This is a genomic window from Okibacterium sp. AC114 (genome assembly GCF_979253355.1).
Genome location: NZ_CEEDBR010000001.1, coordinates 2448098 through 2504739, shown reverse-complemented (window position 1 = coordinate 2504739; position 56642 = coordinate 2448098). Strand labels below are relative to the sequence as shown.

At 66.4% G+C, this 56642-nt stretch carries 61 protein-coding genes (2 of these 61 running past the window's edge); 60 read left to right on the top strand and 1 reads right to left on the bottom strand.

What is annotated here, in order from left to right:
* The 49 genes from ACZ6IE_RS11595 to ACZ6IE_RS11355 all read left to right on the top strand — a co-directional run.
* Nucleotides 1-1800, top strand: the 3' end of a protein-coding gene (locus tag ACZ6IE_RS11595) for an FtsK/SpoIIIE domain-containing protein (protein ID WP_464608062.1). The gene continues 2739 nt to the left of window position 1, outside the view; only the last 1800 of its 4539 coding nucleotides appear in the window; the start codon falls outside the window, past its left edge; its stop codon occupies nt 1798-1800.
* A gap of 156 nt (nt 1801-1956) precedes the next feature.
* Nucleotides 1957-2253 (top strand): WXG100 family type VII secretion target, encoded by a 297-nt coding sequence (locus ACZ6IE_RS11590; protein WP_464608061.1) that lies wholly within the window; start codon nt 1957-1959, stop codon nt 2251-2253.
* Nucleotides 2254-2342: 89 nt separating this feature from the next.
* Nucleotides 2343-2672: a hypothetical protein gene (locus tag ACZ6IE_RS11585; protein WP_464608060.1), complete on the top strand. Its 330-nt coding sequence runs from the start codon at nt 2343-2345 to the stop codon at nt 2670-2672.
* Between the two features lie 19 nt (nt 2673-2691).
* Entirely contained in the window at nt 2692-3963 is a 1272-nt protein-coding gene (locus ACZ6IE_RS11580; protein WP_464608059.1) for a hypothetical protein, read from the top strand.
* Nucleotides 3960-4580, top strand: coding sequence for a hypothetical protein (locus ACZ6IE_RS11575; protein ID WP_464608058.1), 621 nt, complete (start codon nt 3960-3962; stop codon nt 4578-4580). The genes ACZ6IE_RS11580 and ACZ6IE_RS11575 overlap by 4 nt, the downstream gene beginning before the upstream one ends.
* A complete protein-coding gene (locus ACZ6IE_RS11570) occupies nt 4577-5242 on the top strand; it encodes a hypothetical protein (RefSeq protein ID WP_464608057.1) in 666 nt (221 codons plus the stop codon). Before ACZ6IE_RS11575 ends, ACZ6IE_RS11570 begins: the two co-directional genes overlap by 4 nt.
* Nucleotides 5239-6078, top strand: coding sequence for a hypothetical protein (locus ACZ6IE_RS11565; RefSeq protein WP_464608056.1), 840 nt, complete (start codon nt 5239-5241; stop codon nt 6076-6078). The genes ACZ6IE_RS11570 and ACZ6IE_RS11565 overlap by 4 nt, the downstream gene beginning before the upstream one ends.
* A gap of 167 nt (nt 6079-6245) precedes the next feature.
* On the top strand, nt 6246-6542 hold the full coding sequence (locus ACZ6IE_RS11560) for a WXG100 family type VII secretion target (protein ID WP_077055063.1): 297 nt from the start codon (nt 6246-6248) through the stop codon (nt 6540-6542).
* A gap of 411 nt (nt 6543-6953) precedes the next feature.
* Nucleotides 6954-8348, top strand: a complete 1395-nt coding sequence (locus ACZ6IE_RS11555; protein ID WP_464608055.1) for a hypothetical protein — start codon at nt 6954-6956, stop codon at nt 8346-8348.
* Between the two features lie 74 nt (nt 8349-8422).
* Entirely contained in the window at nt 8423-9253 is an 831-nt protein-coding gene (locus tag ACZ6IE_RS11550; RefSeq protein WP_077055065.1) for a PP2C family protein-serine/threonine phosphatase, read from the top strand.
* Between the two features lie 8 nt (nt 9254-9261).
* Nucleotides 9262-10761: an FHA domain-containing protein gene (locus ACZ6IE_RS11545; RefSeq protein WP_464608054.1), complete on the top strand. Its 1500-nt coding sequence runs from the start codon at nt 9262-9264 to the stop codon at nt 10759-10761.
* Nucleotides 10761-12554 carry a serine/threonine-protein kinase gene (locus ACZ6IE_RS11540; RefSeq protein WP_464608053.1) on the top strand — a complete coding sequence of 598 codons (1794 nt, stop codon included), beginning with the start codon at nt 10761-10763 and terminating at the stop codon, nt 12552-12554. The genes ACZ6IE_RS11545 and ACZ6IE_RS11540 overlap by 1 nt, the downstream gene beginning before the upstream one ends.
* On the top strand, nt 12554-13255 hold the full coding sequence (locus ACZ6IE_RS11535; RefSeq protein ID WP_464608052.1) for a hypothetical protein: 702 nt from the start codon (nt 12554-12556) through the stop codon (nt 13253-13255). Before ACZ6IE_RS11540 ends, ACZ6IE_RS11535 begins: the two co-directional genes overlap by 1 nt.
* A 129-nt stretch (nt 13256-13384) precedes the next feature.
* Nucleotides 13385-18685 carry an Ig-like domain-containing protein gene (locus ACZ6IE_RS11530; RefSeq protein ID WP_464608051.1) on the top strand — a complete coding sequence of 1767 codons (5301 nt, stop codon included), beginning with the start codon at nt 13385-13387 and terminating at the stop codon, nt 18683-18685.
* 63 nt (nt 18686-18748) lie between these two features.
* Nucleotides 18749-19717 (top strand): AAA family ATPase, encoded by a 969-nt coding sequence (locus ACZ6IE_RS11525; RefSeq protein WP_464608050.1) that lies wholly within the window; start codon nt 18749-18751, stop codon nt 19715-19717.
* On the top strand, nt 19714-21045 hold the full coding sequence (locus ACZ6IE_RS11520) for a DUF58 domain-containing protein (protein ID WP_464608049.1): 1332 nt from the start codon (nt 19714-19716) through the stop codon (nt 21043-21045). Before ACZ6IE_RS11525 ends, ACZ6IE_RS11520 begins: the two co-directional genes overlap by 4 nt.
* Complete coding sequence (locus ACZ6IE_RS11515; protein ID WP_464608048.1) at nt 21042-23840, top strand: transglutaminase TgpA family protein; 2799 nt, start codon at nt 21042-21044, stop codon at nt 23838-23840. Before ACZ6IE_RS11520 ends, ACZ6IE_RS11515 begins: the two co-directional genes overlap by 4 nt.
* Nucleotides 23837-24889, top strand: a complete 1053-nt coding sequence (locus ACZ6IE_RS11510) for an FHA domain-containing protein (RefSeq protein ID WP_464608047.1) — start codon at nt 23837-23839, stop codon at nt 24887-24889. Before ACZ6IE_RS11515 ends, ACZ6IE_RS11510 begins: the two co-directional genes overlap by 4 nt.
* Before the next feature lie 9 nt (nt 24890-24898).
* A complete protein-coding gene (locus tag ACZ6IE_RS11505; protein WP_464608046.1) occupies nt 24899-25516 on the top strand; it encodes a DUF6121 family protein in 618 nt (205 codons plus the stop codon).
* Between the two features lie 9 nt (nt 25517-25525).
* The gene (locus ACZ6IE_RS11500; RefSeq protein WP_464608045.1) at nt 25526-26176 is read left to right on the top strand and encodes a spermidine/putrescine ABC transporter substrate-binding protein; all 651 of its coding nucleotides are present in this window, start codon (nt 25526-25528) and stop codon (nt 26174-26176) included.
* A gap of 71 nt (nt 26177-26247) precedes the next feature.
* On the top strand, nt 26248-27900 hold the full coding sequence (locus ACZ6IE_RS11495; protein WP_464608044.1) for a hypothetical protein: 1653 nt from the start codon (nt 26248-26250) through the stop codon (nt 27898-27900).
* Nucleotides 27901-28197: 297 nt separating this feature from the next.
* Nucleotides 28198-28572 carry a 30S ribosomal protein S12 gene (rpsL, locus tag ACZ6IE_RS11490; RefSeq protein ID WP_077055075.1) on the top strand — a complete coding sequence of 125 codons (375 nt, stop codon included), beginning with the start codon at nt 28198-28200 and terminating at the stop codon, nt 28570-28572.
* Nucleotides 28572-29042: a 30S ribosomal protein S7 gene (rpsG, locus tag ACZ6IE_RS11485; RefSeq protein WP_077055076.1), complete on the top strand. Its 471-nt coding sequence runs from the start codon at nt 28572-28574 to the stop codon at nt 29040-29042. Before rpsL ends, rpsG begins: the two co-directional genes overlap by 1 nt.
* A 165-nt stretch (nt 29043-29207) precedes the next feature.
* Complete coding sequence (fusA, locus tag ACZ6IE_RS11480; protein ID WP_464608043.1) at nt 29208-31322, top strand: elongation factor G; 2115 nt, start codon at nt 29208-29210, stop codon at nt 31320-31322.
* A gap of 149 nt (nt 31323-31471) precedes the next feature.
* Nucleotides 31472-32665 carry an elongation factor Tu gene (gene tuf, locus ACZ6IE_RS11475; protein ID WP_077055078.1) on the top strand — a complete coding sequence of 398 codons (1194 nt, stop codon included), beginning with the start codon at nt 31472-31474 and terminating at the stop codon, nt 32663-32665.
* Nucleotides 32666-33175: 510 nt separating this feature from the next.
* Nucleotides 33176-33484: a 30S ribosomal protein S10 gene (rpsJ, locus tag ACZ6IE_RS11470; RefSeq protein ID WP_005050520.1), complete on the top strand. Its 309-nt coding sequence runs from the start codon at nt 33176-33178 to the stop codon at nt 33482-33484.
* A 22-nt stretch (nt 33485-33506) separates the two neighbouring features.
* Nucleotides 33507-34163, top strand: coding sequence for a 50S ribosomal protein L3 (rplC, locus tag ACZ6IE_RS11465; protein ID WP_077055079.1), 657 nt, complete (start codon nt 33507-33509; stop codon nt 34161-34163).
* Nucleotides 34164-34168: 5 nt separating this feature from the next.
* Complete coding sequence (rplD, locus tag ACZ6IE_RS11460) at nt 34169-34858, top strand: 50S ribosomal protein L4 (protein ID WP_445996396.1); 690 nt, start codon at nt 34169-34171, stop codon at nt 34856-34858.
* Nucleotides 34855-35154: a 50S ribosomal protein L23 gene (rplW, locus tag ACZ6IE_RS11455; protein WP_077055081.1), complete on the top strand. Its 300-nt coding sequence runs from the start codon at nt 34855-34857 to the stop codon at nt 35152-35154. Before rplD ends, rplW begins: the two co-directional genes overlap by 4 nt.
* A gap of 27 nt (nt 35155-35181) precedes the next feature.
* Nucleotides 35182-36018: a 50S ribosomal protein L2 gene (rplB, locus tag ACZ6IE_RS11450; RefSeq protein WP_464608042.1), complete on the top strand. Its 837-nt coding sequence runs from the start codon at nt 35182-35184 to the stop codon at nt 36016-36018.
* Nucleotides 36019-36033: 15 nt separating this feature from the next.
* Nucleotides 36034-36315, top strand: coding sequence for a 30S ribosomal protein S19 (gene rpsS, locus ACZ6IE_RS11445; protein ID WP_077055083.1), 282 nt, complete (start codon nt 36034-36036; stop codon nt 36313-36315).
* A gap of 25 nt (nt 36316-36340) precedes the next feature.
* Nucleotides 36341-36736 (top strand): 50S ribosomal protein L22, encoded by a 396-nt coding sequence (gene rplV / locus ACZ6IE_RS11440; RefSeq protein ID WP_077055084.1) that lies wholly within the window; start codon nt 36341-36343, stop codon nt 36734-36736.
* The gene (gene rpsC, locus ACZ6IE_RS11435) at nt 36736-37488 is read left to right on the top strand and encodes a 30S ribosomal protein S3 (RefSeq protein ID WP_077055085.1); all 753 of its coding nucleotides are present in this window, start codon (nt 36736-36738) and stop codon (nt 37486-37488) included. Before rplV ends, rpsC begins: the two co-directional genes overlap by 1 nt.
* Nucleotides 37488-37907 carry a 50S ribosomal protein L16 gene (rplP, locus tag ACZ6IE_RS11430; RefSeq protein WP_077055086.1) on the top strand — a complete coding sequence of 140 codons (420 nt, stop codon included), beginning with the start codon at nt 37488-37490 and terminating at the stop codon, nt 37905-37907. The genes rpsC and rplP overlap by 1 nt, the downstream gene beginning before the upstream one ends.
* The gene (gene rpmC, locus ACZ6IE_RS11425) at nt 37907-38227 is read left to right on the top strand and encodes a 50S ribosomal protein L29 (protein WP_077055087.1); all 321 of its coding nucleotides are present in this window, start codon (nt 37907-37909) and stop codon (nt 38225-38227) included. The genes rplP and rpmC overlap by 1 nt, the downstream gene beginning before the upstream one ends.
* 2 nt (nt 38228-38229) lie before the next feature.
* Entirely contained in the window at nt 38230-38517 is a 288-nt protein-coding gene (gene rpsQ / locus ACZ6IE_RS11420; protein ID WP_077055088.1) for a 30S ribosomal protein S17, read from the top strand.
* Between the two features lie 35 nt (nt 38518-38552).
* Nucleotides 38553-38921, top strand: a complete 369-nt coding sequence (gene rplN / locus ACZ6IE_RS11415) for a 50S ribosomal protein L14 (RefSeq protein WP_077055089.1) — start codon at nt 38553-38555, stop codon at nt 38919-38921.
* Between the two features lie 3 nt (nt 38922-38924).
* Nucleotides 38925-39284, top strand: a complete 360-nt coding sequence (gene rplX / locus ACZ6IE_RS11410) for a 50S ribosomal protein L24 (protein ID WP_077055090.1) — start codon at nt 38925-38927, stop codon at nt 39282-39284.
* Nucleotides 39284-39877, top strand: coding sequence for a 50S ribosomal protein L5 (gene rplE / locus ACZ6IE_RS11405; protein ID WP_077055091.1), 594 nt, complete (start codon nt 39284-39286; stop codon nt 39875-39877). The genes rplX and rplE overlap by 1 nt, the downstream gene beginning before the upstream one ends.
* A 123-nt stretch (nt 39878-40000) precedes the next feature.
* The gene (gene rpsH / locus ACZ6IE_RS11400) at nt 40001-40399 is read left to right on the top strand and encodes a 30S ribosomal protein S8 (protein ID WP_077055092.1); all 399 of its coding nucleotides are present in this window, start codon (nt 40001-40003) and stop codon (nt 40397-40399) included.
* Between the two features lie 6 nt (nt 40400-40405).
* Nucleotides 40406-40942: a 50S ribosomal protein L6 gene (gene rplF, locus ACZ6IE_RS11395; protein WP_077055093.1), complete on the top strand. Its 537-nt coding sequence runs from the start codon at nt 40406-40408 to the stop codon at nt 40940-40942.
* A 2-nt stretch (nt 40943-40944) separates the two neighbouring features.
* Nucleotides 40945-41304, top strand: coding sequence for a 50S ribosomal protein L18 (gene rplR, locus ACZ6IE_RS11390; RefSeq protein WP_077055094.1), 360 nt, complete (start codon nt 40945-40947; stop codon nt 41302-41304).
* A 29-nt stretch (nt 41305-41333) separates the two neighbouring features.
* Nucleotides 41334-42026: a 30S ribosomal protein S5 gene (gene rpsE, locus ACZ6IE_RS11385; RefSeq protein WP_234991124.1), complete on the top strand. Its 693-nt coding sequence runs from the start codon at nt 41334-41336 to the stop codon at nt 42024-42026.
* Nucleotides 42026-42211, top strand: a complete 186-nt coding sequence (gene rpmD / locus ACZ6IE_RS11380; protein ID WP_077055096.1) for a 50S ribosomal protein L30 — start codon at nt 42026-42028, stop codon at nt 42209-42211. The genes rpsE and rpmD overlap by 1 nt, the downstream gene beginning before the upstream one ends.
* Complete coding sequence (rplO, locus tag ACZ6IE_RS11375; protein WP_079728055.1) at nt 42211-42873, top strand: 50S ribosomal protein L15; 663 nt, start codon at nt 42211-42213, stop codon at nt 42871-42873. The genes rpmD and rplO overlap by 1 nt, the downstream gene beginning before the upstream one ends.
* 91 nt (nt 42874-42964) lie before the next feature.
* A complete protein-coding gene (gene secY, locus ACZ6IE_RS11370; RefSeq protein ID WP_077055098.1) occupies nt 42965-44287 on the top strand; it encodes a preprotein translocase subunit SecY in 1323 nt (440 codons plus the stop codon).
* On the top strand, nt 44284-44886 hold the full coding sequence (locus tag ACZ6IE_RS11365) for an adenylate kinase (protein ID WP_464608041.1): 603 nt from the start codon (nt 44284-44286) through the stop codon (nt 44884-44886). The genes secY and ACZ6IE_RS11365 overlap by 4 nt, the downstream gene beginning before the upstream one ends.
* Before the next feature lie 237 nt (nt 44887-45123).
* Complete coding sequence (map, locus tag ACZ6IE_RS11360; RefSeq protein WP_464608040.1) at nt 45124-45951, top strand: type I methionyl aminopeptidase; 828 nt, start codon at nt 45124-45126, stop codon at nt 45949-45951.
* Nucleotides 45952-45962: 11 nt separating this feature from the next.
* Entirely contained in the window at nt 45963-46853 is an 891-nt protein-coding gene (locus ACZ6IE_RS11355) for an aminodeoxychorismate lyase (protein WP_464608039.1), read from the top strand.
* A gap of 86 nt (nt 46854-46939) precedes the next feature.
* Here ACZ6IE_RS11355 and ACZ6IE_RS11350 read toward each other — a convergent pair whose 3' ends face one another.
* On the bottom strand, nt 46940-48859 hold the full coding sequence (locus ACZ6IE_RS11350; protein ID WP_464608038.1) for a BglG family transcription antiterminator: 1920 nt from the start codon (nt 48857-48859) through the stop codon (nt 46940-46942).
* A 176-nt stretch (nt 48860-49035) separates the two neighbouring features.
* Between ACZ6IE_RS11350 and ACZ6IE_RS11345 the strand changes: the two genes are divergently transcribed.
* From ACZ6IE_RS11345 to ACZ6IE_RS11295, 11 genes are all read left to right on the top strand, one after another.
* Complete coding sequence (locus ACZ6IE_RS11345) at nt 49036-49389, top strand: PTS sugar transporter (RefSeq protein WP_464608037.1); 354 nt, start codon at nt 49036-49038, stop codon at nt 49387-49389.
* An 8-nt stretch (nt 49390-49397) separates the two neighbouring features.
* On the top strand, nt 49398-49673 hold the full coding sequence (locus ACZ6IE_RS11340; RefSeq protein WP_464608036.1) for an HPr family phosphocarrier protein: 276 nt from the start codon (nt 49398-49400) through the stop codon (nt 49671-49673).
* Nucleotides 49666-51378 carry a phosphoenolpyruvate--protein phosphotransferase gene (ptsP, locus tag ACZ6IE_RS11335; protein WP_464608035.1) on the top strand — a complete coding sequence of 571 codons (1713 nt, stop codon included), beginning with the start codon at nt 49666-49668 and terminating at the stop codon, nt 51376-51378. Before ACZ6IE_RS11340 ends, ptsP begins: the two co-directional genes overlap by 8 nt.
* A gap of 2 nt (nt 51379-51380) precedes the next feature.
* On the top strand, nt 51381-52898 hold the full coding sequence (locus ACZ6IE_RS11330; RefSeq protein WP_464608034.1) for a PTS mannitol transporter subunit IICB: 1518 nt from the start codon (nt 51381-51383) through the stop codon (nt 52896-52898).
* Nucleotides 52899-53021: 123 nt separating this feature from the next.
* Nucleotides 53022-53462, top strand: a complete 441-nt coding sequence (locus ACZ6IE_RS11325) for a PTS mannitol transporter subunit IIA (RefSeq protein WP_077055105.1) — start codon at nt 53022-53024, stop codon at nt 53460-53462.
* Nucleotides 53459-54616, top strand: coding sequence for a mannitol-1-phosphate 5-dehydrogenase (locus tag ACZ6IE_RS11320; RefSeq protein WP_464608033.1), 1158 nt, complete (start codon nt 53459-53461; stop codon nt 54614-54616). The genes ACZ6IE_RS11325 and ACZ6IE_RS11320 overlap by 4 nt, the downstream gene beginning before the upstream one ends.
* A gap of 128 nt (nt 54617-54744) precedes the next feature.
* Nucleotides 54745-54966 carry a translation initiation factor IF-1 gene (gene infA / locus ACZ6IE_RS11315; protein ID WP_021759551.1) on the top strand — a complete coding sequence of 74 codons (222 nt, stop codon included), beginning with the start codon at nt 54745-54747 and terminating at the stop codon, nt 54964-54966.
* Nucleotides 54967-55119: 153 nt separating this feature from the next.
* A complete protein-coding gene (gene rpmJ / locus ACZ6IE_RS11310) occupies nt 55120-55233 on the top strand; it encodes a 50S ribosomal protein L36 (protein WP_077055107.1) in 114 nt (37 codons plus the stop codon).
* A gap of 188 nt (nt 55234-55421) precedes the next feature.
* The gene (gene rpsM / locus ACZ6IE_RS11305) at nt 55422-55796 is read left to right on the top strand and encodes a 30S ribosomal protein S13 (RefSeq protein ID WP_066277124.1); all 375 of its coding nucleotides are present in this window, start codon (nt 55422-55424) and stop codon (nt 55794-55796) included.
* Between the two features lie 42 nt (nt 55797-55838).
* The gene (gene rpsK / locus ACZ6IE_RS11300) at nt 55839-56237 is read left to right on the top strand and encodes a 30S ribosomal protein S11 (protein WP_077055108.1); all 399 of its coding nucleotides are present in this window, start codon (nt 55839-55841) and stop codon (nt 56235-56237) included.
* A 148-nt stretch (nt 56238-56385) separates the two neighbouring features.
* Nucleotides 56386-56642, top strand: partial view of a DNA-directed RNA polymerase subunit alpha gene (locus tag ACZ6IE_RS11295; protein WP_077055109.1) — the 5' end (the start) only. 733 nt of this gene lie beyond the right edge of the window; 257 of the gene's 990 nt are visible here — the first part of the coding sequence; it begins with the start codon at nt 56386-56388; its stop codon lies beyond the right edge, outside the window.

The following is a 56642-nucleotide window of genomic DNA, read 5'->3' as shown; positions in this document are numbered from 1 at the left end:
CCGGCCATCCCGGGCCGCGGCCTCGCCAAGACAGGCCCCGGCCGTCTGCGCACCTTCCAGTCGGGCTATGCCGGCGGATGGACGGCGCGCGAGCCCGAGCGTCCGGGCATCGAGGTCTCCGAGCTGCGCTTCGGCGCCGAGAACCGCTGGGAGGAGGCGCGTCGCACCGACGTGGACGAGAACCGTGACCTCGGGCCCACCGACCAGCAGCGGCTCGTCACCTCGATCATCCAGGCGTCGTCATCCGCCGCCATCCCCGCGCCCCGCCGCCCCTGGCTCGACGAACTCGCCAAGGTGTACGACCTCGGCAAGCTGCGGCAGCGCAGCGACGCCGAACTACTCCTCGGGGTGACCGACCTGCCCGACTCGCAGCAGCAGAAGCCCGCCTACTTCCGCCCTGACCTCGACGGCCACCTGGTCGTCTATGGCACGGGTGGAACGGGCAAGAGCACGGTTTTGCGCACGATCGCCACGGCCGCGGCCATCACGCCGCGCGGCGGACCCGTCGAGGTCTACGGCCTCGACTTCGGCGCCGGCAGCCTGCGCATGCTCGAGACGCTGCCCCACGTGGGGTCGATCATCAACGGCGACGACAACGAACGCGTCGTCCGGCTCATGCGCTACCTCAAACAGCAGCTCGAATCGCGCGCGCCCCGCTTCGCCGAGGCCAACGCGGCGTCGATCGTCGACTACCGGCGGCTGGCGAACAAACCCGAGGAGCCGCGCATCCTGCTGCTCATCGACGGGTTCCCCGCGTTCCGGGCCGACTACGAGGTTCCCTCGGGCCGCACGCAGTGGTACGGGGTGTTCCAGGACATCATCGCCGACGGGCGCCAGCTCGGCATCCACGTGGCGTTCACGGCCGACCGCCCGGGTTCGGTGCCCGGCTCGGTGTCGTCGAGCGTGCAGGGTCGCGTCGTGCTGAGGCTCGCGGATGACGGGGGCTACGGCCTGCTCGACGTGCCCAACGACATCCTGAGCGCCGCGTCGCCTGCCGGTCGAGCCATCGTCGAGGGCGAGGAGACCCAGATCGCGGTGCTCGGCGGAACCCCCGTGCTCGCCGAACAGTCGCAGGCAACCGCCGCGCTCGCCGCCGCCATGACGCGCGCGGGTGTGAAACCCGTGCCGCCCGTGCGATCGCTGCCGCGCGAATACCCCGTCGACGATCTGCCGGCCACCGTCAACGGCCTGCCCGTCGTGGGCATCGGCGACGAGAACCTCGGGCCGGTGGGGCTCGAAGCGGCCGGAACGTTCCTCGTGTCGGGGCCGCCCGCATCCGGTCGGTCGAACGCCCTGCGCGCGCTCGCCGCCACGCTGCGACGCGCGAGCGACGACACCCGCCTCTACTACGTCGGCAACAAGCGCTCGCCGCTCGCCAGCGACCCCGCATTCGTCGCCACGGCGACCACCATCGAGCAGGCCGCCGAACTGGCGAAAGACCTGAGCGCGGCCATGTCCGACGAGGACACCGAGGGACGCATCGTCGTGATCATCGAGCAGCTCGCCGACTTCCTGCAGACCTCGGCCGACAACCCGCTCGTCGACATGATCCGCACGGCCAAGCGCAGCGACCACCTCGTCATCGGCGAGGCGGAGTCGAGCTCGTGGACCAGCTCCTGGCCGCTGCTCGGCGAGTTCAAGAACGCGCGCCGGGGCCTGTTGCTGCAGCCCGAGACCATGGACGGCGAAGTCATCGTGAAGACATCCCTGCCTCGGATGACGCGCGCCGAGTTCCCGGAGGGCCGCGGCGTGATGGTGGCGTCGGGCAAGTTCCAGCGCGTGCAGATGCCACTTGCCTAGGCGGTAGCGAGGAGGGGGAGTGGCATGGGGAGTGCTCCCCATCGACGCCGCCGAATGCATTCGTTAGGTTTCATATAGACGGTGACGCAGAACCCACCGGCATCCATAACTTGACATCAGTACCACCCCGTTTTCACCCACAAAAGGAGCAACATCATGGCAAACCTCAACGTAACCTACGGTGACCTCAAGACCGCTGCCGGCCAGCTGTTGACCGGTAAGGGCGCCCTCGAGGACAAGCTCAACGAGCTGCAGCGTCTGGTCGGCGACCTGGTGTCGTCGGGCTTCGTCACCGACGCGGCGTCGGGTGCTTTCCACGACTCCTACACGCAGTTCACGACCGGTGCCACGCAGGCTGTTTCGGGCATCCAGGGTCTGTCCGACTACCTGAACAAGGCTGCCGACGCTCTGCAGAACACCGACCAGGAGCTGGCCAACGCCATCAAGGGCTAACACCCTCGGCGGGGTGTGGGTGACAGAGCCCGCGCCCCGCCATCCCTCTGTTCACCCACAGTCGTCGCCACCACATCGAAGGACACATCATGGCGGATTTGAAAATTCGTTCGGACACACTGGATGACGCGGTATCGAGCATGTCGACCGCCATCACGGCTTTCGAAGATTCCGAATCGTTCGCGTCGGATCTCGCCGAATCGGTCGGCGACGACAAGCTGCGCGAAACCGTCGAGAACTTCGGCAACAAGTGGAACAAGAAGCGCGAGGAGATGATCGCCTCGGCGACCACCCTGCGCGACACCCTCAAAGCCATCAACGATGCCTTCACCGAGGCAGATGCCGAGCTGGCCAAGGCCCTCGATGCCCCGCCCGAGAACGCGCCCGCACCGACACCCCACGGCCCCACGGCATACTGAACGCGGTTGAGAGAAGATCATGAGTAGAGACCTGAAGCCGATCCCCGGTGACCCCGACGTGATCGAGGCGCGCGCCGCGACTTACCGTGGCGTGGCCGACGCCATCAAGACGGCCAACGAGAAGCTCACCCGCGTGGCGAGCCTCTCCGATGTGACGTCGAAGGCCATCGACGCGGTGCGGGAGGACGCCTCCAAGGTTGCGGAGTCCATCGACAACGCGGAAGTGCGTTACCGCGGCACCGCCGACGCGCTCGCCGAGTATGCCCCGCTGCTGCGCCAGTACCAGGCCGACGCCGACAAGGCCATCCTCGATGCAGCTGGCGCTGCCGAAGCGGCCGAGAACCAGCGCGCCCGCCAAGACGAGTATGCCCAGAAGGCGGCGACGCCCGGACCCGACCAGGCCAGCGACCAGAAGTGGGCCGACTTCTTCCGAGACCAGGCCGAAACGAAGGACGCCAGCGCCGCCAGCGCCCAGGCCGCCTACGACACGGCCTATGAGAACTGGAAGGCCGCCGCCGAGGCCGCGCGGTCGAAGATCGACACGGCCATCGAAGAGAGCAAGCTCAACAACTCGGGCTGGGACAACTTCGTCGACGTGGTCAAGACCATCGGTGAGATCGCCGGCGTGCTCGCCATCTTCCTCTCCTGGGTGCCGATCCTCGGCCAGATCCTCGTGGCCATCGCCATCATCTCGTCGCTCGTCGCCGTGATCGACGCGATCATGAATCTCGTCAACGGCACCGGAACCTGGGGTGACCTCGCATTCGCGGTCGTCGGCCTCGTGCTCGCGGTCGTCGCCCCCGGCATCATGAAGATCCTCGGCAAGGCGATGAAGGCCTCCAACCTCGCTAAGCCGCTCGCGACGATCAGCAAGTCGAAGTTCAAGGGCCTCACGGGGGTCTCGAAGTCGAGCGCGGCGAAGCTGGCCCGCCAGCAGAACATCACGTGGAAGGATGCCTTCACGAGCACGTTCAAACCGCTCTCGAAGTCGCACTTCACCCCGTCGGGCTTCGCCTCGCAGGCCAAGACCAACTTCGCCGAGTACGCCGCGAACCCGCTCGGCCTCAAGTCGCCCGACATCTACGCGGACATGGTGCGCAACGGCGGTGCCATTCCCAAAACGCTGACGGTATCGTTGGCGGTTATGGAATACCGCGGCCTCGCCGGCAAGTTCGAAACCCTGACGAACAACCCCTTCGACCCCAACGACCAGAAGGTGACGCTCAAGCCCGAGTCGATCCTGCAGCAGGCGTCCAAGGGTGAGGCGCCCGTGCTGGTGCCCTCTCGATGAGCGGGTTCACCGAGATCGAGACGTACCGCTTCGACGTTCCGGCGGAGTGGTACGCGCTCGACCTCACCGAAGCCGTTTCGCCACGACAGGTCGCTCAGGACATCCTGGATGACGTGGGCCACGCCGACGATGTCAACGTGCCGCTGTTTCGAGACGACGTCACGGGCCTCGTCGAGCGACTGCGTCAGGAGAGCGACGGCCTGACCTCGGCCGCCGTGCTCGTGCGCACCGAAGGCGGCCTCCGAGTGGGGGCGCTCGTGGTGCACGCCGTGCGCGACCTCGACGAGGACGACACCCCCGAGTCCTACGAGCAGTTCGCTCGCCAAGCTCTCGCTGCGGGCCAACCGGGTCAGCAGAACCTGGCTGTGCAGTCATGGCAACTCGAATGCGCCGCCGGGCCCGCCGTCGGAGTGGTGCACGTGCTGTCGGCCCGCGAACCGGGCGAAGCAGATGCGTGGGTCGAGGAGCGCGCGGTCTATGCCGTCTTCGTCGAAGGCACTCGGCAACTCGTCCAATTCACGTTCACGACTGCCGACTTCGGCACATTCGAGGACATGCCGTCCGAGACGTGGAGTATCGCTTCCACGGTGTCGGTCGAATTGAAGGAGAACGCATGACGCAGGCATTCGGTTCGGAGTCGGCGAAGTTCACGATCGTGCTTCCAGGCACGTGGGCCAACATCCCGCTGCATGATCCGGCCGAGACCGAGCGCTCCGTGCGGGCCTTGGTCAAGAAGCAGGTCGGCCGAGATGACCGGTTCGCCCGGGTGCGTCGCGACGCCAAGAACCAGCTCATGGAGCTGGCCGAGAACGCGTCCGCCACCGACATCCTGGGCCTTTCGCTGTGGCTCGAGCTCGTGCCGGGAATGCCATTCCCCGGCTCGCTGACCGTCGACGTGGTCGAGCGTCCGGATGACAGCGACGAGAGCGTGCTGCCCGCCGACAACAATGAACTTGCCCTGTTCCTCGGGCGCGTGTTCCCCGAGGCCACCGTGCTCGACGCCGGCCCCGGCCCCACGGCGCGCACGGCCTATGTCACGTCGGTGCGCGCGGGCGAGAACGAGATTCCGCACCTCAAGATCACGTATGTCGTGCCCGACCCGGGAGCCCAGCGCATGCTGCGTTTCCTCGTCGATCTGCCTACGGTGGATCGCACCGAGAACTACGTCGACCTGTTCGATCTCGTCATCGACTCGGTGCGCCTGACGTCGGCGGAGACGTCGGCCCCTTCGGTGCAGACATCCGCGGCGGCCGAAACGGCAGAACAGGCCGCTCTGTGACACGGGGTGTCGCCATCGCCTATGCCGTCGGCGCGTTCTTCGCGCTCCTGACGGTCGGCCTCTTCCTCTGGACCACGACGACGTGGTGGAACGAAGGGTCCGTCTACGACCTCCCTGGCGGCAGCTTCTGGACGCAGAACAGCATCATCGGCCTCGAGTTCTTGTTCCTCGTTCTCGGCACGGCAGCCATCCTGATGGCCGAGTTCTCGCGGCAGGGCATCAAGACCGAAGCGGGCGGCCCGCTGGGGTTCGGCACGAACCGTGTCGATGTCTCGCGGCGCAGCTACGTCTCGCGTGTCCTGTGGATGCTGGTGCCGCTCCTTTCCTGGGCCGCGATCGTCTTCGTGCCCCTTTGGGCGTCTGCGACGGGCGACCCGTACGAGACACCCGAATACGGCTCGCCCGAGAGCATGTGGTACGTCATCGGCGCGAACGCCGTGCTCGCCGCCGGCGCGTTCGGGGTCATGGTCGCGTCGTTCGTCAAAGCGCTGTTTTATGACCGCGCGGCCCGTCTCGGACGCCTCGACGTCGCGAAGAAGGGCCCACGCAAGGGGCTTCCGGTTCAGCCGGCCCGCGGTGAGGCGCTCTTCGCTCTGCTGTCCTACCAGGCCAGGCTCGAACTCGTGTTCGCGTTCCTCGCGGTCGGCACGTTCGGTCTGCTGCCTTATGCCTTCGCCGATCCCGACGGCGTCCCTAGTTATGTGACGCCGCTCATGATCGGCGCGGCTCTCGCCCTGGTCGTGGCGCTGGTCATCGCGGCGAACTCGTGGCGCTCGGGCCGCAGGCTCACGGCGGCCGAGTCGCTCGTGGGTGGCGTCGCCCCCACCTCGAACTGAGGCGAATTCGACCTTCCGGGTCGGCCCGCTGGATCGTTCTCCCCAGGCTGGATGACCGAAAGTTGTCCACATGGGGAGGGGTACCCATCGCCTTCCGCCGACGGCCTTGTTAGTTTGAATGCGTAAGGTCGATCCAGTGGGGATGGCCGAGACCGATTGGACACATCATGGCAAACCTGAACGTAACCTACGGTGACCTGAAGACCGCTGCCGGCCAGCTGTCGACCGGTAAGGGCGCCCTCGAGGACAAGCTCAACGAGCTGCAGCGTCTGGTCGGCGACCTGGTGTCGTCGGGCTTCGTCACCGACGCGGCGTCGGGTGCTTTCCACGACTCCTACACGCAGTTCACGACCGGTGCCACGCAGGCTGTCTCGGGCATCCAGGGTCTGTCCGACTACCTGAACAAGGCTGCCGACGCTCTGCAGAACACCGACCAGGAGCTGGCCAACGCCATCAAGGGCTAACACCCCGCCTCGCTGTGAGGCAAGCTCTACTCCCGGACTCCCGGCCCCCGTTTAGGGGGTCGGGAGTCCTCCTTTTGGAGGACAGACACGCCGTAAACGCGCAAAACGTACCCTAATTGGGGGTAATACTCCCTGCCGCGCGCGCGGGTGAATGTGGTTGTCTGACGGAGAAGGCTGGGTGCAGTGAAGTGGTCGAGCGACACGAGCATCCCGGGCGAAGGCGCGCGGTAGTCGTGCCGACATCCGTGTCTGCGTCCAGCCGGGGACACCGTCAGATATGCCCGAACGCACCACCGGGCCTAGGGGAGAGAGTGCCACGTGTCGCACGCGGGCGAATCGAGGGGGCTGTCACGGTCGACCCTGCGGTTCGCGCTTCCCGATTTCGGCAGCCCTGAGCTCAGCCTCCACGGCGTGCGAGCAACCCTCACCGAGTCCCTCGCCGCCGCCGCGAGAGCCAGCGGCCGCGGCATCGCTCGGGTGTTGCGTCACCCCCGAACGGTTGCGCTGCCGACCCTGATCGCGGTCGCCAGCCTCGGCGCGGGAGTCGGCGTCTCACGGGCCGACGCGATCGCCCTCGCCGGAGAGCAGGTGGCCGCATCGCTCTTCGCCGACATCAACGTGTTGACGGGTGAAGGAGCAGGGGTGTTCTCGTGGGTGTCCGCCAACGGGGGAGCCCTGCTCGGTTCCTCTGCCATGACCCTGTTCGGCCCCGCGGGTCTCGCCCTCGTCGGCGCCAGCATCGTCCAGCCCGTTGCCGAAGGTGGCGGTGTGCACAGCGCCACCGCATTCGGTGCCACCCGCATCGCCGCCGCGATGGTGTCGATCGGCTCACTTCTCGGCGCATTCGGCGACGCCGGGACGGGCCAGAGCGGCACGGCGCCCTCGGTGGCGCTCCTCCCCGTTCTTGATCGCGCACTCGTCGACGCCAACCTGCAGGGCGTGTTCCCCGGCATCGCCGGCCTGGCCAGTGCTGCGTCCGCGGCGGTCACGGCTGCTGCGGCCGGCCCGACCGGGTTCACGTCGGTCGTCTCCGCGTCGACGGTCGCGTCGACCGCGTCTGAAGCATCGACCTCGCCGGCGGCCGAAATCGTCTCGCCGATCGCGGCCACCCCGCAGCCGGCATCCGACTTCGGGTCGCTCTTTACCGTGCAGCAGGAGATCGACCTGCGCGGGGGCACCTCGTTCGCCGACATCCGCATCACCCGGCTCGACTCGGGGGCGTGGACCGTGCAGATCCCCTCCACCCAGGGCAGCTTCATCGACCCCATGGCGGCGAGCCACCCCAACGATGTCGTCGCCGATGTCGTGGCCATGTCGGGCGCACAGACGGCGCTCGGCCGCGCGGTCACGGCTGCCATGACCGAGGCGGGGATCACGGCCACCGATCACGTGATGATGGTGGGCTTCAGCCTCGGCGGCATCACGGCTGCGCAGCTCGTCTCCGACCCCGACTTCCCCTTCACCGTCACGCACATCCTCACGGCGGGGGCGCCCATCGCGGGCTTCGCCATTCCCGAGACGGTCTCGGTGCTGTCGCTCGAATTGACGCAGGATGCCGTGCCCAAACTCGACGGCCGCTCGAACCCCAGCCGCGCAACGTGGTCGACGCTCGAGGGCGACGCGCCCCGGCTCGAGGGCGAGACCGCGGCACCCGGCATCGCAGGCGCCCACAACACCCTGCGCTACGCGGCCTTCGCGCGGCAGCTGGTCGCGAACGACGATGCGACCGTCGGCGCCTTCACCGCGTCGGCAGCGCCGTTCCTCACCGGCATGGGCACGAGCGCCGACTACGCCGTCGTCCGCTGACGCAGGCAGAGGTGAGGCGCATGGAGAGAAGTCCCCATCGCGTCGGCCCGCCAAACCCCTAGGCTGAGGGGGTGATGGCCCGAGAATCCACGATCGCCTCAGCGAAGCGCATCGTCACCGTGACGGTGACCGGTGTCAGCGACACGGGCTGCGTGCGCGAGATCAATGAAGACAGTTTCTTCGCCCAAGCCCCGATCTTCGCGGTCGCCGACGGCATGGGCGGGCACACGCGGGGGGACCTGGCGAGTCGGGCCGTCGTCGAGTCGTTGGCTCACAGCATCCGCCCCGGTGTCGCGACCAGTCCCGAAGCCGTTTTCACCGCGCTGACGGCCGCCAACGCCCAGATCGCGTCGTGGTCCGAAGAGGTCGGCATTGCCGGCACGACCGTGGCCGGGCTCGCCCTCGTCACCCTCTCGGCACAAACCGACCTGCACTGGATGGCTTTCAACATCGGCGACTCCCGTGTCTACCTGCTCGACGACGGCGAGTTCGAGCAGATCACGGTCGACCATTCGGCCGTGCAAGAGCTGCTCGATCAGGGTCGCATCACCTCGGACGAAGCCGAGCGGCATCCCGAACGCAACGTCGTCACGCGCGCCGTGGGGGTCGATGCCGATGCCGATGCCGACGTCTGGCTGCTGCCCACGTCGGGTCAACAAACGTTCCTTATCTGTTCAGACGGCCTCACACGTGAGGTCTCCGACGACAAGATCCGCTCCGTGCTGGCCACCAATGCCGACGATCCTGCGGGCGAATTGCTGCGCTTGGCGATCGAGAACGGCGCCCGCGACAACGTGACCGTGCTGGTGGTGCGAGCGACGACGCTCGACCCCACGCCGCCGGGCCCGGGATATCATGAAAATCGGTCACTCGGTTATCTCGAGAAGACCCTTCCGAGGCTTTAGGGGACACGATGACGGGGTATCTCTACACGCCTGGATCGGCGGGCGACTGGTTGGTCGTCGCAGCGACCGGGCGACTGCTGTTGGCGCGCATCGACGGCGACGCCGCGCGCGCGGAACGCTGCCTGGCGGTGCTCGACGCGGGCACGTCGGTGTCGAACCTCGTCGACATCCTGTCCTCTCAGGGGCTCGAGTCGACGGGGCCATTCGCTCTGCTGTTCTGGGTCGACGGCGACATGGGCGGCAAGGGCCTCGGCGTGATCGTGCGTGGCACGCCCGAGGTCACCGTGCACAGTGACGGTGGCGACGTGCGCGTCGTGGCCGGCGGTTTCATGACCTGGAGCGAGCAGCTGGTCGACGGCGCGACGGGGTTCACGGTCGAGACGGGCGCCGCAACCGATGGCGCCGCAGCAGCGAGCGGCGCAGCGACATCCCCTCTCGATCTGCCATTCACCGGGGGAGCCGTCTGGGCGACGTCGGTGGCCACGGATGCCGCAGCCTCCGCGCTCTCGGGCGCTCGCGGGGCCGAAGCCGCCGCCCAGGCCGTGGCTCAGCTCTCCGAAGTCGACGACGCCATCGACGGTGCGACCGTCATCGTGCCGACGCGCGCGCGTCGCCGCGAGCAGGTGGCCGCGAACGCCGCGGCCGAGGCGAGCTCATCGACCTCATCGGCCTCATCGACCTCAGCCGAGGAGAGTGCCGCAAGCCCGGCCGAGAGTGCCGCAAGCCCCGCGGAGAGCGCCGCAAACCCTGCCGAGAGTGACGCGAACCTGGCCGAGAGCGCCGACTCCGATGTGCCGGCAACCCCCGTCGAGGAGACCCGCGTCTTCCACACGACGACGGCGAGCTCGGCGGCCAACACCGCCAGCCCTGCCGGCCCCGCCTCTGACGCCGACAGCTACGACTACCTCTTCGGTGCCACCATCTTCCGCCCGGTCGGTCAGGCCGCCGTCGCCGAGGAGGACGAGGAGGACGGCGAAGCCACGGGCTCTCCCGCCTCGGCAAGCGTCCCCGCATCCTCGACAGCCACGGCCGCAACGCCCACGGTCGCAGCCGGCGACCACGACGGCAGCACGGTGTTCTCGACCGACATCCGCCAGGCCCGCGAGGAGAGCCGCGCCCGCGCCGGCGCATCCGCAGCGGACGCCCCGGGCGCCGATTCCGACGCCCACCGCTCCGGCGGCTACGTGCTCGTGCTGCCCGACGGCCGCTCGCAAGAACTCAACGCCCCCGTCATCATCGGCCGTGCGCCGAGCGTCTCCAACGTTCCCGCCTCGGTGCTTCCGCACCTGATCACGCTGAGCGCCGACGACATCTCGCGCAATCACGTGCGCATCGCGGTGGAGGGCGGCACCGTCGTCGTCACCGACCTGCTGTCGTCGAACGGCACCCAGGTGATCCAGCCGGGCAAGCCCCCGCTGTCGTTGCGCGGCGGCGAACCGACGCCCGTGATCGTGGGCACGGTCGTCGACCTCGGCAGCGGCATCACCCTGACGATTGCGGAGGCATAGTGCCGCAGCGTCCCGTCGCCGCCCCGCCGCGGCTCGCCGGCCTGGTCTATGACCGCGTGCTCGGTTCCGGCGGTTTCAGCGACGTCTACCTCTACCAGCAGGAGTTGCCCCGCCGCCTCGTGGCCGTGAAGGTTCTGGCGGCCGAGGAAACGACCGACGAGTCCCGTCGCGCGTTCGTGGCCGAGGCCAACCTGATGGCGCAGCTCTCGGCGCACCCCTACATCGTCACGATCTACAACGCCGCCGTGACCGACGACGGCCGCCCCTACTTCGTCATGGAGTACTGCGCGGGCCCCTCCCTCGCCGAACAATACAAACGAGCGAAGTTCAGTGTCGTCGACGCCCTCCGCACGGGGGTGCGCGTGTCGAGCGCCGTCGCAACCGCCCACGCCGCCGGCATCCTGCACCGCGACATCAAGCCGGCGAACGTGCTCACGAATGCATACGGATGGCCCGCGCTCGCCGACTTCGGCATCTCCTCGGCCGTCGACACCGAGTTGCCCGCCCACGAGGCCGCCGATGCCGTGAATGCACCGCAGGGCGCCACGTCGACGGGCACGGTGGGCATGAGCATCCCGTGGTGCCCGCCCGAGCTCTTCGAAGAACGCCCGCAGCCGGATGTCCGCAGCGATGTGTTCTCGCTCGCCGCCACGATCTATACGCTGCTCGCCGGCCACACCCCCTTCGAGGTGCCCGGCAAACCCAACGGCACGGTCGACCTGATCGGGCGCATCGAGCGCGGCACGATCACGCCCCTCAACCGCACCGACGTTCCACGTTCGCTCGTCGCCGTGCTCAACAAGGGCATGGCCGTCGACCGGTCGAACCGCTACGCCACGGCCGTCGACTTCGCGCGTGCCCTGCAGCGGGTCGAGATGGAGCTGTCCTACTCGCCGACGCCCATCGACGTTCCCAACCTGATCGTCGAACAGCGGCCGGATGACTCGCAGCAGGAGAACGGCGACGCCACGCGCATTCGCCAGGTGTCGACCATCGAGGCGCAGCCCGAGGACCGCCCGCGCACCCCCGCATCGGCGGCACCGTCAGCTCCCGCGGCGCCGACCCCCACCCCCACACCCGCCGCCGACCCCACGGTCATCCGCGGCGTCACGCCGGTCGACGCGCAGCCCGCGGAGGCGACCCCCGCCGCCGGTCGGGCACCGGTCTCGCGCACCGCCGAGCCGAAGCGTCCGCGCATCACGCCCGGTGATATGCCCGCGGCCCCCGCACCCGGAACCCCCGGCGCAGGAACCCCCGATGCGCCCGCGCGTCCCCTCGGCGAGAACACCGTCCTCCGCCCGCGCGTCATCGCCGAGCCCGGCGTCGCCGCCGACACGGATTCTGGCCAGGCCTCGGGCGGCGGCGCCGACCCCGACGCGACCCGCGCCCCCCGCAAGCGCTGGCCGATCTGGGCCGCCGCCGGCACAGCGGTCGTGCTCGCCGCCGCCGTCACGGCAGCCATCGTCCTCGCCCCGCCGGCCCAGGGCCCGGCCAAACCCACGCCAGAGGCCTCGAGCGATATCGACACGGTCGGCATCCCGAGCCCCGTCGCCGGTGCGATCACGCCCAACGGCGACGCCACGGCGCTCACCTTCACGTGGTCGAACCCCGACGGCGAAGAGGGCGACCGTTACGTCTGGCAGCGCACCGACGGCCCCGCCACCGACCCCATCTCGACGCCCAACACCGAGGCCGTCATCGAGGGCGTCCAGCCGGGCCAGACGGTGTGCATCGAGGTCAGCATCAACCGCGGCGGAAAACTGTCGCTCGAACCCACGGAGATGTGTAGCTGATGAAGCCGCCGCGTATCGAATTCGTGGGGGAGTGGTACGACCTCACGCCCGACCAGCCCTTCTTCGTCGGCCGCGAATCCGACCTGATCATCGACGAGAACCCGTTCCTGCACCGCCGGTTCCTGTCGATCTCGAGCGAGAACGGCCTGTGGTGGCTGTCCAACGTGGGCAACCTCCTCTCGGCCACCGTCACCGACACCACCGGGCAGGTGCAGGCCTGGTTGGCTCCCGGTGCCCGCCTGCCCATCGTGTTCCCGCAGCTCATGGTCATGTTCAGCGCCGGGTCGACCACGTATGAGTTCACCATCCACTCCGAGGCCGAGTTCTTCGGCACCTCGTCGCTGACGACCATGCAGGCCGGCACGACGACGGTCGGTCCCGTGCACCTGACCACCTCGCAGCGGCTGCTGATCGTGGCGCTGGCCGAGAACGTGCTGCGGCAGACATCCCCGGGTCGTGGCGAGATCCCGGCGTCGTCAGAGGCGGCGGCGCGACTCGGATGGACGCAGACCGCGTTCAATCGCAAGCTCGACAACGTCTGCGACAAGCTCGACCGCATCGGCGTGCGCGGGCTGCGCGGAGGCCGCGGAAAACTGGCGACCGGCCGCCGGGCTCGCCTCGTCGAGTACGCGGTTTCGAGCCGCCTGGTCGACGCCGAAGACCTCGTGCTACTCGACCGACCACAGCAGGACAACCCCTGATGCGGGGGCCACAGAAGTGCGTGCTAACTTAAGTGAGCTGATGTGGCCTTTTCGGGTGTCATCACATTGGGCACACATGATTCGATACGCGAGTGAATATCTCCTTGGGCGGGGCGAACGAATATGGGCATGAAAACGTGGCTGCGCGGCCGTAAGGTCACCGCGTCGATCGTTGCCGTTTCGGTCCTCGTCGGTGTGCCCGTCACGGCCGCGATCATCCACCAGGGTTTCCCCGTCACCGATGTCGAGCTGCAGGCCAAAGACGTCTGGGTCACCAACGGGCAGAAGCTGCTCGCTGGCCGCCTTAACCGCCAGATCGAAGAGCTGGATGCCTCGGTCGCCACGGTTTCGAACGATATCGACGTGCTGCAGAACGGCGACAACGTGCTCATGCACGACCGCTCGGGTTCGACCGTCGAACGCATCGACCCGGCCAACGTCACCCTCGTCGAACGTGCCGAACTGCCGCCGGCAGCATCCATCGCGCTGGGCGACACACGCCTCTCGGTGCTCGACCCGTCGAACGGCGAACTCTGGATCACCGACATCCAGAACGGCCTCAACTTCTCGATCACCGACACCAAATCGATCGCCAAGCTCGGCAGGGATGCCCAGGCCGCTGTCTCCTCAGAGGGCACGGTCTTCGCGGTCTCGCCCTCGAAGAAGAAGCTCTACACCTACAAGGCCGACGGCGGAGACCCGATCGTCACCACCATCCCTGCGGTCAAGGACTTCCAGCTCACGGCCGCCGGCGAAGAGGCCGTGCTGCTCGACACCGACAAGAACCGCATCATCACGGGCGAGGGCAAGCCGCTCAAGCTGCCCGACACGGCCCTCAAGGTGCAGCAGCCGAGCGCCACGGCAGGCAACGTCGTCGTCGCCACCGGCTCGACGCTCATCGACGTGCCCCTCGACGGCGGCGACACACGCACCATCAAAGCCCGCATCACCACGCCCGTGAGCGACCCCAAGGGCGTCTCGGCGCCCGTCAATCTCAACGGTTGCATCCACGGAGCCTGGGCGGGCGCGAGCCGCTACATCGCCGCGTGTGACGCGAAGGTGACCGACGTTCAGGATGTCGAGCCGCTCTCTAAGGGAGCCAGCCTCGTCTTCCGCGTCAACCGCAACGTCATCGCGCTCAACAACATCCAGTCGGGCGACGTCTGGCTCGTCGACTCGAACATGCGCCTCGTCAAGAACTGGGAAGAGGTCACCCCGCCCGAAGAGGACGAGGGTGAAGAGGGTGACGAGAAAGCATCCACGCAGTCGTTCGAAGACACCATCGCCGACCGCACCGAGCAGAACCGGCCGCCCCTCGCGCGCGACGACGAGTTCGGCGCGCGCCCCGGCAAATCGACCGTCCTGGGCGTGCTCGACAACGACACCGACCCCGACGGCGACGTGCTCGTCATCAACAACTACGACCCCATCCCGCCCGAGACAGGCACGCTCGACACCATCGACGGCGGCCGCGCGCTGCAGTTCACCCCCAACCCGAGCGCGGGCGCCGGGGCGACGGCATCCTTCCGCTACTCGGTCTCCGACGGTCGGCCGGGCGGTGTCGCCGAAGCGAACGTCAACGTGAAGCTCGTCGCGGCCGACCAGAACGCCGCGCCCATCACCAACCGCGAAGCCGCGACGACCGTCGAATCGGGCAAGAGCGTCACCTACAACGCCCTCACCGACTGGCGCGATCCCGACGGCGACGACATCTACCTGCAGCAGGCGGCCTCGGATGCCGGCGACCAGGTGCGTTTCTCGCCCGACGGCTACATCACGGTCACCCACACCTCCGGGGAGCTCGGCACGCGCGACATCAAGTTCGTCGTGAGCGACGGCACGGCCAGCGCCGAAGGCAAATTCGTGCTCGACGTGAAGCCGCCGAACTCGCTCAACCCCGTCGGCACGCCCGACTACATCGAAACCTTCGTGGGCGAGCCCGCCGACGTGTTCCCGCTCGAGAACGACGTCTCGCCCTCGGGTGAGAAGCTCGACCTGCTCGCGGCCGAGTCGATCACGGCCGGCCTGCAGACCTCGGTCAACCCGGATGACGACAGCATCCGCGTTCTCTCGGGCGCCCCGGGTGCCTTCTACATCAAGTACACGGTCGGAGCCGCGGGCAAGTCGAGCCCCGGAATCATCCGCGTACAGGTCAACGAGAAGCCGGCCCAGGCGCAGAAGCCCATCGCCGTGCGCGACATCGGCTATCTGCGTCCGAATGAGCCGACCTCGATCAATGTGCTCACGAACGACGTCTCGGCCTCGGGCAACGTGCTCGCCGTGCGGTCGGTCGACGTGCCCGACGAGGTCGCCGCGCAGCTGTCCGTCGAGGTGCTGAACCTGCAGGTCATCCGCGTCACCACCTCGGCCGCCGTCACGGGCCAGCTGCAGTTCAGCTACACGGTCTCGGATGGCACGCAAGACGCCGTCACGACCGTCACAGTCGTGCCCATCCCGCCGCTCCAGAAACACCAGGCGCCCATCCCCGCCGACGACCAGATCACCGTGCGGGCGGGCGACATCGTGTCGGTGCCCGTGCTCGACAACGACGTGCACCCCGACAACACGGTCATGAAGGTCGCGCCCGATCTGCAGCAGGCGCCGAGCGCGGGGCTCGCGTTCGTGGCCGACAACAAGGTCCGCTACCAGGCTCCGGCCGAAGCGGGCACCTACACGGCGCAATACAAGGTGACCGACGAGTTCCAGCAGACCGCGGTCGCGACAGTCACCTTCACGGTCGTCGCGCCCGACGAGAAGAACAACTCCCAGCCCTCGCCGCGCACGCTCAACGCGCGCGTCTTCAGCGGCGCCACGGTGACGATCAACATCCCGCTCGACGGTCTCGACCCCGACGGTGACTCGGTCGTCTACGACGGGCTCACCAACCCGCCCACCCTCGGCACGGTCATCGACTCCACATCGACGAGCATCACCTACCGTTCGTTCGAGAACACCAGCGGAACCGACACTTTCGCCTACACGGTGAAAGACACGTACGGCGCAACCGCCGAGGGAACGGTCAACATCGGCGTCATCGCGCGCCCCGCAGAAGCTTCGCCGCCCAAAGCCGTCGACGACATCGTCGAGGTGCAGCCGGGTCGCGTCGTAACGGTGCCCGTGCTGGCCAACGACTCCGACCCCAACGGTTACGAGCTGAAACTCGAGAAGAAGCTGGTCGAGGTGCCTGCCGAGATCGAGGCGAAGGTGTCCGGCGCCAACGTCGAGATCCAGGCGCCCGACGAAGAGCGCACGTTCGGCGTGCAATACGCCATGAACAACGGCCACGGCGGAACAGACAACGCGTTCATCCAGGTGCGCGTCACGACCGCGGCGCGCCTGCAACCGCCCATCGTGCAAGACCACATCGTCGAAGCCAAAGACGTCGTCAACAAGAAGACCGTCGACATCGACGTGAAAGAGGGCGCCAGCAACCCCGGCGGCACCAACGACGAGTTGAAAATCTCCCTCGAGGGCCCCAATGGTGGCCAGGGCGAGCTGCTGTCGAACGGGCAGGTGCGCGTCACCCTCACCGACACGCGTGCGGCCATTGCCTACCGCCTCACCAACGAGACCGACAAGCTCTCGACGGCTGCGTTCATCGTCGTGCCGCCCTTCTCCGACGGCATGCCGCCCGAGCTGCGCCCCAACCTGGCCGAGCAGATCGTGCCCATGAACGAGTCCCGGACGTGGAAGCTCTCCGACGTCGCCTACTCGCCCGGCGGCAAAGCCATCCGCATCCTGGATGTGAACACTGTTTCGTCGACCAACAGCGCCGGTGGCCGCAATGCTCCGGATGACACCACGCTCACGTTCACGCCCCGTCGCGACTATCGCGGCCCCGCGTCGATCACGTTCGAGGCTTCGGACGGCACGTCGACCGGCCACCAGATCTTGACGCTTCCCATCACGGTGGGCGACCCGAACCAAGAGGACATCGCGCCGACGTTCATCGCGCAAGAGATTCCCATCGAGGCGGGTGAACCCGCGCAGACGGTCAACTTGCGCGCGGCGACCAACCACCCGAACCCCTCGCTCATCCCGCAGATGACCTACAGCGGCCTCTCGGGTGCGTCCGGCGGTATCGAACCGGTCTTGAACGGTGACACGATCTCGGTAAGCGCACCGTTCGGAGTGCAGCCGGGAACATCCACCACACTGTCGTTCAACGTGACCTTCAAACAGTTCACGGTGCCCGGAACCGTCACGGTGCGCGTGGTGAAATCGACCAGACCCCTCCCGTCGGCCGTCGGGGACTCCGAAGGTGATGCGCGGCCGTCGAAGCCCGTGACGATCAACGTGCTGAAGAACGACTTCAACCCGTTCGGCAACGACGGCAAGCCGCTCACCATCGTCGACGCGGCCGTCGAGACGGGTAACGCCCAGGCAGCGGTCAAGGGCGAGAACATCACGGTCACTCCGGGCCCCGACAAGGCGCAGACGATCAGCGTGTTGTATACCGTCGAAGATGCAACGAAGGACCCGTCGAGGCGAGCTCAAGGCCGAGTATCTGTCACAGTCATGAGTGAACCGGATGCGCCGAAGGCTCCCGCGACGTCGACGAGCCCGCGCAACATCACCGTGCGCGTCAATCCGTCTCCCTCGAGCAACGGTGCGCCGATCACCAAGTACACGGTGACCCGCACGCCCGGTGGCACGGTTCAGACGTGCCCGACGGCCGCGCCCTGCACGCTGAGCTTCGCGGGCGAGAATGGCCAGCAATACTCGTTCACCGTCACGGCCACCAACAAGGTCGGCACGAGCGAGGCATCGCCGCCGAAGTCGGACACATCCTACGGCACGCCGGCCACGCCGGGACAGCCGAAGCTGGTCGCTGACAGCGATAAGAGCTACGCGCCCTCGACGCTCACGGCGACTTGGCCGAAGACCGGGGACGATGGTGGCGCTGCGGTCACCTACAACTACGAGTTCAGTCCCGCCGGTGGCTCGGGCAAGACCTCCGGGCTCCGGGCGACCTCAAGTGCCGTCAATGAAGGCAGCTACACGGTACGCGTCCAGGCCTGTAACGCGCAGGCGGGCTGCAGCCCCTGGTCTCCCAACAGCAATGGTGCGTCCGTCGTGACCAAACCGCCGCCCCCGCCGCCGCCACCGCCGCCACCCCCCGCTGGTCCGAAGGTGACGTCCGGTAAGGGCGACATCAAGGCCGTCTCCGGCTCGGGCACCGGCTACCACTTCGCCTTCACGCTGGAGAACTTCCCGCCGAACAAGCGCGTCACGGTCATCTGCCGTGGTGCCGATGGCGCCGGCGGCGACTGGTATCACACGTCGCAGGGCCCCCGCCCGGGCTCCCCGGCCTACGTCACCGATGGCAACGGCAACCTGTCCACCCAGGCGGGTTGTTACAACGGAAACCCCGGTGAGCACTGGGTGACGGTGGACGGTATCGATTCGTCGAACCGCCCGGTCTGGTAGCGATTCGCACGTCGGCCCGAGTAGCACCCGCAGCATTTCTAACCCGAGAAGAGAGAGCAAAACGTGAGCGTTAGTCAGGAACAGGCGACGTGGTTCGCCGGGGCGTTCGATTCGTTGGTCACGAACGTCGGCGGCGCCATCCTCGGCAAGGAGGGCGTGATCAAGCTCATCGTCGCCTCGCTCCTGTCCGAGGGTCACGTGCTACTCGAAGACTTCCCGGGCACGGGTAAGACGGTGCTCGCCAAGGCGCTGGCCAACACGCTCGAGGGCACCAACTCGCGCATCCAGTTCACGCCCGACCTGCTGCCCTCCGATGTGACGGGCGTCACCATCTACAACCAGTCGCTCAACCAGTTCGAGTTCCACAAGGGCCCGATCTTCGCCTCCGTGGTGCTGGCCGACGAGATCAACCGCGCTTCGCCGAAAACGCAGAGCGCGCTGCTCGAGGTCATGGAGGAGGGCAAGGTCACGGTCGACGGCGAGAGCTACCCGGTCGGCCGCCCCTTCATGGTCATCGCCACGCAGAACCCCGTCGAGCAGGCCGGAACGTACAAGCTGCCCGAAGCCCAGCTCGACCGTTTCATCATCAAGACCACGCTCGGCTACCCCGACCGCTCCATCGCCGTCGACCTGCTGATGGATGCCGCGAACCGCTCGCGTGCGTCGAAGATCACGCCCATCATCGGCCCCGACGCCCTCATCGCCATGGCCGAGCTCGCCACCGACGTCCACGTCGACCGCAGCGTCATGGAATACATCACCGACATCGTCGGGGCCACGCGCGACCACAAGGACATCGCGCTCGGCGTGAGCATGCGCGGCAGCCTCTCGCTCGCCCGCATGGTCAAGACGTGGGCGTTGTCGCAGGGCCGCACCTACGCAACGCCCGACGACGTCGCCGAACTCGCCGTGCCCGTCCTCGCGCACCGTCTCATCGTGGACTCCGAATCCGAGTTCGCCGGTGTGAAGGCCGAAGACATCATCGCGGGCATCGTCGTCGACCTGCCCGCCCCGGCCTACCGCGCCGCATGAGCGAAACCGTCCGTCCGACGAAAACCCGCCTGAGCGTGCCGTTGGACGGCCTCCGCCAGGCCGGGGGCTCTGTCGCGCGGGCATTCGGCCGGTCGTCGGCCGTCGTCGCCCGCCGGACCGAACCGCTGCGGCGTGTCGTGTCGTCGTGGGTGCTCTGGGCCTGGCGCTACGTGCGACCGGTTCTCGCGGTCGTCTCGCCTCTCGGATGGCTCGTCCTCGCGTCTGCGGCCACCGCGCTCGTCGTGGGTGCCGTCTTCGGCTGGGCCGAGCTGCTCATCGTCGGTGCGACGCTGGCCGCCGCCTGCATCGTCGCCGCCTGTTTCCTCTTCGGACGCTCACGTTTCCGCGTCGAGATCGAGCTCAACCCGCGTCGCGTGACCGTGGGGGAGCGGGCCATCGGCCGCGTGCTCGTCACCAACATCGGCGACAAGCGCTCCACCGCCACGACGCTCGAGCTGCCCGTCGGGCGCGGCCTCGCCGAGTTCGCGATCCCGGGTCTGGCCGCCAACGCCGACACGGAGGAACTGTTCGCGGTTCCCACGAACCGCCGCGCGGTCATCCATGCGGGCCCCGCCGTCTCGGTGCGTGGCGACCAACTCGGGCTGTTCCGCCGCGTCGTGAAGTGGACCGAGCCCATCGAACTCTTCGTGCACCCCGTGACCACGCGCCTGCACCCGACCGCCGCGGGCCTCGTGCGTGACCTCGAGGGTCAGATCACGAAGAAGATCACCAACAACGACATCTCCTTCCACGCGCTGCGCGACTACGTGACGGGCGACGATGTGCGCTACGTGCACTGGCGTTCGTCGGCGCGAACGGGCCAGCTCATGGTGCGCCAATTCGAGGAGTCTCGGCGCAGCCAGTTGACCATCGTGCACTCGCGCGACCGCCGCTACTACGCCTCCGACGACGAGTTCGAGCTGGCCGTGTCGGCGACGGCGTCGATCGCCTCGCAGGTCATCCGCGACGGCACCCAGATCAGCGTCGTCACCGAGGGGCTGCAGCTGCGCACGCATTCGGTCGTGTCGATCCTGGATGATTCGTGTCGCATCGAACCCCTCGAGGGCGAGACGGGCAACGCGCGCACCTTCGCCCGTGAGGCCACCAAACGCCTGCCCCCGCCCAGCGTCGTCGTCATCGTCGCCGGCTCCTTGATGGATGCCTCGGACTACCGTTCCGTGCAGCGCCTCTTCGGCGGCGACACCAACGTCATCGCGATCGCGGTGGCGCTCGGTCACAAGGCACGGCTCACGGATGTCGCGGGCCTCAGCGTGATCTCGATCGGTGCTCTCACCGACCTTCCGCGCGTGATGGCGAGGGCCGTATGAGCGGCGTATTCCCTCAGCCGAATCGGGATGGTTCGCGCATCACCCCGCCGACGGCCGGTAGTGGACGCCCACCCCGCGCGCGCCGCCAATCCGCAGCACCTCGCCCGCCCCTCCCGCGCGGCACGGTCACGCCGCTCGCCTGGCGCGACCTCGGCGTCGTCTCCTTCCTCAGCCTCATCGGCCTGTGGGGCTTCGCACCCGCCTTCAGCGACAACTGGTACCTCCTCGCGGCCTTCGGTGGCCTCCTCGTCGGCACGGCCGCGGGCTACCTCTCCCACCGCTGGCGCCTCAACGCGCTCCTCACGGCGCTCCTCGCCCTGGTCGGCTATTTCGTCTTCGGCAGCGCCTTCGCGGTCACGGCGGATGCCATCGCTGGCGTCCTGCCCACGCTCGTCACGCTGCGTTCCCTCGCCCTGGGCGCGGTCTTCGGGTGGCGAGACATCCTCACCCTTGCCCCGCCCGTCGGTGCCCCCGAGTACATCAACGTGCTGCCCTACGTCGCCGCGTGGCTCGTGGGCCTCGTCACGGCCATCCTCACCCTGCGCTGGATGCCGCGCCGTGACCGCACGCCCGGCCGCCTCGCCGTGCTGCTCTCGGGCCCCGCCGCGCTCTACATCTTCAGCGTCGTCATCGGCACCGAGCGCCCCTTCTTCGCCGCCGCGCGCGGAATCGTCTTCGCGGCCATCGCGCTCGTGTGGCTGAGCTGGCGCCGCAGCTCGGCCGAGAACGTGAGCCTGCAGGACCGTTCCGGTCTCGTCCGCACCAAACTGCTCGGAACGGGCGCCGTCGTCCTGGCCGCCGCCCTCGTAGCCGGGCTGGGTGCAGGCTTCCTCACCCCGCCATCCGCCGATCGTGTCGTCGTGCGCGAACACGTGCAGCCGCCTTTCGACCCCGAGGAGTACCCGAGCCCGCTGAGCGGTTTCCGGCAGTACACCAAGACCCTCGCCGAGACCGACCTGTTCGAGGTCACGGGCCTCGAGAAGGGCGACCGGCTGCGCCTCGCCACCATGGACACGTACGACGGCGAACTCTGGAAGCTCGCGCCCGCCGATGTGCAGACCGACGGTTCCGGATCGTTCCAGCTCGTCTCGCGTCAACTGCCCGCGCCCGAGCTGTTGACGGCCAAGGGTTCGCGCAACATCGACGTCGCCGTCACCGGTTATCAGGGCCCGTGGCTGCCCGTCGTCGGTTATCCGACCGGCCTCGAACTGCCCGAGACACCCGACAAGTCGCAAGACCTGCGTTTCAACGCCGACACCGCCACGGCCGTCGTCACATCGGGCATCGGCCCCAAGTTCACCTACGACCTGCAGTCCGTTTTGCAGACGCAGCCCTCCGACGAGGCCCTCGCCGATGTGCCCGTCGCCTCGGTCACCCTGCCGGCCGTGCAGCGCGTGCCCAGCATCGTCAAGGCCAAGACCAACGAGTTCGTCGGCGATGCCACGAGCCCGATCGGCAAGTTGCGCGCCATCGAGAACAACCTCAAGACGAGCGGATATCTGAGCCACGGTCTCGCGAGCGACACGGCCACCTCGCGTGCCGGCCACGGTGCCGACCGCATGGAGGAGCTGTTCACGCGCAACCAGCTGATCGGTGACCAGGAGCAGTACGCCTCGGCGTTCGCGCTCATGGCCCGTCAGCTCGGCTACCCCGCGCGCGTCGTTATGGGTTTCGCGCCCGAGAACGTCTCCGAAGACGGTGCCACCAAGGTCACGGGCAACGACGTCACGGCCTGGGTCGAGGTTCCTTTCGAGGGCGTCGGCTGGGTGCAGTTCGACCCGACCCCGGACGAGACCGAGATCCCGCAGGACCAGAACCCGAAGCCCAAGACCGAACCGCAGCCGCAGGTGCGCCAGCCCCCGCGCGTCGACAAGCGCGACGAGGACCTGCTCACCAACGTCGAGATCGACGACAGCAACGACGAGAAGAAGGACGACCAGATCGTCGTCCCCACGTGGATGTACGGTCTCGCCGCCGCGCTCGCCGTGCCGATCCTCGCCTACCTCATCCCGTTCCTCATCGTCATGGCCATCAAGCGCCGCCGCGTGAAGCGTCGTCGCAACGCGCCAACCCCCGACCGTCAGGTCGCCGGTGCCTGGGACGAACTCCTCGACCGCCACGCCGAGTACGGCATCGAGGTGCCGCAGGGTATGACGCGTCGCGCGACGGCCGCCGCGTTGGCCGCCGCCGTGCCGTCGTCCTCTCAGCCGTCGGCATCATCGTCCGCTCCGGCCTCGCCGTCCGCTCCGGCGCCGTCGTCCGTTCCGGCAGCGCCGTCTGCTCCGGCCTCGCCATCCGTTCCGGCGGCGTCGTCCGCGAGCGATTCGTTCGGCGCCGTCGCCCGGGATGCCGACCGCGCCGTCTTCGCGGGCGTCGATGTCCCCGCAGCCGAGGTCGACGCCATCTGGAGCGAGACCGACCGCCGCATCCGATCGACCGGTTCCGCCGTCGGCTGGTGGCGTCGTCAGCGCAGCCGTTTCCGCGTGAACTCGAAGCGCCGCGTCAGCGACCGCCTGACCGCCCCGGGCCACAAGCCCAAACGTTCCACCCGCTCGACCGCCGCCGAGCCGACGACGGGTGGCGCGCCCACTCCCGCGCGGCGTAGCGTAGGACGCGCGTCGAAGAAAAACTCGGGTTCTGCGGCATCCACACGGCCGAACCCGAACCCGAACCCGAACCCGAACCAAAACCCGGGCGCACACTCGGCGACGCAGCAGCCCGCGTCGAAGCCGAACCGCCTCCGACGCAATCGACCGACACCGAAACAGCCCGAGCAGAAGGGGGAGCAGCAATGACCGACGAACGCTGGGATGCTGCCATCCCGCCCCGCCCGCCACTCCCGCCCGTGCCCGGTGCCTCAGGTTCCGAACCGGCCCCTCCCGGCGCGCCTCTTCCGCCGCCCCCGCCGCTTCCGCCCGCGCCGCCCCTCCCTCCCGTCTCGCACACCGGCGGACAACCGGCGCCGTCGCAGCAGCCGCCGTCGTCGTCGTCGTCGTCGGATCAGCGACCGACCGAGCAGCCGTCGGCGCGCAAGATCGGCCTGCCCCCGGGCGTCGCGGCCCCCCGAACCGATCAGACCGCTTTCTCGCGCGAACCCATCCCCGTTCTGAAGCCGGAATTCGGCATCACGGGCGGCACCATCCCGGTCGCCCCCGGTTCCCGCAACCCCGGCACCATCGGCGCGGCCCCTCTGCCGACGCCCGCCGACGACGCGCCGTCCGCGCCTCCAGCGGTCCCGTCGACGCCCGCGACGCCCGAGGTTCCCGCCCAGCCCACGGATGCCTCATCCTCGGTGACGCCCGCCCAAGCCCCGCCAGCACCTCCCGCCGCCGGCTCCGCACTCCCCACCCCGGCTCCCGTCGTGCCCGCGGCCGCTCCCGCTCCCGCCCCGGCACCCGTCACCCCTCCGGCTCCCGCGACGCCGACCGCGGCATCCCGAACCATCGCGGACCCCGACGCAGCCCAACACCGCGCACCTGCCCCGCCGACCCCGGCCCGCGGCGTCACGTCGGCCGCCGCCATCGAACTCGAACTCCCCGACGGCCAGGTCGTGCCCCTCGTCACGGGCATCCTGTTGGGCCGCGACCCGCAGCCTCAGTCGCACCTCGACATCACGGCCCGGGCCCGCCTCTATGACACGCAGCGCAGTGTCTCGAAGACCCATGCGGCGGTCGGCCTCGACTCCGCGGGCCTCTGGGTCATCGACCTCGAGTCGACGAACGGAACATCCCTCATCTCCGCCACGGGCGCCGAGCGTTTCGTCGACCCCGGTGTCAAGACCCCCATCGCCGACGACGAGTCCCTGCGCTTCGGCGAGTACCCCGTCCACATCCGCCGTCGCTGACGCGCAGCCATGTCCACCCCGTCCGGCGAGTCCAATCGCTACCCCATCGTTCTGGCGGTCTTCGCGGGCATCACCTTCTTCGCCCTCGTGGTCTGCGCCTTCGGTTTCATCAGCCTCTTCACCGACCTCGAGGTCATCGACGAACCGGATGCCGGCCCCCTCGTCGGCCCGTCCATGGTCGCCTTCGCCCTAGCCGCCGTGCTCCTCGCACTCCTCCGCCGTGCGGCCGCCCTCCGTGCCCACCCACCCCTCGGCGTGCAACCCTCCTCATCTCCGGCTCCCGACGCCCGCTCATTCGATGCGCCGCCCTCCTCGCCCTCGAACCCGTCTCCGGCGGCTCCGCGCCCACCGGCCGCCAACTCCTCCCGCGTGCCCGTCGGCTGGGCCGTCCTGACCGGCTTGGCGACCTACCTCGTCTACGCCCTCTCGGGTGCCGTCCTCTACGCGGCTACGACAGGCAGCATCCTCGCGGGTGTGATCTTCGCCCGTGACACGTTCCTCGGCCCCTTCGCCCTCGCCGCGGGCCTGTCCGCATTCGTCGTGGCGCTGGTCTTCGCGATCCTCGTGATCGTGGGTGGCGAACATCCGCGCCGCCCGCTCTGGCCGTGGGAACGGGATCGCGGGTAACGTATGGTCATGGACCGGTCGCTCGAGACGCGTGTCAGCCAGGCGGTGGACGCGTGGCTGAAGTGGTTGCCCCGCTGGCACCCGTCCACGCACACGGGCCGCACGCGGGTGTGCCGCCGCTGTTTCGGTTCGCCCGTCATGGTGGCCGCGGGCCTCGACCACGATGTCCCGCACGCCGTGCAGCACGGTCTCTCGACGCGCGTGAAGGCCATCGTCGATGACATCGTCGACGACTACACGAACAAGAACCTGCCCCTCCTGAAGCACGAGCTGACCGAGGCCGAGCGGCGGAAGGCAGCCACCTACCGTCCGGATCACGGTCTCGAGCCCGAATACGACGGCCTTCCTCTCGACCCCGAGCCCGACCCGTCGGCCCCCTACCTCTTCACCCTGGCGGGCCTCGCCGACCTCGACACGCCGCAGACCGCAGCGCCCCCGGCTCCGCCCCCGCCGCTCTCCGACGAGGAGAAGGTCGCCCTGCGCACCGAAATCCGCCTCGCCGACGAATGCGCCATCCACGCCGGCAAACTGGTCTGCATCGCCATGGCCGAGCACCGCGGACGCATCGAGCGCGCGATCGCGATCTACGTCGAACCGCAGGTCGCCGCGCTCCTCTCCGATCTCAGCCTCGAGCTCGACGCCCCACCTTCGCAATGGTGATGGATGCTCGAGCCACACTCAGGCGTCACTAAACTTCCAGCAACAACTCATTTCACATCCCGGGGGACACCATGACGCAGCCGACCGACGACGACAACCGCCCCGAGCGCCCGCCGCTCCCGCCCGTCCCCCCGATGCCCGCGAACGGTGCTCCCGCTGCATCCGCCCCGGCTCAGCACCCCACACCCTCGGCACAGCACCCGCAGCAGCAGAACCCCGCCGAACAGCGTCCCGGCCAGCCCTTCCCGGCGCAGCCGGCCCAGCAGTACCCTGCCCAGCCGACCCAGCAGTATCCCGCGCAGCAGCAGTCGCAGCAGTACCCGGGTCAGCAGCCGAACCGCGAGCCCTACCCGGCCCAGCAGCCAGGTCAGCAGCAGCCCGCTCAACAGCCGCAGCCGACGCAGCAGTGGCCCGCCCAGCCGGCTCAGCAATACCCCGCGCAACAGCCGAACCAGCAGCAGCCGACGCAGCAATACCCGGCCCAGCCGACCCAGCAGTACCCCGCTCAACCCTCGCAGCAGCGCTCCGGGCAGCAGCCGCCACAGAACTACGGCGCACAGCAACCGACGACTCCACAGCAATACCCCAACGCTCAATCCCGCCCGGCCGCTCAGCAGCCCGCCGCCGCGCAGCAGCAGGGAACGCCCTACACCGGCCCCATCCCGCCGACCGGCTCCGGCCCGTCCGGGCAGTCGGGCGCCGAAACGCCGCGCAATTGGCGCCGCCGCGGCCCCATCATCGCCATCATCTCCTCCGTCGTCGTCCTCATCCTGCTCATCGCCGGCGGCATCGTCGGATACTCCGTGGGAACCGCGGCACACGCCCCGGAAAACCAGGTCACGGCCTACCTCGACGCGCTCGTCGACGGGGATGCCGCCGAGGCCCTGAAGCTGGCCGGCACTGAGGTCGACGCCGACGCGGATGTCCTCCTCACCAACAAGGCCTACGCCGAGGTTGCCGACCGCCCGTCCGCCTATGAGATCGGCCGCACCACGACATCCGGCGACACCGCCACCGTCACCGCGACGATCACGCAGGGCGACACCGAACTCACCGAAGAATTCACGCTGCAGAAAGACGGCAAGGATGCGATCTTCTTCGACAAGTGGGCGCTCGAGGAGGTGCCGCTCGGCACGATCACGGTCGGCATGACGGGTCCTTCAGCGGTCGCCCCTGCGGTCGGCGGCATCGCGATCCCCGAGGGAGCCGAGTCCCTGCGCGCACTCCCGGGCACCTACGAGGTCGGCCTGGCCGAGGACAACGAGTTCTATTCCGTCGAGGCCCAGCAGGTCACGGTCGAGGGCTTCACGGGCTCGGCCGCAGCGCCTTCGGCCGATCTCACGGTCGCGCTCACGGATGCGGGAACGCAGAAGGCCAACGACGCGGTCAACGCCTGGCTGGACGCCTGCCAGGCATCCACCGAGTTCGACCCTGCCGGCTGCTCCTTCTACGCCACGGGCAAGAACCCCGCCTACACCTACACGAACACGACGTGGAAGCTCGAACCGCGGCCGACGTTCACGATCGGCGAGTGGAACGGCACGGGATACCGCGTGTCGACGGGCGCGACGGGCCAGGCCAACCTGACGGCCGACATTCGCGACAACGCGTCGGGTGCGACCGGCACGGCCACGGCGGGTCCGATCCCCGTGTTCGTGAACGGTGACATCACCGAAATCACGGCCGACGGAGCCACCTTCGTCTCGTCGATTTCCCGCGGCTGAGCGGGGCCCGGAGGGTTGCCGCTCCGGCTTGACCGCCCGACCCCTGCCGCGTAACATTGCAGGGGTGTGCGCTTTGTCGTGCCATGAACCGTGCCCGAAAGGGTCTGCTCGGGTTCACAACTCTCACACATCGGGTCGGGTCGACCATCGACCAGCCCCCACGGCATATCCGTCGCCTACTGGCTGAGCCTCTGCTCATCCTGGCGGATCCAATCGAACTCAATGCTCCGAGCAATCGGCGCGTCGAATGCTAAAAGCACATTCGCTGTCACCGTGCAGCACAAACAAGGAGAAGTAGTGCCAACTATTCAGCAGTTGGTCCGGAAGGGTCGCACGCCGAAGGTCTCCAAGACCAAGGCTCCCGCCCTGAAGGCAAACCCGCAGCAGCGTGGCGTATGCACTCGTGTGTACACCACCACCCCCAAGAAGCCGAACTCGGCGATGCGCAAGGTCGCTCGTGTGAAGCTCTCCAACGGCACCGAGGTCACCGCCTACATTCCCGGTGAGGGCCACAACCTGCAGGAGCACTCCATGGTGCTCGTCCGCGGTGGTCGTGTGAAAGACCTCCCCGGTGTCCGTTACAAGATCGTTCGCGGCGCCCTCGACACGCAGGCCGTCAAGAACCGCAAGCAGGCTCGCAGCCGTTACGGCGCGAAGATGGAGAAGAAGTAATGCCTCGTAAGGGTCCCGCTCCGAAGCGCCCCGTCGTCGCAGATCCCGTCTACGGCGCGCCGATCGTCTCCCAGCTCGTCAACAAGATCCTCGTTGACGGCAAGAAGGGCCTCGCCGAGCGCATCGTCTACGACGCGCTCTCCGGTGTCTCCACCAAGAACGGCCAGGACGCCGTCGTCACCTTGAAGAAGGCGCTCGACAACGTCCGCCCCACGCTCGAGGTCCGCTCGCGTCGTGTCGGTGGTTCCACCTACCAGGTGCCGGTCGAGGTCAAGCCTCACCGCGCCAACACGCTGGCCCTCCGTTGGCTCGTCAGCTACGCGAAGGGTCGTCGTGAGAAGACCATGACCGAGCGCCTGACCAACGAAATCCTCGACGCCTCCAACGGCCTCGGTGCCGCTGTGAAGCGTCGTGAAGACACTCACAAGATGGCCGAGTCCAACAAGGCCTTCGCGCACTACCGCTGGTAAACCCCGGTTTACCGCACGCCGGCACCCCGCATCCAGGCCGTTTTCGGTCTGGTCGGGATGCCGGTGCCGGGGCCCTCATCGGGCCCCGGACCCTCGCGGGCAACACCGCGCGGGAATCCGTGAGTAGCACTCGCGGCACACACAACAACTTCCTGGAGGAACCCAGTGGCACTTGACGTGCTCACCGACCTGAACAAGGTCCGCAACATCGGCATCATGGCCCACATCGATGCCGGCAAGACCACGACGACCGAGCGCATCCTGTTCTACACGGGCGTTAACCACAAAATTGGTGAGACCCACGACGGTGCCTCGACCATGGACTGGATGGAGCAGGAGCAGGAGCGCGGCATCACCATCACGTCCGCCGCGACGACGTGCTACTGGGACAAGAACCAGATCAACATCATCGACACGCCCGGTCACGTCGACTTCACCGTCGAGGTGGAGCGTTCGCTCCGCGTGCTCGACGGCGCCGTCGCCGTCTTCGATGGCAAAGAGGGTGTCGAGCCCCAGTCCGAGACTGTCTGGCGTCAGGCCGACAAGTACGACGTCCCCCGCATCTGCTTCGTCAACAAGATGGACAAGCTGGGTGCCGACTTCTACTTCACCGTCGACACGATCATCAACCGCCTGAAGGCCAAGCCGCTGGTTCTCCAGCTGCCGATCGGCTCCGAGAGCGAGTTCGAGGGTGTCGTCGACCTGGTCGAGATGCGCGCGCTCACGTGGCGCGGCGACTCCAAGGGTGACGTCGAGATGGGCGCGAAGTACGCCATCGAAGAGATCCCCGCCGACCTCGCCGACAAGGCCGCCGAGTACCGCAACGCGCTGCTCGAGGTCGTCGCCGAGACCGATGACGCGCTCATGGAGCGTTTCTTCGCCGGTGAAGAGATCACGGTCCCCGAGATCAAGGCCGCCATCCGCAAGCTCACCGTCAACAGCGAGATCTACCCGGTCCTCTGTGGCTCGGCGTTCAAGAACCGCGGTGTGCAGCCCATGCTCGACGCCGTCATCGACTACCTGCCGTCGCCGCTCGACGTGCCGGCCGTCGAGGGTCACGACGTCCGCGACGAAGAGAAGATCGTCCTCCGTCACCCCGACTCCACCGAGCCGTTCGCGGCCCTCGCGTTCAAGGTCGCGGTGCACCCGTTCTTCGGTCGTCTCACCTACGTGCGCGTGTACTCCGGTCACCTCGACTCGGGTGCCGCTGTCGCCAACAGCACCAAGGGCAAGAAGGAGCGCATCGGAAAGATCTTCCAGATGCACGCCAACAAGGAGAACCCGGTTCCCTCGGTCACCGCCGGCCACATCTATGCGGTCATCGGTCTGAAGGACACCACCACGGGTGACACCCTGTGCGACCCCAACGACCAGGTCGTCCTCGAGTCGATGACGTTCCCGGCCCCGGTTATCGAGGTCGCGATCGAGCCCAAGACCAAGGCTGACCAGGAGAAGCTCTCCACGGCCATCCAGAAGCTGGCCGAAGAAGACCCGACCTTCCGCGTCGAGCTCAACCCCGAGACCGGTCAGACGGTCATCAAGGGCATGGGCGAGCTGCACCTCGACATCCTCGTCGACCGCATGAAGCGCGAATTCAAGGTCGAGGCCAACGTCGGAAAGCCTCAGGTCGCCTACCGCGAGACCATCCGCAAGTCGGTCGAGCGTCACGACTACACGCACAAGAAGCAGACCGGTGGTTCCGGTCAGTTCGCCAAGATCCAGTTCGCTCTCGAGCCCATGGAAGTCACTCCCGAAGAGACTTACGTGTTCGAGAACAAGGTCACCGGTGGACGCATCCCGCGTGAATACATCCCTTCCATCGACGCCGGTTTCCAGGATGCCCTCAACGTGGGTATCCTCGCTGGCTACCCGATGGTCGGCGTGAAGGCCATCCTTCTCGATGGTGCGGCGCACGACGTCGACTCCTCCGAAATGGCCTTCAAGATCGCCGGTTCCATGGGCTTCAAAGAGGCCGCACGCAAGGCCAGCCCGGTTCTTCTCGAACCGTTGATGGCTGTCGAGGTGCGCACCCCCGAGGAGTACATGGGCGACGTGATCGGCGACCTCAACTCCCGCCGTGGCATGATCCAGTCGATGGAAGATGCCTCCGGTGTGAAGGTCGTTCGTGCAAACGTTCCGCTGTCGGAAATGTTCGGTTACATCGGTGACCTGCGTTCCAAGACGTCGGGTCGTGCGGTGTTCTCGATGACCTTCGAGAGCTACGCTGAGGTCCCCAAGGCCGTCGCCGAGGAGATCGTGCAAAAGGGCAAGGGCGAATAGCCTCACAGCCCCAATCGTTGACGGGCCCGGTCGCCGCCGGTGTATCGGGCCCAGTCACGATCAAGTAACATAAGTACACAAATCCCGTAGAGAACCGAGCGCATTCCAGCGCCCGGGTTATTTACACCAATGTCCTAGGGAGGACCATAGTGGCTAAGGCCAAGTTCGAGCGGACCAAGCCGCACGTCAACATCGGAACGATCGGTCACGTCGACCACGGCAAGACCACCCTCACCGCAGCTATCTCGAAGGTGCTCGCCGACAAGTTCCCGTCCGCGACCAACGTTCAGCGCGACTTCGCGTCGATCGACTCCGCTCCCGAAGAGCGCCAGCGCGGTATCACGATCAACATCTCGCACGTCGAGTACGAGACCGAGAAGCGCCACTACGCGCACGTTGACGCCCCGGGTCACGCTGACTACATCAAGAACATGATCACCGGTGCTGCTCAGATGGATGGCGCGATCCTCGTCGTCGCCGCCACCGACGGCCCGATGGCTCAGACCCGTGAGCACGTTCTGCTCGCCAAGCAGGTCGGCGTTCCCTACCTGCTCGTCGCGCTGAACAAGTCCGACATGGTCGACGACGAAGAGATCCTTGAGCTCGTCGAGCTCGAGGTTCGCGAGCTCCTCTCGAGCCAGGACTTCGATGGCGACAACGCCCCCGTCGTTCGCGTCTCGGGCCTCAAGGCTCTCGAGGGCGACGAGAAGTGGGTCGACGCAATCGTCGAGCTCATGAACGCCGTCGACGAGTCCATCCCCGACCCGGTGCGCGACAAGGACAAGCCGTTCTTGATGCCCATCGAGGACGTCTTCACGATCACCGGTCGTGGAACCGTCGTTACGGGCCGCGCCGAGCGTGGAACCCTCGCGATCAACTCCGAGGTCGAGATCGTCGGCATCCGCCCGACGCAGAAGACCATCGTCACGGGTATCGAGATGTTCCACAAGCAGCTCGACGAGGCATGGGCCGGCGAGAACTGTGGTCTCCTGCTTCGCGGCACCAAGCGCGAAGACGTTGAGCGCGGCCAGGTCGTCGTCAAGCCGGGTTCGGTCACGCCGCACACCCAGTTCGAGGGCACCGCATACATCCTGTCCAAGGATGAGGGTGGGCGTCACAACCCGTTCTACGCGAACTACCGTCCGCAGTTCTACTTCCGCACCACCGACGTCACCGGCGTCATCACGCTGCCCGAGGGCACCGAGATGGTCATGCCTGGCGACACCACCGAAATGACCGTTGAGCTGATTCAGCCCATCGCCATGGAAGAGGGCCTCGGCTTCGCGATCCGTGAGGGTGGCCGCACCGTTGGTGCCGGTACCGTCACGAACATCCTGAAGTAGTTCCTCGCAGCTCAGCTGCATTGCTTCACCGGCGCTGCCCGGGTCTTCGGATCCGGGCAGCGCTTTTTTCATGCCGGGCGGATGCTCTGAGAATCCGGTTTCGGGCAGCCCACGGACCCAGCCGGGGGAGGGCTCGATGCGCGACACGCCCGGGTTGCATCGATGCCAAACATCTGTCAGACTCTTCTAGTTGAGAACTTCCGGCTACCCGTGTGCGTTTATTCGCCCGAGAGCTTCGGAATCACTGCCAGGCTGTGCATAGACCTCGTCTAGGCCGCAGGCAGCACAACACACACTTAAACGAATCCCCTTCTCAGTCGCGTTCATTCGCGCCTTTCTGTGTAATGCGTCCGCTGGTGCGGAATGCGGCACAGACCGGGTGAAGAGGTGCAGGGCAAGACTTGACAGATGAACAGTGGTGCGACACCAGGAGTGCCCGGCGTATTACTACGCCACGAAGCGCGTCCAATGCGATAAAACGTATGACGCTTAAAAGAGAGTGAGTCACACATGGCGGGACAAAAGATCCGCATTCGACTTAAGTCGTATGACCACGAGGTCATCGACACCTCGGCGCGAAAGATCGTCGACACGGTAACCCGTGCAGGTGCAACCGTCGTCGGCCCCGTGCCGCTTCCGACGGAGAAGAACGTGGTGTGTGTCATCCGTTCGCCGCACAAGTACAAAGACAGCCGCGAGCACTTCGAGATGCGCACACACAAGCGCCTCATCGACATCATCGACCCGACGCCCAAGGCCGTCGACTCGCTCATGCGACTCGACCTCCCCGCGGACGTCAACATCGAGATCAAGCTCTGAGCCGGCGAGGACAAGGGAAACTATGTCTACGACTAACAAGACCACCAAGGGTCTGCTCGGCAAGAAGCTCGGCATGACTCAGGTTTGGGACGAGAACAACAAGCTTGTTCCCGTGACCGTCATCGAAATCACCCCGAACGTCGTCACCCAGGTTCGCACCCCCGAGGTCGATGGTTACGACGCCGTTCAGATCGCCTACGGCCAGATCGACCCGCGCAAGGTCAACAAGCCCGACGCCGGTCACTTCGACAAGGCAGGCGTCACGCCTCGCCGCCACGTCACCGAGGTCCGCACCGCGGATGCCGGCGACTACTCGCTCGGCCAGGAACTCACCGTCGACGCCACGTTCGAAGCCGGCCAGAAGGTCGACGTCGTCGGAACGTCAAAGGGTAAGGGTTTCGCCGGTGTCATGAAGCGTCACAACTTCAAGGGTGTCTCCGCTTCGCACGGTGCCCACCGCAACCACCGTAAGCCCGGCTCCATCGGCGCTTCCTCGACCCCCAGCCGTGTCTTCAAGGGCATGCGCATGGCCGGACGCATGGGTGGTGAGCGCGTGACCGTGCTCAACCTCCGCGTTCACTCGGTCGACGCCGAGAAGGGCCTGCTGCTGGTCAAGGGTGCCGTTCCCGGCGCTCGCGGCCGCATCGTTTTCGTCCGCAACGCAGTGAAGGGAGCGTAGCCTCCATGTCTACCTCACTCGACGTTATCGACACCCAGGGTAAGAAGACCGGCTCGGTCGACCTTCCCGACGAGGTGTTCGACGTTCAGACCAACATCCCCCTCATCCACCAGGTCGTTGTCGCGCAGCTCGCTGCCGCCCGTCAGGGAACGCACAAGACCAAGAACCGTGGAGAGGTTTCCGGCGCCGGCCGCAAGCCGTTCAAGCAGAAGGGAACCGGTCGCGCTCGCCAGGGCTCGATCCGTGCCCCTCAGATGACCGGTGGTGGCATCGTCCACGGACCCACCCCGCGCAACTACTCGCAGCGCACCCCCAAGAAGATGATCGCCGCCGCCCTGCGCGGAGCGCTCTCCGACCGGGCCCGCGGTGGCCGCCTGCACGTCGTCGAGACCCTCGCGGTGTCGACCGAGCGTGTCACCAAGGCTGCAGCCGAGTACCTGGCGACCATCGCCTCCTCGAAGCACGTGCTCATCGTTATCGAGCGCGGCGACGAGGCGAGCCTGCTCGCCGTCCGCAACATCCCCACCGTTCACGTTCTGGAATATGACCAGCTGAACGCCTACGACGTGCTCGTGTCCGACGACATCGTCTTCACCAAGGCTGCTTACGACGCTTTCGTCGCCGGCCCTGTTGCAGGCAAGTCTGTCACCGCATCGGCTTCGTCGGCTGACGTTACTGAGGAGGTCTCGGCATGACCGCGATCAACAAAGACCCCCGCGACATCATCATCGCCCCGGTGATCTCCGAGAAGAGCTACGGCCTGATCGACGAGGGAAAGTACACCTTCGTGGTCGACCCCCGTTCGAACAAGACCGAGATCAAGCTCGCCATCGAGAAGATCTTCAAGGTCGAGGTTGCGTCCATCAACACCCTGAACCGTCAGGGCAAGACCCGCCGTACCAAGTTCGGTCTCGGCAAGCGCAAGGACACGAAGCGTGCGATCGTCACGCTGAAGTCCGGTTCCATCGACATCTTCACGGCAGTCGGCTAAGACGACCGGGATTAGAGGAAATTAGACATGGCTATTCGTAAGTACAAGCCCACGACCCCCGGTCGTCGTGGATCGAGCGTTTCCGATTTCGCAGAAATCACGCGCTCGACCCCGGAGAAGTCGCTTCTGCGTCCGCTCTCCAAGACCGGTGGCCGCAACAACCAGGGCCGCATCACGACCCGTCACATCGGTGGTGGCCACAAGCGCCAGTACCGCGTCATCGACTTCCGTCGCAATGACAAAGACGGCGTGAACGCCAAGGTTGCTCACATCGAGTACGACCCCAACCGCACGGCTCGTATCGCGCTCCTCCACTTCGTGGACGGCACCAAGCGTTACATCCTTGCTCCCAACAAGCTCAAGCAGGGCGACATCATCGAGTCCGGCTCGGGTGCTGACATCAAGCCGGGTAACAACCTGCCCTTGAAGAACATCCCCACCGGTACCGTGATTCACGCCATCGAGCTGAAGCCGGGCGGCGGCGCCAAGATGGCCCGTTCCGCCGGAGCCTCGGTTCGTCTCGTCGCCAAGGATGGCCCCTACGCGCAGCTCCGTCTGCCGTCGGGTGAAATCCGCAACGTCGATGCACGCTGCCGCGCCACCGTCGGCGAGGTCGGCAACGCCGAGCAGTCCAACATCAACTGGGGTAAGGCCGGCCGTAACCGCTGGAAGGGCATCCGCCCGACCGTGCGTGGTGTCGCCATGAACCCGGTCGACCACCCCCACGGTGGTGGTGAGGGTAAGACCTCCGGTGGACGTCACCCGGTCAGCCCTTGGGGCCAAAAAGAGGGTCGCACCCGCCACCCCAACAAGGAAAGCGACAAGCTCATCGTTCGTCGCCGTAACGTCGGCAAGAAGCGCTAGTAGGAGTTGTAGAAGATGCCACGCAGTCTCAAGAAGGGCCCCTTCGTTGATGACCACCTGCTCCGCAAGGTAGTTACGGCGAACGAAGCCAACAACAAGAACGTGATCAAGACCTGGTCGCGCCGCTCGATGATCATCCCGGCCATGCTGGGACACACCATCGCCGTGCACGACGGTCGCAAGCACATCCCGGTGTTCGTCACCGAGAGCATGGTGGGCCACAAGCTCGGCGAGTTTGCCCCCACCCGCACCTTCCGTGGACACGTGAAGGACGACAAGAAGGGCCGCCGCCGCTAAGCGGTGGTGTGAAGGAGGAAGAGAAATGGTGGAGTCAATCGCACGTGTGCGACACATCCGCGTCACCCCCCAGAAGGCTCGTCGCGTCATCAACCTGATTCGTGGCCGCCAGGCGCAGGAAGCACTGGCCATCCTGAAGTTCGCCCCTCAGGGCGCTTCGGAGCCCGTGTACAAGTTGGTTGCTTCGGCTATCGCGAACGCTCGCGTCAAGGCCGATGCCTCGAACACCTACCTGGACGAGCAGGACCTCTACGTGGCCCGTGTATTCGTTGATGAGGGCACGACCCTCAAGCGTTTCCAGCCCCGTGCCCAGGGTCGTGCTTTCCGCATCAACAAGCGCACCAGCCACATCACCGTCGTGCTCGCCACGCCGGATGAGACCGTTGCTGCCGCTGGCACGAAGAAGAAGGTGAGCAAGTAATGGGCCAGAAAGTAAACCCGTACGGCTTCCGTCTGGGAATCACCACCGACCACGTGTCGCGTTGGTTCTCCGACAGCACGAAGAAGGGTCAGCGCTACAGCGACTACCTCGCTGAAGACGTCAAGATCCGTGCACTGCTGAGCACCTCGCTCGACCGTGCCGGCGTCTCCCGCATCGAAATCGAGCGCACCCGCGACCGTGTCCGCGTGGACATCCACACGGCTCGTCCCGGAATCGTCATCGGCCGCCGCGGCGCCGAGGCCGAGCGCATCCGTGGAGATCTCGAGAAGCTCACCGGCAAGCAGATCCAGCTGAACATCCTCGAGGTCAAGAACCCCGAGGCCGACGCTCAGCTCGTCGCCCAGGGCATCGCCGAGCAGCTCTCCGCTCGTGTGGCTTTCCGCCGCGCGATGCGTAAGGGTCTGCAGGGCGCGCAGCGCGCTGGCGCCAAGGGTGTCCGTATCCAGGTCTCCGGCCGCCTCGGCGGCGCCGAGATGAGCCGCTCGGAGTTCTACCGCGAAGGCCGTGTGCCCCTGCACACCCTGCGCGCGAACATCGACTACGGCTTCTACGAGGCGAAGACCACCTTCGGCCGCATCGGCGTGAAGGTCTGGATCTACAAGGGCGACATCACCAACAAGGAACTCGCTCGCGAGCAGGCTAACGCGAAGTCGCCGAGCCGCGAGCGCAACGACCGTCCCCGCCGTGCCCCGCGCACGGAGGCTCCGGTTGCAGAAGGAGCAACGGCATAATGCTGATTCCCCGTCGTGTAAAGCACCGCAAGCAGCACCGTCCGCACCGTACCGGTCAGGCCACTGGTGGAACCCAGGTCAGCTTCGGCGAGTACGGCATCCAGGCACTCACTCCCGCCTACGTGACCAACCGTCAGATCGAGTCCGCTCGTATCGCCATGACGCGTCACATCAAGCGTGGTGGAAAGGTCTGGATCAACATCTACCCCGACCGTCCGCTCACCAAGAAGCCTGCTGAAACCCGCATGGGTTCCGGTAAGGGTTCGCCCGAGTGGTGGGTCGCCAACGTCAAGCCGGGTCGCGTCCTCTTCGAGGTCGCCGGTGTCAGCGAAGAGCTGGCCAAGGAAGCACTGACCCGTGCAATTCACAAGCTGCCCCTCAAGGCACGCATCATCAAGCGCGAGGAGGGCGACGCATAATGGCGATCGGTTCCAAGGAGCTCACCTCGACTGAGCTCGACACTTTCGAAGACGAGCGTCTCGTCGAAGAGCTGCGTAAGGCGAAGGAAGAACTCTTCAACCTGCGTTTCCAGGCCGCTACCGGCCAGCTCGAGACCCACGGCCGCCTGCGTGCCGTGAAGCGCGATATTGCCCGCATCTACACGGTTATCCGTGAGCGCGAGCTGGGCATTCGTGCCACCCCCGTCGTCGAGGCAGCACCTGCCAAGGCGGAGAAGAAGACCAAGAAGAAGGATGCTGCGCCCGCGGCAGCCGAGACCGAGACTGAGGAGGCCAAGTAACTATGGCTCAGACCGAAGAGAAGGTCGCCGAGGCTGTTGTCCGCGGCTACCGAAAGACTCGTCGTGGCTACGTCGTCAGCGACAAGATGGACAAGACCATCGTCGTCGAGGTCGAAGACCGCGTGAAGCACCCGCTGTACGGCAAGGTCATCCGCCGCACGTCCAAGGTGAAGGCTCACGACGAGCTCAACACCGCCGGCATCGGCGACCTCGTTCTCATCAGCGAGACCCGTCCCCTGAGCGCTTCGAAGCGCTGGCGCCTGGTCGAGATTCTCGAGAAGGCCAAGTAAGCCCCCGCGGGCTTGCTTCGTAGAAGGAGTATCAAGTGATTCAGCAGGAATCCCGGCTCAAGGTGGCCGACAACACCGGCGCCAAGGAGCTGCTCACCATCCGCGTTCTCGGAGGCTCCGGCCGCCGTTACGCCGGATTGGGTGACACGATCGTGGCAACGGTCAAAGACGCCATCCCCGGTGGAAACGTGAAGAAGGGTGACGTCGTCAAGGCGGTCATCGTTCGCACGAAGAAGGAAGTTCGCCGCCCGGACGGTTCGTACATCAAGTTCGACGAGAACGCCGCAGTGATCTTGAAGAACGACGGTGACCCCCGCGGTACCCGTATCTTCGGACCGGTCGGTCGCGAACTCCGCGACAAGAAGTTCATGAAGATCGTCTCGTTGGCACCGGAGGTTATCTAAGTCATGGCAAAGATCAAAAAAGGCGACCTCGTTCAGGTCATCTCGGGCGCAACCCAGGCCCGCGGCGGAGACCGCGGCAAGCAGGGCAAAGTCATCGAGGTGCTCGTCGAGAAGAACCGCGTGATCGTCGAAGGCGTCAACTACGTCACCAAGCACGTCCGTCAGGGTCAGACCCAGCGCGGATCGAAGACTGGTGGCATCGAGACGCACGAAGCGCCGATCCACATCTCCAACGTCGCGCTTGTCGACCCGGAGACCAAGAAGCCGACTCGCGTCGGTCACCGCAACGAAACCGTAACGAAGAACGGCGTCGAGAAGACGGTCCGCGTTCGTTACGCCAAGACGTCTGGTAAGGACCTGTAATGACCGACACCGCAACTGCTGCGCCGGCTGGCAAGATCCAGCCGCGCCTCAAGCAGAAGTACCGCAGCGAAATCGTTCCGGCCCTCAAGGACCAGTTCGGCTTCGGCAACGTGCACCAGGTTCCCGGCCTCGTCAAGGTCGTCGTGAACACGGGTGTGGGTGAGGCAGCTCGCGATGGCAAGATCATCGACGGCGCTGTTTCGGACCTCACCAAGATCACGGGCCAGAAGCCGCAGGTCACCAAGGCCCGCAAGTCGATCGCTCAGTTCAAGCTGCGCGAAGGCCAGCCCATTGGTGCACACGTCACGCTTCGTGGCGACCGCGCCTGGGAATTCCTGGACCGTCTGCTCTCGCTCGCACTGCCTCGCATCCGCGACTTCCGCGGTCTGAGCGACCAGCAGTTCGACGGAAACGGCAACTACACGTTCGGTCTTCAGGAGCAGAGTGTGTTCCACGAGATCGATCAGGATAAGATCGACCGGGTTCGCGGTTTCGACATCACTGTCGTCACCACCGCGAAGACGGACGAAGAGGGCCGCGCACTGTTGAAGTCGCTCGGTTTCCCGTTCCGTAGCTCCGAAACTTCCAACTAACTTTCGAATCATCTGATTCGTCTCGTGTTGGACAACGGGCCCGGGGTTTTCCCGGGCCCGTACCACCACAGGTCGTCGTTCGTGTAACGGGCGCCGAAACCTGGTGACAAAAGGAAAAATCATATGACAATGACAGATCCGGTCGCAGACATGCTGACCAGACTGCGCAACGCGAACTCGGCGCACCACGACACCGTGTCGATGCCGCACTCCAAGCTCAAAGGGCACATCGCCGACATCCTCAAGGCCGAAGGTTACATCTCGGGCTGGGAAGTTGCCGACGCCCGCGTCGGACAGACGCTCACGCTGAACCTCAAGTTCGGTCCGAACCGCGAACGCTCCATCGCCGGCATCAAGCGTGTCTCGAAGCCCGGCCTCCGCGTCTACGCGAAGTCGACCGAGATTCCCCGTGTTCTCGGCGGGCTCGGCGTAGCCATCCTGTCCACCTCCTCCGGTCTGCTCACCGACCGTCAGGCTGAGAAGAAGGGCGTAGGCGGAGAAGTACTCGCCTACGTGTGGTAGCCATTCATGTCTCGTATTGGAAGACTCCCCATTCAGATTCCTGCCGGCGTCACCGTTTCGGTTGACGGCCGTCAGGTTGCCGTGAAGGGCCCGAAGGGTGAGCTCGCGCTCACCGTCGCCCAGCCCATCGAAGTTGCTATCGAAGAGGGCCAGGTGCTCGTCACCCGTCCCGACGACGAGCGCGACTCCCGTTCGCTGCACGGCCTCACGCGCACGCTCATCGCCAACCAGATCATCGGTGTCACCGAGGGTTACACCAAGGGCCTCGAGGTCGTTGGAACCGGTTACCGCGTTCAGCAGCGTGGCGCCAACGTCGAGTTCGCACTCGGCTTCTCGCACCCCGTCATGATCGAACCGCCCGCTGGGATCACGCTCACGGTCGAGGGCAACAACAAGCTCACGATCTCGGGCATCGACAAGCAGGCCGTCGGTGAGGCTGCTGCCAACATCCGCAAGATTCGTAAGCCGGAGCCCTACAAGGGCAAGGGTGTCCGTTACGCCGGCGAGAACGTTCGCCGCAAGGCCGGAAAGTCGGGTAAGTAACCATGGCCGTTAAGACCAAGTCTGCTGCGCGTGACCGTCGTCACGCCCGGCTGCGCAAGAAGATCGAAGGCACCGAGGTTCGTCCCCGTCTCGTCGTGAACCGTTCGTCCCGCCACGTTTTCGTGCAGGTCGTCGACGACAGCAAGGGCCACACCCTCGTTTCCGCCTCAACGCTCGAGAGCGACCTGCGGTCGTTCGACGGTGACAAGACCGCCAAGGCCAAGCGCGTCGGCGAACTCGTCGCCGAACGTGCCAAGAGCGCTGGCATCGAAGACGTCGTATTCGACCGTGGCGGCAACCGCTACGCCGGACGCGTCGCTGCGATCGCCGAAGGCGCACGCGAAGGCGGGTTGAACCTGTGAGCGACAACGAAGTTAAGAAGGAGCAGGAAGTGGCGACTGACCAGACTGCCGCTGAGAAGCCGGTCGAAACCGCCGCTGGCACCGACAACGCGGGTCGCACCGACGCGCGCGGTGAGCGCCGTGGTGGCGGCCGAGGCGAGCGCGGCCAGGGCCGCGACCGCAACAGCCGTGATGCCGACAAGAGCCAGTTCCTGGAGCGCGTCGTCACCATCAACCGCGTGTCGAAGGTCGTGAAGGGTGGACGTCGGTTCAGCTTCACCGCTCTCGTCGTCGTCGGCGATGGCAACGGCCTCGTGGGCGTCGGCTACGGAAAGGCGAAGGAAGTTCCCCTCGCCATTTCGAAGGGTGTTGAAGAGGCGAAGAAGAACTTCTTCCGCGTTCCTCGCACCGGCTCGACGATCCCTCACCCCGTCCAGGGCGAAGCCGCTGCCGGCGTCGTTCTCCTGCGCCCCGCCTCGGGTGGTACCGGTGTTATCGCCGGTGGTCCCGTCCGCGCCGTGCTCGAGTGCGCTGGCATCCACGACGTCTTGAGCAAGTCGCTCGGTTCGTCCAACACGATCAACATCGTGCACGCCACGGTGGCGGCTCTGCAGCAGCTCGAAGAACCTCGTGCCGTTGCTGCCCGTCGCGGTCTGGAATTCGACCAGGTCGCTCCTGCCCGCCTCGTGCGCGCCGAAGCTGAGGCTGTCGCTGCTGCGGCTGCCGCGAAGGTAGGTGCCTAATGGCCGGTCGCCTGAAGGTCACGCAGATCAAGTCCAAAGTTAGTGAGAAGCAGTACCAGCGCGACACTCTGCGCAGCCTGGGACTGAAGCGCATCGGTTCGACGGTCATCCGCCCGGATGACTCGCAGAACCGCGGCTACGTCAACACTGTTGCTCACCTCGTAAAAGTTGAGGAGATCGACTAATGGCTGACGAGAAGAAAGACGTCACCGAGGAGACCCCCAAGAAGGCTCCCGCCAAGAAGGCAGCGCCCAAGGCTGCTGCCGACAAGGCTCCCGCCGCCAAGGCTCCGGCCAAGAAGGCTCCCGCGAAGAAGGCTGCAGCTTCGGCTGACGCCGCTTCCGTCGAGTCGGCTCCTGTCGCCAAGAAGGCTCCGGCCAAGAAGGCAGCAGAAGAGGTCGAAGCCCGCGTGCAGGTTCTGAAGGTGCACCACCTTCGTCCCGCCGCCGGCTCCAAGAAGGAACGCACGCGCGTCGGCCGTGGTGAAGGATCCAAGGGTAAGACCGCGGGTCGTGGAACCAAGGGTACGAAGGCCCGTTACTCCGTTCGTCCCGGGTTCGCCGGTGGGCAGCTGCCGCTGCACATGCGTGCGCCGAAGCTGCGCGGGTTCAAGAACCCGTTCCGCGTCGAGTACCAGGTCGTCAACCTGGAGAAGCTGGCCGAGCTCTACCCGGCCGGTGGCGACGTCACCATCCAGGACCTCGTGCTCAAGGGCGCCGTTCGCAAGAACGAGAAGGTCAAGGTTCTCGGCAACGGTGACATTTCAGTTAAGCTGAACGTAGCGGTTGACAAGGTCTCTGACTCTGCCGAGCAGAAGATCGTGGCAGCCGGGGGCTCTGTAAAGTAGCTTTCGGGCTGTTCCGTGTCAGGAACTCACCCGGGTGGTCGTGAAAGCGGCCACCCGGGCCGACCCCGCTTAACCCTCAGGAGGCACCCCCTTGTTTAGCGCCGTTGCGCGGATCTTCCGCACACCCGACTTGCGTCGGAAGATCGGTTTCACTCTGGGCATCATCGCCCTCTACCGCTTGGGGTCCTTCATCCCGGCACCGTTTGTCGACTTCGGCAACGTGCAGGCGTGTCTCGCTCAGAACCAGGGAACCTCCGGTCTCTACGAGCTCGTCAACCTCTTCTCCGGTGGTGCACTCCTCCAGCTGTCGATCTTCGCGCTGGGAATCATGCCCTACATCACCGCGTCGATCATCGTGCAGCTCCTGCGCGTGGTCATCCCGCACTTCGAAACCCTGCACAAAGAGGGTCAGGCGGGCCAGGGCAAGCTGACGCAGTACACGCGTTACCTCACAATCTTCCTCGGTGTTCTTCAATCGACCACCCTGATCACCGTCGCCCGATCGGGTGCCCTCTTCGGCACGAACTCCGGCGGCGAGTGCTCGCAGTTGCTCACCAATGACGCGTGGTACGCCATCCTGCTCATGGTCATCACCATGACCGCCGGCACGGGCCTCATCATGTGGATGGGCGAGCTCATCACCGAACGCGGCGTCGGCAACGGCATGTCGCTGCTGATCTTCACGTCCATCTCCGCCACATTCCCCGCCTCGCTGTGGGCCATCTGGCAGTCGCGTGGCGTCGAGACCTTCCTGCTCGTTCTCGCGGTCGGCCTGCTGATCGTCGGACTCGTGGTCTTCGTCGAACAGTCGCAGCGTCGCATCCCGGTGCAATATGCCAAGCGCATGGTCGGTCGCCGCACCTACGGTGGCAACAACACCTACATCCCGATCAAGGTCAACATGGCCGGCGTCGTGCCCGTCATCTTCGCCTCGTCGTTGCTCTACCTGCCCGCTTTGATCGCGCAGTTCAACCAGCCCGCTGCGGGTCAGGAGCCGGCGGCGTGGGTCACCTGGGTCACCAACTACCTGACCAAGGGCGATCACCCGCTCTACATGCTCCTGTACTTCCTGCTCATCGTGGGCTTCACCTACTTCTACGTGGCGATCACCTTCAACCCTGAAGAAGTGGCCGACAACATGAAGAAGTACGGCGGGTTCATCCCCGGCATTCGCGCCGGCCGGCCCACGGCGGAGTACCTGGACTACGTGCTCACCCGCGTGACCCTTCCCGGATCGATCTACCTCGGTTTGATCGCGCTCATCCCGCTCATCGCCCTGGCCCTGGTCGGCGCCAACCAGAACTTCCCGTTCGGTGGCGCGTCGATCCTGATCATCGTCGGCGTGGGACTCGAGACCGTGAAGCAGATCGACTCGCAGCTTCAACAGCGTCACTACGAAGGACTCCTGCGTTGAGCGGCGACCGAGGCATCCGTTTGCTCATCGTCGGGCCTCCCGGGGCGGGCAAGGGTACGCAGGCTTCGGCGGTCGCTGAGGCTTACGGCATCCCCGCTATTTCGACGGGCGACATCTTCCGCGCGAACATCGAGCAGGGCACCGAACTGGGCAAACAAGTCCAGGAAGTGATGGCCTCTGGCGGATTCGTTCCCGATGAGCTCACGAACTCGATCGTGGCCGACCGGCTGAAGCAGGAAGACGCTCAGGGCGGCTTCTTGCTCGACGGCTACCCGCGGACGACCGAGCAGGTGCACGAGCTCGATCGCATCCTCGCCGAGAGCGGTGCCGAACTCGACGCCGTCATCCAGTTGCAGGCCGACACCGACGAGGTCGTCAAGCGCCTCACGAAGCGCGCGCTCGAACAGGGGCGTGTCGATGACACCGAAGACGTGATTCGTCACCGCCAAGATCTCTACCGTGAGCAGACCGAGCCCGTCATCGCCATCTACGCCGAACGCGGCGTCGTCGTCGAGGTCGATGGACTCGGAACCGTGGATGACGTGGCAGCACGGGTTCGGGATGGCCTCGCCGCCCGCGGGCTCGGTGTCCACGCGTAGTTTCGGCTCTGACGCGTAGCTTCGGCTCTGACGCCTAGCTTCGGCTCTGACGCCTAGCTTCGGCTCTCACGCCTAGCTACGGCGTTCACCCCGAGCAACCTGGTGTTCGTAACCTCGGCGTTCGCATCACAGGTCGACACGCCGAAGGCTCGTGAAATCTCAGCAGAGCAGGCCCGCACAGTCGGTCGTGGTGAGAATAGTCAGTCGTGGGCGCGAGCGCCCCGAGAGGAGTAGCGAATGCTGCGCAAATCTATTTACAAGTCGCCGGCGCAGCTGCGCCTCATGATGGCCCCCGGTGCTGCTACAGCAGCGTCGCTCGAGGCAGCACGCTCCGCGATCCGCGTCGGTGCCTCCACCCTCGACGTGAACGCTGCGGCCGAAGCGGCAATCGTCGCACTCGGCGGCCAGCCCAACTTCGTGCTCGAACCCGGCTACAACCACACCATCTGCGCGTCAGTGAACGACGACGTGGTGCACGGCATCCCCAATGCTCGACCGCTCGAACCCGGCGACATCGTCTCGATCGATAGCGGCGCCATCCTCGACGGCTGGAACGGAGACGCGGCGATCACCGTCGTCATCCCCGACCCGACGCGCCCCGACCTGGTAGCAGCCCGGCAGAAGTTGTCCGATGTCACCGAGGGCTCGCTCTGGGCCGGCATCGCCCGACTGGCGCGCGCCAAACACCTCAACGAGGTCGGCGACGCCGTGCAGAGCTATGTCGAGGCACGCGGGGACTACGGCATCCTGACCGACTACATCGGCCACGGCATCGGGCGCTCCATGCACGAGGCGCCACCCGTCTTCAACTACCGGGTCTCTCAGAAGGGCCCCGAGGTGAAGCCCGGGCTGGTCGTCGCCATCGAGCCCATGGTGGTCGCCGGCTCTATCGACACCTACGTGCGCGAGGACGACTGGACGGTCGCCACCGAGGACGGCCTCGACGCGGCCCACTGGGAGCACAGCATCGCGGTGCACAAAGACGGCATCTGGGTGCTTACCGCTCCCGACGGCGGAGCCTCTAGACTGGCCGAATTCGGCGTGACGCCGACGCCCATCGCCTGAAAGGCCGTCCGATGACCGAGAACGTCTACCGCATCGCACTCGCCGCTGCCCACGAGCAACAGCCTGCCGGCGGATGGTGGGGGAGTGTCACACGGATGGCGCCGGGCGACGCGTTGCTCGACGCTCGTGACCTTGGCGCCTCCCGCGGTGACGGCATCTTCGAGACGTTCGGCACGATGGAAGGGCGCGTGCACGCGCTCGATGCGCACCTTGCCCGGCTCGAAAGGTCCGCGCACTCACTCGATCTGCCTGAGCCCAATGTGGAGCAATTGAACGTTGTCGTTCGCCGGGCCGCGCAGGAGATCGGCGCATCCGGGCAAGCGTCGATCAAGCTCGTGCTGACGCGGGGCGTAGAGGGCTCGGGCATTCCAACCGGATGGATGGTGGTTACTGCCATCTCCGAGGAAACCTTTGCGGCCCAGCGACGCGACGGTATCGACGTCGTCGTGCTCGAGCGCGGTTACCCGAGCGACGTGGCCGAGCGGGCGCCCTGGCTCCTCGCGGGCGCCAAGACGTTGTCCTATGCGGTGAACATGGCCGCCCTGCGCGAAGCCAAACGACGTGGCGCCGACGAGGCGCTGTTCGTGTCGACGGATGGTTACGCGCTCGAGGCCCCCACCTCGAATCTGGTCGTGAAACTCGACGGCGAGTTCGTGACGACTCCGCCCGTGAACGGCATCCTCGCCGGAACCACCCAGGGCGACCTCTTCGAGTTGCTCGAGGGCTGGGGTGAGCGAACGTCCTACAGGCTTCTCACCATCTCCGAGGTGTGCCGCGCTGAAGCCGCGTGGCTGCTGTCCAGCGTTCGCCTGGCGGCCCCGCTCCGGTCCCTCGACGGGCAGCAGCTGGCCGTCGACGGCGAACTTACCGCTCGCATCAACGACGCGCTGCTCAGCCGCTGAGCCGGGGCCTGCTCACAGGCCGACCGCGCAGCACGTCCGAGCCGCTGCCACGCTCGGCGCGAGCCCATGCACGCTCGAGGCGGAGCCTAGGCGTCGATGACGTGGACGAGCTCGTCGATGAAGCGCGGGAAGTCGACGGCGTTGCGCACGATGCGCTGCACGTCGGCGCGATTCGAGAACACCTCGACGAACTGATCGAAAACGCTCTGGAAGCTGCCGCGATCGACCGCCGAGAACGCGATGAACGCGACCACATTGACGCGGTACTCGCCCCAGGGGAGAGGCGTTTCGTTGACCGAGATCGCGATGGCGGTGCGCGTCGCCGTCATGGTCATGGCGTGCGGCACGGCCAGCGCCTCGGTGAAGGCCGTGGATGACATGCGCTCGCGTTGCAGGGCCCCCTCGACGTAGCCCTGGTCGACGACGGAGGCCTCGACCATCCGCTCGCCGAGGGTGCGGATCATGGCATCGCTGTCGGAGACCACGAGGTTGCGGAAGAAGAGATCCTCACGGAAGTACTTCAACAGCTGACCTTTGATGCGCTCGCGACGCCGCATGCGCTTGATCTCGGCGATCTCGCGACGAGCGCGGTCGATATCGCCGCCCGTGAGGAACGGCTGGATGACGACGACGCCGGGGGAGGGCACGGGTGGTTCGATCGTGGACAGCACGAGATCGGTATCGATGGTCGACCAGTCGACGTCGCTACGCGTGACCACCTGACGCACCCGCAACTCGGTGCCGAGCGACCCCTCGACCCGCTGCAGCAGCAGGCTGTGCAGATCGTAATAGTTGGGGCAGACGATGGTGCAGGTGACCAGATCGTCGCCGTACATCTGCCGCTCGAGCTGCGCACCCACGTGCATGGCGATGTAGGCGATCTCGTCGTCGTTGACGGTTATGGCGGCGCGTTCCTGCAGACGGCTGGCGATGTAGACGGCCAACTCGTAGATCATCGGGAACGAACTCTTGATGCTCTTGGTGAGCGGGTTGCGCGAATAGGAGCGGTCCTTGGCGCGCCGCACCAGGTTCTGCACGTGCATCGACAAACGCACGAGGAAGTCCTCGTCGGAGAGGTCGACGACGTACTGTTCGCTCGCGGCCTGCGTGATGTCCCGCATGGTCTCGAGGATGTCGCGGTCGAGGTAGTCGTCGCCCTCATGCGCGTGGGCGTGGGCGGGTTCGGCCCCCGGCGTGATGACGCGCGTGCCGAGCAGATGCGCCAAGTAGTCGATCTCGGCGCCACCGAGGTCGACCTCGAAATGCGTCTGGATGAGGGAGTGCAGATCCTGGCCCACACCCTCGGGCGGCAGATCCGTTTGGGGTGCGTTCGTCTCGATGTCGCGGTGCTTCGAGACCCGGTCGACCGCGATGGCGATGTGGAGGAGGACATCCGCGATGCCGTATTCGTTGACGTAGTAACCGCGCGCGGTGAGCGCCTGCACCAGATCGGTCTTGAAGGCGCCGAGGGTCTGTGCCGAGAATTCGCGTTGGATGGCGACGAGCTCGACCATGCCGCGCTCGGTCTCTTCGCGGAACATCCTGCTGAGCAGGCGCCGCCTGGCGGTCTCCGTTCCGGTCAGCGTGACGACGCTGCCGGCGCGCCCGAGTCGCAGCGTCTCGCCCGAAAGCAGCTGCCGAACGCGCCCGAGGTCGGCCTCGATGGTCGAGTCGCTCACGTGCAGGGTGGCGGCGAGGTCGTAAACGTCGAGCCCGTCGGGGCTGTCGATGAGGCGCCGCACGATGGCATAGAGCCGGTCGCGGGGCGTTTCGGAGTCGGCACCGACGGCGTGCACGAACTGTGTGTAAGCCTCGCGATCGATGCGATAACCGTCGCCACCCGAGCGGATGGGTGCGAGCGGTGCCGCCTCGTCCTTGATCTGGGTGACATAGCTGCGCACGCTGCGCGGGGTCACGCCCAGGACATCGCTCAATTCGCCGGCCGTCACCCAGCCGCCGTCGCGCGCGAGGTAGGTGAGGAGCCGTTCGTGTTTGTCGCGGATCACCGAACCTCCTTCCCGCGTTATTCGAGTTAACCATCTCGAACCCGTGTAAGAGGTCAGCGCACCCGCCTTTCCGGGGTGCCGGAAAGCGATCTAGTGGCACGGATGCTCGAGCGGGACGAATATGGCAAGGTCGGCAGCATCCTGCCGAAGCAACGGTTGTAAAGCGGAGGCAGTCAATGAGGATCCTCATTGTGTGTGGCGCGGGCGCGTCCAGCACATTCGTCGCACTGCGCGTTCGCCGCACCGTCGCATCCCGCGGCCTCGACCATGTCGTCGAGGCAGGCTCGGTCGAGCGCATCCCCGAGGCGAACGAAACGCTGGGTGGCGAGTTGCGCCCCGCCGAGGCATCCGCCAACCGTGCCGACGTCGTGCTCATCGGCCCGCACCTGGCGGACCAGTTCGCCGGGCTGAACGAGCGCATCGAGCGTTCCGGCGGCCGGGCCGTCCTGCTGCCCAGCGACATCTTCACCGACGCATCCGGCGACCGGGCCCTCGACCTGGCACTGGCCGCACCCATCACCACCCCGTAAGGAACCCCATGATTGAACGCACTGTCAGCATCGGCTCGGCCAACGGGCTGCACGCGCGCCCCGCGAAGCTGTTCGCGCAGGCGGCGTCGGGCGCCGGCATCCCCGTCACGATTCAGAAAGACGGCGGCAAGGCTGTCAACGCGGCAAGCATCCTGGGCGTCATCTCGCTCGGCATCGAACACGGCGACACGGTGACCGTCACGGCCGACGGCGCCGGCGACGACGCCGAACAGGTTCTCGACACCCTGACCGAGCTGCTGGCCACGGACCACGACAATGCCTAGCGCCACCACCACGCAGGGCCAGGCACCCGAGATCACCACGCTCACGGGCGTCGGCATCGGCACTGGTGCCGCGGTCGGCCCCATCGCCTTCATGGCCCCCGCCCTTCCCGAGCCGAAGGATGTCGCCTCCACGCGTTCTGTCGACGAGGAGACCGCCCGCGTGCGCACCTCCGTCGCCGTCGTCTCGCAGGAACTCGACGCGCGCGGCCAGAAGGCGGGCGGCGCGGCACAGGAAGTGCTCGAAGCCCAGGCCATGATGGCCGAGGACCCGGCCCTCACCGAACTCATCGACCAGAAGATCGCCGCTGGCGGCACGGCCGAGCGCGCAGTCTTCGAGGCGTTCTCCTCCTTCCGCGCCCAGCTCGAGGCCCTCGGCGGCTATCTCGCCGAGCGTGCCGCCGACCTCGACGACGTGTCGCAGCGTGTGATCGCCGACCTCAGTGGTGTTGCGGCCCCCGGCGTCCCCGAGCGCGATGAACCGTTCATCCTCATCGCGCGCGACCTGGCCCCGGCCGACACGGCCGTGCTCGATCTCACGCGTGTTCTCGCACTCGTGACCACGGATGGCGGACCCACCTCGCACACGGCGATCCTCGCCCGCGAGAAGTCGATCGTCGCTATCGTCGGCACGCAGACCTCCGACGGTCTGAACGACGGCGACATGGTCGTGGTCGACGCGGCTACCGGCCAGGTGACGCTCAACCCCGGCGCGGACCTCGTCGAAGCCACGACAGAGCGCATCCGCGCACGCGCCGCTCAGGCCGAACTTCCCGCAGAGCCCGGACGCCTCGCCGACGGCACGCCCATGCCCCTGCTCGCCAACCTCGGCGACGTGGCTGGCGCGGCCCCCGCCGTCGAACGCGGTGCCGAAGGTGTCGGCCTCTTCCGCACCGAATTCCTCTTCCTCGACTCGACGACGGCCCCCACGGTCGCCGACCAGCGGGCGTCCTACACGGCGCTGCTCGAAGCCTTCGCCGGCAAGAAGGTCGTCGTGCGCCTGCTCGACGCCGGAGCCGACAAGCCGCTGCCGTTCCTCAACGACGCACACGAAGAGAACCCTGCGATGGGGTTGCGCGGCCTGCGGGCCCTGCGCGCCAGCGAGAACCTGCTGCGCGACCAGCTCACGGCTCTCGCCGAGGCGGACGCCGCGACATCCGCAGATCTGTGGGTCATGGCGCCTATGGTGTCGACGGTCGAAGAGACGGTCTACTTCGTCAACATCGCTGCCGAATACGGCATCCGAACGGCCGGCGTCATGGTCGAGGTGCCCTCGGCCGCCCTGCTCGCCGACCGCATCCTGCCGCACGCCGCCTTTGCGTCGATCGGCACCAACGACCTCACCCAGTACACGCTCGCCGCCGACCGTCAGCTCGGCTCGGTGGCCGCCTTCCAGAGCCCCTGGCACCCCGCGGTGCTGCGGCTCATCCAGGAGGTCGCGCGTGCGGGCGAGTCGACGGGCAAACCCGTCGGCGTGTGCGGCGAGGCTGCCGCAGACCCGCTGCTCGCGATCGTTCTCGCGGGCCTCGGTGTCACCTCCCTGTCCATGTCCCCGGCGGCGCTCGCAGACGTGCGCGCCTCCCTTCTCACCGTCACCCTCGACGAGGCACGCACCATTGCCGAGTCCGCCCTGGCCGCCGACGAGGCAGCCGACGCCAAGACCGCAGCGCTCGCCGCGGCAACCCGAATCACAACGAAAGAGAACTGATCATGACGACGACGTCAACGCCCACCCAAAAGGGTGGATTCCGGGTCGGGGTGCAGCGCTTCGGCACCTTCCTCTCGGGCATGGTGATGCCCAACATCGCCGCCTTCATCGCGTGGGGCCTCATCACGGCCCTGTTCATCCCCACCGGCTGGCTGCCGAACGAGCAGATCGCGACCCTGGTCAACCCGACGCTGTTCTTCCTGCTGCCGCTCCTCATCGCCAACACCGGTGGTCGGATGATCTATGACACCCGTGGTGGCGTAGTGGCGACCATCGCGACCATGGGCGTCATCGCCTCGACCATGGGAACCCCCGTGTTCGACGGCGGAACACCCATGTTCCTCGGCGCCATGATCGTCGGCCCCCTCGCCGCCTGGATCATGAAGCAGGTCGACAAGCTCTGGGACGGCAAGATCAAGGCCGGCTTCGAGATGCTCGTCAACAACTTCTCGGCCGGCATCCTCGGTGCCATCCTCGCCATCGGCGCGTTCTTCGCCATCGGCCCGGTCATCAGCGCCCTCACCGACTGGCTCGAAGGTGCTGTCGACTGGCTGGTCGCCGCGTCGCTGCTGCCCCTCGCCTCGATCTTCATCGAGCCCGGCAAGGTGCTGTTCCTGAACAACGCCATCAACCACGGTGTGCTGACCCCCATCGGAACCGCCCAGGCCCAGGATGCCGGCAAGAGCGTGCTGTTCCTGCTCGAGGCGAACCCCGGCCCCGGCCTCGGTCTGCTGCTCGCCTTCGCGTTCTTCGGGCTCGGCGCCGCCCGCGCCACGGCCCCCGGCGCGATCGTGATCCAGTTCCTCGGTGGAATCCACGAAATCTACTTCCCCTACATCCTCGCCAAGCCCGTCCTGCTGCTCTCGGTCATCGCCGGTGGCGCCACCGGTATCGCCACCAACGTGGCCTTCAACTCGGGTCTCGTGAGCCCCGCGTCGCCCGGCAGCATCTTCGCGATCCTCGCGGTCACGGAGAAGGGCAGCTACGTCGGCGTCATCCTGTCGGTCGTCCTGTCCGCCGCCGTGTCGTTCATCATCTCGGCCGTCATCCTGCGGGCCACGCGCAAGCGCGACATCGCTGCGGGCAACGCCGGTGACCTGAGCGCCGCCATCGCGCAGACCGAAGCCAACAAGGGCAAGAAGTCCAGCGTGCTCGGCAACGTCCAGCGCGATGGTGCCGCAGCCGGTGCCACCGCGACCGACGAGGGCCTCGTGGCCACGCTCGAGCGCAAGCCGATCAACAAGATCGTCTTCGCCTGCGACGCCGGCATGGGTTCGAGCGCCATGGGTGCCTCGGTGCTGCGCAACAAGATCAAGAAGGCCGGCATCGACGGCGTCGACGTGACCAACAAGTCGATCGCCAACCTCGACGGCACGGAAGACCTCGTGATCACGCAGCGTGAGCTCACCGACCGTGCCAAGGGCAAGACCCCCGAAGCCACCCACCTCTCGGTGGACAACTTCATGAACAGCCCCAAGTACGACGAGGTCGTCGAACTGCTCCGCGCCGAAGGGCACTGAGCTCAAGAAATAACCGGATGACAGGGCCGGGCGGGTGGCGGCAACTCACAGCCACCCGCCCGGTCGTGTTTGCCAGACTGGGTTCGTCCACCGGCGAACCGAACGTAAGGAAGAAACAGGACCATGAGCGAACAGATTCTTGCCGCCGATCAGATCGAGATCGTGTCGGATGCCGTGACGAAAGAGCAGGCGATCCGCCGGGCCGCCGACATCCTCGAGCGCGTCGGAGCCGTGTCAGACGGCTACTATGCCGCCATGCTGCAGCGTGAAGAGACCGTCAGCACCTACATGGGCAACTTCCTGGCGATCCCGCACGGCACCAACGACGCGAAAGACACCATCACGCGGTCGGCCCTGTCGTTCACGCGCTACGAGCAGCCCATCGACTGGGCGGGCGAAGAAGTTCGTTTCGTCGTCGGCATCGCGGGCGTCAACAACGAGCACCTCGACATCCTGTCGCGCATCGCCATCATCTTCTCCGACGAGGACGAGGTCGCGAAGCTCGCGGATGCCTCCACCACCGACGAGATCTTCGCCCTGCTCGGGGATGTGAACGCCGAATGAAGGCCGTCCACTTCGGCGCCGGCAACATCGGGCGCGGGTTCATCGGAGTCCTCCTGCACGAGGCCGGCTACGACCTCGTCTTCGCCGACGTCAACGGCGAGCTGACCGAGCGCATCGACCGCGTCGGCCACTTCACGGTGCACGAGGTCGGCGAGGGCGGCACCGATCACGTCGTCGACAACGTGCGCGCCATCGACAGCCGCTCCCACGAAGACGAGCTGGTCGCCGAGATCGCTTCGGCCGATATCGTCACCACCGCCGTGGGCCCCAACATCCTGCGTTTCGTCGCGCCCGCCATCGCGCGCGGCATCGACCAGCGCCCCGCGGATGCCGCACCCCTCGCCGTCATGGCATGCGAGAACGCGGTCAACGCCACCGACATCCTGCAGGCCGAGGTGCGCGCGGCCGTGGGCGACGCGGCCTGGGAGAAGCTGGCCGCGAAGGCCGTCTTCGCCAACACCGCGGTCGACCGCATCGTCCCCGCCCAGGAGCCGACGGGCCCCGACGGCATCGACGTCACGGTCGAGACCTTCTCGGAGTGGGCCATCGAGGAGCCGCCCTTCGGCGGCAACGCCCCCCGCATCCCGGGTGCGCACTTCGTGCCCGACCTCGAGCCCTACATCGAACGCAAGCTCTTCACGGTCAACACGGGTCACGCCACGACCGCCTACTTCGGCGCCCTCGCGGGGCACGACGCCATTGCCGACGCAATCGGCGATGCGGATGTCGCGGCCAAGGTCCGCGCCACGCTCGAAGAGACTTCGGCCCTCCTCGTCGAGAAGCACGGCCTCGACGTCACCGAGCAGGACGCGTACCGCGCCACCATCCTGCAGCGTTTCGCCAACCCGCACCTGCCCGACACCGTGTCGCGCGTGGGCCGCCAGCCCCTGCGCAAGCTGTCGCGCAACGAGCGTTTTGTCTCGCCCGCAGCCCAGCTGGCCGAACGTGGCACCGACCCCGTGGCCCTCGTCGCCGCCATCGGTGCTGCACTGCGCTTCGACGCTGCGGATGACGAGCAGAGCGTGCTGATGAAGACGGCTCTTTCCACGCTCACGACCGAGCAATTCGTCGAAGAACACCTCGGGTTGGCGCCCGAACACCCCCTCTACGCATCCCTGTTCGACGTCGTCGCGGCGCGTGCGCAGGAATTATAGAGACGGACTGGTAAATAGCAAGGACATCGCATAAGATCGTTCTTTGGTGCTTTATGCACGCTTTTGGCGTGTCCAGCACCGCATGCAACGCATGACCAGCACACCCTACCTATTGCGACAGTGAGGCTATGGCCAAAAAAGACGGCGTCATCGAAATTGAAGGCTCAGTGGTTGAGGCTCTGCCCAACGCGATGTTCCGCGTTGAGCTGACCAACGGCCACAAGGTGCTTGCCCACATCTCGGGCAAAATGCGCCAGCACTACATCCGAATCCTCCCCGAGGACCGCGTGATCGTCGAGCTGAGCCCCTACGACCTGACCCGCGGCCGGATCGTCTACCGCTACAAGTAGACACTCATCTTTCACACGGGCACGCGCGAGCAATCGGGCGTGTCGATCGGAAAGGTGTGCTGTAAGTAACGGCCGGGAAGGTCGCGGAGTCCGCTCCGCTCCCTGCTGAAGACAGCATCCGGCACGAGGACAGCGACACAAAGGAAAAGAACAATGAAGGTCAACCCCAGCGTCAAGCGCATCTGCGAAAAATGCAAAGTCATTCGTCGCAACGGCCGCGTCATGGTGATCTGCGAGAACCCGCGTCACAAGCAGCGCCAGGGCTAAGTCCCGTGGGCCGGCCGCAAGGCCGGCACCGCCGCTTCGCGGAATGGTGGAGACATCCACCACAACTGAATATGTATTGAGGCAGGTCCAGATCTCGTCGACGTGAGTCGGCGGGGGCCACCCCGGGTTGGAGGCCCGGGCACCGGATCTGCTGCAGACCTCCACTTCAAATAACAGGAGAAGCCACAATGGCACGTCTCGCCGGAGTAGACATTCCCCGCGATAAGCGCGTGGAAGTTGCACTGACGTACATCTATGGTGTTGGCCGCACGAGGGCCCTCAAGACCCTCGCCGACACCTCCATCGATGGAAACATCCGCGTGAAGGATCTGAGCGACGATCAGCTCGTTCTCCTCCGCGACTACATCGAGGGCAACTACAAGGTTGAGGGTGACCTTCGCCGTGAGGTTGCCGCCGACATCCGCCGCAAGGTCGAGATCGGAAGCTACGAGGGCATCCGCCACCGTCGCGGCCTGCCCGTCCGCGGACAGCGCACCAAGACCAACGCTCGTACCCGTAAGGGCCCGAAGCGCACCGTAGCCGGCAAGAAGAAGGCTCGCTAGGCCCCCGGCCAGCGCAGCCCGCCTCAGGATTCAGGAGTAATCATGGCAGCACCCAAGTCGGCTATCCGCAAGCCGCGTAAGAAAGAAAAGAAGAACGTCGCCGTGGGCCAGGCCCACATCAAGTCGACCTTCAACAACACGATCGTCTCGATCACCGACACCACCGGTGCGGTCATCAGCTGGGCCTCCTCGGGTGGCGTCGGCTTCAAGGGTTCGCGTAAGTCGACCCCGTTCGCCGCGCAGCTCGCTGCCGAGTCGGCCGCGCGCCAGGCTCAGGAGCACGGCATGAAGAAGGTCGACGTCTTCGTCAAGGGACCGGGTTCGGGTCGTGAGACCGCGATCCGTTCGCTCCAGGCCGCTGGTCTCGAGGTCGGTTCGATCAACGACGTCACCCCGCAGGCGCACAACGGTTGCCGCCCGCCCAAGCGTCGTCGCGTCTAATCCTTTAGATGTCAGTCCGGCGGAGCCCCAGGCTCCGCCGGCGCTGGCGTCTCAGGGTCGCGACGCGATACCAGAGCTCCAGCGCGCACCTCACAACCTCGCCAACGCAAGTGTCATATAGCGGACACTTAGCCGAAAGGACCACATAGTGCTTATTGCACAGCGCCCAACGCTCACCGAAGAGAACATCTCCGAGTTCCGCAGCCGGTTCGTCATCGAGCCCCTCGAGCCCGGCTTCGGTTACACCCTCGGTAACTCCCTCCGCCGCACGCTGCTCTCCTCGATCCCCGGCGCTGCTGTCACCAGCATCCGCATCGATGGTGTTCTGCACGAGTTCTCGACGATCCCCGGTGTGCGTGAAGACGTCACCGAGATCATCCTCAACATCAAGGGCCTCGTCGTCTC

Bases quoted from the DNA above. Each gene is read 5' to 3' on its own strand.
- rplX (WP_077055090.1), top strand. From the start codon at position 38,925: ATGGCAAAGATCAAAAAAGGCGACCTCGTTCAGGTCATCTCGGGCGCA.
- rpsC (WP_077055085.1), top strand. From the start codon at position 36,736: ATGGGCCAGAAAGTAAACCCGTACGGCTTCCGTCTGGGAATCACCACC.
- map (WP_464608040.1), top strand. From the start codon at position 45,124: ATGCTGCGCAAATCTATTTACAAGTCGCCGGCGCAGCTGCGCCTCATG.
- rplE (WP_077055091.1), top strand. From the start codon at position 39,284: ATGACCGACACCGCAACTGCTGCGCCGGCTGGCAAGATCCAGCCGCGC.
- ACZ6IE_RS11570 (WP_464608057.1), top strand. From the start codon at position 4,577: ATGACGCAGGCATTCGGTTCGGAGTCGGCGAAGTTCACGATCGTGCTT.
- ACZ6IE_RS11325 (WP_077055105.1), top strand. From the start codon at position 53,022: ATGAGCGAACAGATTCTTGCCGCCGATCAGATCGAGATCGTGTCGGAT.
- rplV (WP_077055084.1), top strand. From the start codon at position 36,341: ATGGTGGAGTCAATCGCACGTGTGCGACACATCCGCGTCACCCCCCAG.
- rpsJ (WP_005050520.1), top strand. From the start codon at position 33,176: ATGGCGGGACAAAAGATCCGCATTCGACTTAAGTCGTATGACCACGAG.
- rplF (WP_077055093.1), top strand. From the start codon at position 40,406: ATGTCTCGTATTGGAAGACTCCCCATTCAGATTCCTGCCGGCGTCACC.
- rpsK (WP_077055108.1), top strand. From the start codon at position 55,839: ATGGCAGCACCCAAGTCGGCTATCCGCAAGCCGCGTAAGAAAGAAAAG.
- rplD (WP_445996396.1), top strand. From the start codon at position 34,169: ATGTCTACCTCACTCGACGTTATCGACACCCAGGGTAAGAAGACCGGC.
- ACZ6IE_RS11500 (WP_464608045.1), top strand. From the start codon at position 25,526: ATGGACCGGTCGCTCGAGACGCGTGTCAGCCAGGCGGTGGACGCGTGG.
- rpsQ (WP_077055088.1), top strand. From the start codon at position 38,230: ATGGCTCAGACCGAAGAGAAGGTCGCCGAGGCTGTTGTCCGCGGCTAC.
- rpsM (WP_066277124.1), top strand. From the start codon at position 55,422: ATGGCACGTCTCGCCGGAGTAGACATTCCCCGCGATAAGCGCGTGGAA.
- infA (WP_021759551.1), top strand. From the start codon at position 54,745: ATGGCCAAAAAAGACGGCGTCATCGAAATTGAAGGCTCAGTGGTTGAG.
- rpmC (WP_077055087.1), top strand. From the start codon at position 37,907: ATGGCGATCGGTTCCAAGGAGCTCACCTCGACTGAGCTCGACACTTTC.
- rplB (WP_464608042.1), top strand. From the start codon at position 35,182: ATGGCTATTCGTAAGTACAAGCCCACGACCCCCGGTCGTCGTGGATCG.
- ACZ6IE_RS11520 (WP_464608049.1), top strand. From the start codon at position 19,714: ATGAGCGAAACCGTCCGTCCGACGAAAACCCGCCTGAGCGTGCCGTTG.
- ACZ6IE_RS11560 (WP_077055063.1), top strand. From the start codon at position 6,246: ATGGCAAACCTGAACGTAACCTACGGTGACCTGAAGACCGCTGCCGGC.
- ACZ6IE_RS11345 (WP_464608037.1), top strand. From the start codon at position 49,036: ATGAGGATCCTCATTGTGTGTGGCGCGGGCGCGTCCAGCACATTCGTC.
- rpmJ (WP_077055107.1), top strand. From the start codon at position 55,120: ATGAAGGTCAACCCCAGCGTCAAGCGCATCTGCGAAAAATGCAAAGTC.
- ACZ6IE_RS11575 (WP_464608058.1), top strand. From the start codon at position 3,960: ATGAGCGGGTTCACCGAGATCGAGACGTACCGCTTCGACGTTCCGGCG.
- ACZ6IE_RS11585 (WP_464608060.1), top strand. From the start codon at position 2,343: ATGGCGGATTTGAAAATTCGTTCGGACACACTGGATGACGCGGTATCG.
- ACZ6IE_RS11530 (WP_464608051.1), top strand. From the start codon at position 13,385: ATGAAAACGTGGCTGCGCGGCCGTAAGGTCACCGCGTCGATCGTTGCC.
- rpmD (WP_077055096.1), top strand. From the start codon at position 42,026: ATGGCCGGTCGCCTGAAGGTCACGCAGATCAAGTCCAAAGTTAGTGAG.
- ACZ6IE_RS11550 (WP_077055065.1), top strand. From the start codon at position 8,423: ATGGCCCGAGAATCCACGATCGCCTCAGCGAAGCGCATCGTCACCGTG.
- rpsH (WP_077055092.1), top strand. From the start codon at position 40,001: ATGACAATGACAGATCCGGTCGCAGACATGCTGACCAGACTGCGCAAC.
- rpsS (WP_077055083.1), top strand. From the start codon at position 36,034: ATGCCACGCAGTCTCAAGAAGGGCCCCTTCGTTGATGACCACCTGCTC.
- ACZ6IE_RS11510 (WP_464608047.1), top strand. From the start codon at position 23,837: ATGACCGACGAACGCTGGGATGCTGCCATCCCGCCCCGCCCGCCACTC.
- ACZ6IE_RS11320 (WP_464608033.1), top strand. From the start codon at position 53,459: ATGAAGGCCGTCCACTTCGGCGCCGGCAACATCGGGCGCGGGTTCATC.
- rplP (WP_077055086.1), top strand. From the start codon at position 37,488: ATGCTGATTCCCCGTCGTGTAAAGCACCGCAAGCAGCACCGTCCGCAC.
- ACZ6IE_RS11515 (WP_464608048.1), top strand. From the start codon at position 21,042: ATGAGCGGCGTATTCCCTCAGCCGAATCGGGATGGTTCGCGCATCACC.
- rplW (WP_077055081.1), top strand. From the start codon at position 34,855: ATGACCGCGATCAACAAAGACCCCCGCGACATCATCATCGCCCCGGTG.
- ACZ6IE_RS11505 (WP_464608046.1), top strand. From the start codon at position 24,899: ATGTCCACCCCGTCCGGCGAGTCCAATCGCTACCCCATCGTTCTGGCG.
- ACZ6IE_RS11330 (WP_464608034.1), top strand. From the start codon at position 51,381: ATGACGACGACGTCAACGCCCACCCAAAAGGGTGGATTCCGGGTCGGG.
- ptsP (WP_464608035.1), top strand. From the start codon at position 49,666: ATGCCTAGCGCCACCACCACGCAGGGCCAGGCACCCGAGATCACCACG.
- ACZ6IE_RS11355 (WP_464608039.1), top strand. From the start codon at position 45,963: ATGACCGAGAACGTCTACCGCATCGCACTCGCCGCTGCCCACGAGCAA.
- ACZ6IE_RS11495 (WP_464608044.1), top strand. From the start codon at position 26,248: ATGACGCAGCCGACCGACGACGACAACCGCCCCGAGCGCCCGCCGCTC.
- ACZ6IE_RS11545 (WP_464608054.1), top strand. From the start codon at position 9,262: ATGACGGGGTATCTCTACACGCCTGGATCGGCGGGCGACTGGTTGGTC.
- ACZ6IE_RS11535 (WP_464608052.1), top strand. From the start codon at position 12,554: ATGAAGCCGCCGCGTATCGAATTCGTGGGGGAGTGGTACGACCTCACG.
- rplC (WP_077055079.1), top strand. From the start codon at position 33,507: ATGTCTACGACTAACAAGACCACCAAGGGTCTGCTCGGCAAGAAGCTC.
- ACZ6IE_RS11590 (WP_464608061.1), top strand. From the start codon at position 1,957: ATGGCAAACCTCAACGTAACCTACGGTGACCTCAAGACCGCTGCCGGC.
- rplR (WP_077055094.1), top strand. From the start codon at position 40,945: ATGGCCGTTAAGACCAAGTCTGCTGCGCGTGACCGTCGTCACGCCCGG.
- ACZ6IE_RS11580 (WP_464608059.1), top strand. From the start codon at position 2,692: ATGAGTAGAGACCTGAAGCCGATCCCCGGTGACCCCGACGTGATCGAG.
- rplO (WP_079728055.1), top strand. From the start codon at position 42,211: ATGGCTGACGAGAAGAAAGACGTCACCGAGGAGACCCCCAAGAAGGCT.
- rpsG (WP_077055076.1), top strand. From the start codon at position 28,572: ATGCCTCGTAAGGGTCCCGCTCCGAAGCGCCCCGTCGTCGCAGATCCC.
- ACZ6IE_RS11340 (WP_464608036.1), top strand. From the start codon at position 49,398: ATGATTGAACGCACTGTCAGCATCGGCTCGGCCAACGGGCTGCACGCG.